General features: G+C 69.2%; 62 protein-coding genes and 1 riboswitch (2 of these 63 cut by a window edge). Of the genes, 32 read left to right on the forward strand and 30 right to left on the reverse strand.

Going from position 1 to position 55,342, the window contains the following annotated elements:
- The 4 genes from arfB to ABD732_RS08440 all read left to right on the forward strand — a co-directional run.
- On the forward strand, positions 1-402 hold the 3' portion of the coding sequence (arfB, locus tag ABD732_RS08425) for an alternative ribosome rescue aminoacyl-tRNA hydrolase ArfB (RefSeq protein WP_344782551.1). The gene continues 39 nt to the left of window position 1, outside the view; 402 of the gene's 441 nt are visible here — the last part of the coding sequence; its start codon lies off the left edge, out of view; the stop codon is at positions 400-402.
- Positions 403-497: 95 nt separating this feature from the next.
- Entirely contained in the window at positions 498-1,622 is a 1,125-nt protein-coding gene (locus tag ABD732_RS08430) for a TIGR03857 family LLM class F420-dependent oxidoreductase (RefSeq protein WP_344782553.1), read from the forward strand.
- A 5-nt stretch (positions 1,623-1,627) separates the two neighbouring features.
- Positions 1,628-2,719 (forward strand): phosphotransferase family protein, encoded by a 1,092-nt coding sequence (locus ABD732_RS08435; protein WP_344782555.1) that lies wholly within the window; start codon positions 1,628-1,630, stop codon positions 2,717-2,719.
- A 42-nt stretch (positions 2,720-2,761) separates the two neighbouring features.
- Entirely contained in the window at positions 2,762-3,532 is a 771-nt protein-coding gene (locus ABD732_RS08440) for an SDR family NAD(P)-dependent oxidoreductase (protein ID WP_344782557.1), read from the forward strand.
- Between the two features lie 27 nt (positions 3,533-3,559).
- Here the strand turns inward: ABD732_RS08440 and ABD732_RS08445 are convergent, their stop codons facing one another.
- Positions 3,560-3,757 carry a hypothetical protein gene (locus ABD732_RS08445; RefSeq protein ID WP_344782559.1) on the reverse strand — a complete coding sequence of 66 codons (198 nt, stop codon included), beginning with the start codon at positions 3,755-3,757 and terminating at the stop codon, positions 3,560-3,562.
- A gap of 128 nt (positions 3,758-3,885) precedes the next feature.
- Here ABD732_RS08445 and ABD732_RS08450 point away from each other — a divergent pair, with 128 nt between their 5' ends.
- Positions 3,886-4,371, forward strand: a complete 486-nt coding sequence (locus ABD732_RS08450; protein WP_344782561.1) for a hypothetical protein — start codon at positions 3,886-3,888, stop codon at positions 4,369-4,371.
- A gap of 4 nt (positions 4,372-4,375) precedes the next feature.
- On the forward strand, positions 4,376-4,948 hold the full coding sequence (locus ABD732_RS08455) for a TetR/AcrR family transcriptional regulator (protein WP_344782563.1): 573 nt from the start codon (positions 4,376-4,378) through the stop codon (positions 4,946-4,948).
- Positions 4,949-4,993: 45 nt separating this feature from the next.
- Here the strand turns inward: ABD732_RS08455 and ABD732_RS08460 are convergent, their stop codons facing one another.
- Positions 4,994-5,776, reverse strand: a complete 783-nt coding sequence (locus tag ABD732_RS08460) for a nuclear transport factor 2 family protein (RefSeq protein WP_344782565.1) — start codon at positions 5,774-5,776, stop codon at positions 4,994-4,996.
- Between the two features lie 74 nt (positions 5,777-5,850).
- On the opposite strand from ABD732_RS08460, the gene ABD732_RS08465 reads away from it, so the two are divergent.
- A complete protein-coding gene (locus ABD732_RS08465; RefSeq protein WP_344782567.1) occupies positions 5,851-6,909 on the forward strand; it encodes an NAD-dependent epimerase/dehydratase family protein in 1,059 nt (352 codons plus the stop codon).
- Here the strand turns inward: ABD732_RS08465 and ABD732_RS08470 are convergent.
- Positions 6,896-7,705, reverse strand: coding sequence for an ABC transporter ATP-binding protein (locus ABD732_RS08470; protein WP_344782569.1), 810 nt, complete (start codon positions 7,703-7,705; stop codon positions 6,896-6,898). The genes ABD732_RS08465 and ABD732_RS08470 overlap by 14 nt on opposite strands.
- The gene (locus ABD732_RS08475; protein WP_344782571.1) at positions 7,702-9,507 is read right to left on the reverse strand and encodes a 2-isopropylmalate synthase; all 1,806 of its coding nucleotides are present in this window, start codon (positions 9,505-9,507) and stop codon (positions 7,702-7,704) included. The genes ABD732_RS08470 and ABD732_RS08475 overlap by 4 nt, the downstream gene beginning before the upstream one ends.
- 160 nt (positions 9,508-9,667) lie before the next feature.
- Between ABD732_RS08475 and ABD732_RS08480 the strand changes: the two genes are divergently transcribed.
- From ABD732_RS08480 to ABD732_RS08490, 3 genes are all read left to right on the forward strand, one after another.
- Complete coding sequence (locus ABD732_RS08480) at positions 9,668-10,363, forward strand: FadR/GntR family transcriptional regulator (RefSeq protein ID WP_344782790.1); 696 nt, start codon at positions 9,668-9,670, stop codon at positions 10,361-10,363.
- Positions 10,364-10,439: 76 nt separating this feature from the next.
- The gene (locus ABD732_RS08485; RefSeq protein ID WP_344782573.1) at positions 10,440-11,249 is read left to right on the forward strand and encodes an alpha/beta fold hydrolase; all 810 of its coding nucleotides are present in this window, start codon (positions 10,440-10,442) and stop codon (positions 11,247-11,249) included.
- Positions 11,250-11,260: 11 nt separating this feature from the next.
- Entirely contained in the window at positions 11,261-11,605 is a 345-nt protein-coding gene (locus ABD732_RS08490; RefSeq protein ID WP_344782575.1) for a VOC family protein, read from the forward strand.
- Positions 11,606-11,621: 16 nt separating this feature from the next.
- On the opposite strand, the gene ABD732_RS08495 is transcribed toward ABD732_RS08490, so the two are convergent.
- Positions 11,622-12,212 carry a TetR/AcrR family transcriptional regulator gene (locus tag ABD732_RS08495; protein ID WP_344782577.1) on the reverse strand — a complete coding sequence of 197 codons (591 nt, stop codon included), beginning with the start codon at positions 12,210-12,212 and terminating at the stop codon, positions 11,622-11,624.
- A 113-nt stretch (positions 12,213-12,325) separates the two neighbouring features.
- On the opposite strand from ABD732_RS08495, the gene ABD732_RS08500 reads away from it, so the two are divergent.
- Positions 12,326-12,556, forward strand: coding sequence for a DUF1059 domain-containing protein (locus ABD732_RS08500; RefSeq protein WP_344782579.1), 231 nt, complete (start codon positions 12,326-12,328; stop codon positions 12,554-12,556).
- 65 nt (positions 12,557-12,621) lie between these two features.
- Here ABD732_RS08500 and ABD732_RS08505 read toward each other — a convergent pair whose 3' ends face one another.
- The 6 genes from ABD732_RS08505 to ABD732_RS08530 form a co-directional block, all read right to left on the reverse strand.
- Positions 12,622-13,008: a hypothetical protein gene (locus ABD732_RS08505; RefSeq protein WP_344782581.1), complete on the reverse strand. Its 387-nt coding sequence runs from the start codon at positions 13,006-13,008 to the stop codon at positions 12,622-12,624.
- Positions 13,009-13,078: 70 nt separating this feature from the next.
- Positions 13,079-13,645, reverse strand: coding sequence for a DUF488 domain-containing protein (locus ABD732_RS08510; RefSeq protein ID WP_344782583.1), 567 nt, complete (start codon positions 13,643-13,645; stop codon positions 13,079-13,081).
- A gap of 14 nt (positions 13,646-13,659) precedes the next feature.
- A complete protein-coding gene (locus tag ABD732_RS08515) occupies positions 13,660-13,872 on the reverse strand; it encodes a hypervirulence associated TUDOR domain-containing protein (RefSeq protein ID WP_344782585.1) in 213 nt (70 codons plus the stop codon).
- A gap of 287 nt (positions 13,873-14,159) precedes the next feature.
- Positions 14,160-14,531 (reverse strand): carboxymuconolactone decarboxylase family protein, encoded by a 372-nt coding sequence (locus tag ABD732_RS08520; protein ID WP_344782587.1) that lies wholly within the window; start codon positions 14,529-14,531, stop codon positions 14,160-14,162.
- Between the two features lie 75 nt (positions 14,532-14,606).
- Entirely contained in the window at positions 14,607-15,047 is a 441-nt protein-coding gene (locus tag ABD732_RS08525) for a YtoQ family protein (protein ID WP_344782589.1), read from the reverse strand.
- Positions 15,048-15,374: 327 nt separating this feature from the next.
- Positions 15,375-15,968, reverse strand: a complete 594-nt coding sequence (locus tag ABD732_RS08530) for a TetR/AcrR family transcriptional regulator (protein WP_344782591.1) — start codon at positions 15,966-15,968, stop codon at positions 15,375-15,377.
- A gap of 165 nt (positions 15,969-16,133) precedes the next feature.
- On the opposite strand from ABD732_RS08530, the gene ABD732_RS08535 reads away from it, so the two are divergent.
- On the forward strand, positions 16,134-16,988 hold the full coding sequence (locus tag ABD732_RS08535) for an SDR family oxidoreductase (RefSeq protein ID WP_344782593.1): 855 nt from the start codon (positions 16,134-16,136) through the stop codon (positions 16,986-16,988).
- 343 nt (positions 16,989-17,331) lie between these two features.
- Here the strand turns inward: ABD732_RS08535 and ychF are convergent, their stop codons facing one another.
- The gene (gene ychF / locus ABD732_RS08540) at positions 17,332-18,411 is read right to left on the reverse strand and encodes a redox-regulated ATPase YchF (RefSeq protein WP_344782595.1); all 1,080 of its coding nucleotides are present in this window, start codon (positions 18,409-18,411) and stop codon (positions 17,332-17,334) included.
- Between the two features lie 22 nt (positions 18,412-18,433).
- Positions 18,434-19,762, reverse strand: a complete 1,329-nt coding sequence (locus ABD732_RS08545; protein ID WP_425553009.1) for an AI-2E family transporter — start codon at positions 19,760-19,762, stop codon at positions 18,434-18,436.
- Positions 19,763-19,868: 106 nt separating this feature from the next.
- On the opposite strand from ABD732_RS08545, the gene ABD732_RS08550 reads away from it, so the two are divergent.
- From ABD732_RS08550 to ABD732_RS08565, 4 genes are all read left to right on the forward strand, one after another.
- Positions 19,869-21,371, forward strand: a complete 1,503-nt coding sequence (locus ABD732_RS08550) for an AlkA N-terminal domain-containing protein (RefSeq protein WP_344782597.1) — start codon at positions 19,869-19,871, stop codon at positions 21,369-21,371.
- Complete coding sequence (locus ABD732_RS08555) at positions 21,368-21,988, forward strand: methylated-DNA--[protein]-cysteine S-methyltransferase (RefSeq protein ID WP_344782599.1); 621 nt, start codon at positions 21,368-21,370, stop codon at positions 21,986-21,988. Before ABD732_RS08550 ends, ABD732_RS08555 begins: the two co-directional genes overlap by 4 nt.
- Positions 21,985-23,079: a DNA recombination protein RmuC gene (locus ABD732_RS08560; protein ID WP_344782601.1), complete on the forward strand. Its 1,095-nt coding sequence runs from the start codon at positions 21,985-21,987 to the stop codon at positions 23,077-23,079. The genes ABD732_RS08555 and ABD732_RS08560 overlap by 4 nt, the downstream gene beginning before the upstream one ends.
- A 62-nt stretch (positions 23,080-23,141) precedes the next feature.
- Positions 23,142-24,209 carry a DUF6542 domain-containing protein gene (locus ABD732_RS08565; protein WP_344782603.1) on the forward strand — a complete coding sequence of 356 codons (1,068 nt, stop codon included), beginning with the start codon at positions 23,142-23,144 and terminating at the stop codon, positions 24,207-24,209.
- Between the two features lie 19 nt (positions 24,210-24,228).
- Here the strand turns inward: ABD732_RS08565 and ABD732_RS08570 are convergent, their stop codons facing one another.
- The 5 genes from ABD732_RS08570 to trhO all read right to left on the reverse strand — a co-directional run bounded on the left by ABD732_RS08570 (position 24,229) and on the right by trhO (position 28,900).
- Positions 24,229-24,792 (reverse strand): nucleosidase, encoded by a 564-nt coding sequence (locus ABD732_RS08570; RefSeq protein ID WP_344782605.1) that lies wholly within the window; start codon positions 24,790-24,792, stop codon positions 24,229-24,231.
- A gap of 22 nt (positions 24,793-24,814) precedes the next feature.
- On the reverse strand, positions 24,815-25,783 hold the full coding sequence (locus ABD732_RS08575; protein ID WP_344782607.1) for an SDR family oxidoreductase: 969 nt from the start codon (positions 25,781-25,783) through the stop codon (positions 24,815-24,817).
- A 48-nt stretch (positions 25,784-25,831) separates the two neighbouring features.
- A complete protein-coding gene (locus tag ABD732_RS08580; RefSeq protein ID WP_344782609.1) occupies positions 25,832-26,896 on the reverse strand; it encodes an N-acetylmuramoyl-L-alanine amidase in 1,065 nt (354 codons plus the stop codon).
- A 106-nt stretch (positions 26,897-27,002) separates the two neighbouring features.
- A complete protein-coding gene (locus tag ABD732_RS08585) occupies positions 27,003-28,067 on the reverse strand; it encodes a CobW family GTP-binding protein (protein ID WP_344782611.1) in 1,065 nt (354 codons plus the stop codon).
- The gene (gene trhO, locus ABD732_RS08590) at positions 28,046-28,900 is read right to left on the reverse strand and encodes an oxygen-dependent tRNA uridine(34) hydroxylase TrhO (protein ID WP_344782613.1); all 855 of its coding nucleotides are present in this window, start codon (positions 28,898-28,900) and stop codon (positions 28,046-28,048) included. Before trhO ends, ABD732_RS08585 begins: the two co-directional genes overlap by 22 nt.
- A 58-nt stretch (positions 28,901-28,958) precedes the next feature.
- On the opposite strand from trhO, the gene ABD732_RS08595 reads away from it, so the two are divergent.
- The 4 genes from ABD732_RS08595 (at position 28,959) to ABD732_RS08610 (ending at position 32,733) form a co-directional block, all read left to right on the forward strand.
- Positions 28,959-29,699, forward strand: coding sequence for a hypothetical protein (locus ABD732_RS08595; RefSeq protein ID WP_344782615.1), 741 nt, complete (start codon positions 28,959-28,961; stop codon positions 29,697-29,699).
- A gap of 103 nt (positions 29,700-29,802) precedes the next feature.
- Positions 29,803-30,120, forward strand: a complete 318-nt coding sequence (locus tag ABD732_RS08600) for a histone-like nucleoid-structuring protein Lsr2 (protein WP_344782617.1) — start codon at positions 29,803-29,805, stop codon at positions 30,118-30,120.
- Between the two features lie 122 nt (positions 30,121-30,242).
- A complete protein-coding gene (locus ABD732_RS08605) occupies positions 30,243-31,973 on the forward strand; it encodes an ABC transporter substrate-binding protein/permease (protein WP_344782619.1) in 1,731 nt (576 codons plus the stop codon).
- A 1-nt stretch (position 31,974) separates the two neighbouring features.
- On the forward strand, positions 31,975-32,733 hold the full coding sequence (locus ABD732_RS08610) for an amino acid ABC transporter ATP-binding protein (RefSeq protein ID WP_344782621.1): 759 nt from the start codon (positions 31,975-31,977) through the stop codon (positions 32,731-32,733).
- A 22-nt stretch (positions 32,734-32,755) separates the two neighbouring features.
- Here the strand turns inward: ABD732_RS08610 and ABD732_RS08615 are convergent, their stop codons facing one another.
- Positions 32,756-33,691: a hypothetical protein gene (locus tag ABD732_RS08615; RefSeq protein ID WP_344782623.1), complete on the reverse strand. Its 936-nt coding sequence runs from the start codon at positions 33,689-33,691 to the stop codon at positions 32,756-32,758.
- 39 nt (positions 33,692-33,730) lie between these two features.
- Complete coding sequence (locus ABD732_RS08620) at positions 33,731-34,435, reverse strand: YoaK family protein (RefSeq protein ID WP_344782625.1); 705 nt, start codon at positions 34,433-34,435, stop codon at positions 33,731-33,733.
- 114 nt (positions 34,436-34,549) lie between these two features.
- Between ABD732_RS08620 and ABD732_RS08625 the strand changes: the two genes are divergently transcribed.
- Positions 34,550-35,683, forward strand: coding sequence for a CapA family protein (locus tag ABD732_RS08625; RefSeq protein WP_344782627.1), 1,134 nt, complete (start codon positions 34,550-34,552; stop codon positions 35,681-35,683).
- Between the two features lie 70 nt (positions 35,684-35,753).
- Here ABD732_RS08625 and ABD732_RS08630 read toward each other — a convergent pair whose 3' ends face one another.
- The 7 genes from ABD732_RS08630 to ABD732_RS08660 all read right to left on the reverse strand — a co-directional run bounded on the left by ABD732_RS08630 (position 35,754) and on the right by ABD732_RS08660 (position 42,757).
- Entirely contained in the window at positions 35,754-36,881 is a 1,128-nt protein-coding gene (locus ABD732_RS08630; RefSeq protein WP_344782629.1) for an ATP-binding protein, read from the reverse strand.
- A complete protein-coding gene (locus ABD732_RS08635) occupies positions 36,878-38,233 on the reverse strand; it encodes a hypothetical protein (RefSeq protein WP_344782631.1) in 1,356 nt (451 codons plus the stop codon). Before ABD732_RS08635 ends, ABD732_RS08630 begins: the two co-directional genes overlap by 4 nt.
- Positions 38,226-39,071 (reverse strand): Cof-type HAD-IIB family hydrolase, encoded by an 846-nt coding sequence (locus tag ABD732_RS08640; protein ID WP_344782633.1) that lies wholly within the window; start codon positions 39,069-39,071, stop codon positions 38,226-38,228. Before ABD732_RS08640 ends, ABD732_RS08635 begins: the two co-directional genes overlap by 8 nt.
- Before the next feature lie 86 nt (positions 39,072-39,157).
- Positions 39,158-39,910, reverse strand: coding sequence for a (2Fe-2S) ferredoxin domain-containing protein (locus ABD732_RS08645; protein WP_344782635.1), 753 nt, complete (start codon positions 39,908-39,910; stop codon positions 39,158-39,160).
- A complete protein-coding gene (locus tag ABD732_RS08650; protein WP_425553010.1) occupies positions 39,907-40,731 on the reverse strand; it encodes an ABC transporter ATP-binding protein in 825 nt (274 codons plus the stop codon). Before ABD732_RS08650 ends, ABD732_RS08645 begins: the two co-directional genes overlap by 4 nt.
- Positions 40,728-41,729, reverse strand: coding sequence for a FecCD family ABC transporter permease (locus ABD732_RS08655; protein ID WP_344782639.1), 1,002 nt, complete (start codon positions 41,727-41,729; stop codon positions 40,728-40,730). Before ABD732_RS08655 ends, ABD732_RS08650 begins: the two co-directional genes overlap by 4 nt.
- 62 nt (positions 41,730-41,791) lie before the next feature.
- Positions 41,792-42,757 carry an ABC transporter substrate-binding protein gene (locus ABD732_RS08660; RefSeq protein ID WP_344782641.1) on the reverse strand — a complete coding sequence of 322 codons (966 nt, stop codon included), beginning with the start codon at positions 42,755-42,757 and terminating at the stop codon, positions 41,792-41,794.
- 28 nt (positions 42,758-42,785) lie between these two features.
- Positions 42,786-42,972, reverse strand: a riboswitch (cobalamin riboswitch).
- Positions 42,973-43,025: 53 nt separating this feature from the next.
- On the opposite strand from ABD732_RS08660, the gene ABD732_RS08665 reads away from it, so the two are divergent.
- From ABD732_RS08665 to ygiD, 3 genes are all read left to right on the forward strand, one after another.
- Entirely contained in the window at positions 43,026-43,382 is a 357-nt protein-coding gene (locus ABD732_RS08665; RefSeq protein ID WP_344782644.1) for a GNAT family N-acetyltransferase, read from the forward strand.
- Between the two features lie 51 nt (positions 43,383-43,433).
- The gene (locus ABD732_RS08670; protein ID WP_344782646.1) at positions 43,434-44,456 is read left to right on the forward strand and encodes an LLM class flavin-dependent oxidoreductase; all 1,023 of its coding nucleotides are present in this window, start codon (positions 43,434-43,436) and stop codon (positions 44,454-44,456) included.
- A gap of 81 nt (positions 44,457-44,537) precedes the next feature.
- Positions 44,538-45,323 carry a 4,5-DOPA-extradiol-dioxygenase gene (gene ygiD, locus ABD732_RS08675; RefSeq protein WP_344782794.1) on the forward strand — a complete coding sequence of 262 codons (786 nt, stop codon included), beginning with the start codon at positions 44,538-44,540 and terminating at the stop codon, positions 45,321-45,323.
- Here the strand turns inward: ygiD and ABD732_RS08680 are convergent.
- Positions 45,310-46,962, reverse strand: coding sequence for an ABC-F family ATP-binding cassette domain-containing protein (locus tag ABD732_RS08680; protein WP_344782648.1), 1,653 nt, complete (start codon positions 46,960-46,962; stop codon positions 45,310-45,312). The two genes, ygiD and ABD732_RS08680, sit on opposite strands and share 14 nt — an antisense overlap.
- A gap of 117 nt (positions 46,963-47,079) precedes the next feature.
- On the opposite strand from ABD732_RS08680, the gene ABD732_RS08685 reads away from it, so the two are divergent.
- On the forward strand, positions 47,080-47,718 hold the full coding sequence (locus ABD732_RS08685; RefSeq protein WP_344782650.1) for a metallophosphoesterase family protein: 639 nt from the start codon (positions 47,080-47,082) through the stop codon (positions 47,716-47,718).
- 18 nt (positions 47,719-47,736) lie between these two features.
- Here ABD732_RS08685 and ABD732_RS08690 read toward each other — a convergent pair whose 3' ends face one another.
- Positions 47,737-49,023, reverse strand: a complete 1,287-nt coding sequence (locus tag ABD732_RS08690; RefSeq protein ID WP_344782652.1) for a glutaminase — start codon at positions 49,021-49,023, stop codon at positions 47,737-47,739.
- A gap of 304 nt (positions 49,024-49,327) precedes the next feature.
- On the opposite strand from ABD732_RS08690, the gene ABD732_RS08695 reads away from it, so the two are divergent.
- From ABD732_RS08695 to ABD732_RS08720, 6 genes are all read left to right on the forward strand, one after another.
- Positions 49,328-50,209: a sulfurtransferase gene (locus tag ABD732_RS08695; RefSeq protein ID WP_344782654.1), complete on the forward strand. Its 882-nt coding sequence runs from the start codon at positions 49,328-49,330 to the stop codon at positions 50,207-50,209.
- Between the two features lie 91 nt (positions 50,210-50,300).
- The gene (locus ABD732_RS08700) at positions 50,301-50,894 is read left to right on the forward strand and encodes a DUF1707 SHOCT-like domain-containing protein (protein ID WP_344782656.1); all 594 of its coding nucleotides are present in this window, start codon (positions 50,301-50,303) and stop codon (positions 50,892-50,894) included.
- A gap of 38 nt (positions 50,895-50,932) precedes the next feature.
- Positions 50,933-51,538 (forward strand): helix-turn-helix domain-containing protein, encoded by a 606-nt coding sequence (locus tag ABD732_RS08705; protein ID WP_344782658.1) that lies wholly within the window; start codon positions 50,933-50,935, stop codon positions 51,536-51,538.
- Entirely contained in the window at positions 51,535-52,359 is an 825-nt protein-coding gene (locus ABD732_RS08710) for an MBL fold metallo-hydrolase (protein ID WP_344782660.1), read from the forward strand. Before ABD732_RS08705 ends, ABD732_RS08710 begins: the two co-directional genes overlap by 4 nt.
- 2 nt (positions 52,360-52,361) lie before the next feature.
- Positions 52,362-53,396 (forward strand): PHP domain-containing protein, encoded by a 1,035-nt coding sequence (locus ABD732_RS08715; RefSeq protein ID WP_344782662.1) that lies wholly within the window; start codon positions 52,362-52,364, stop codon positions 53,394-53,396.
- Between the two features lie 73 nt (positions 53,397-53,469).
- A complete protein-coding gene (locus tag ABD732_RS08720) occupies positions 53,470-53,979 on the forward strand; it encodes a flavin reductase family protein (protein ID WP_344782664.1) in 510 nt (169 codons plus the stop codon).
- A gap of 84 nt (positions 53,980-54,063) precedes the next feature.
- On the opposite strand, the gene ABD732_RS08725 is transcribed toward ABD732_RS08720, so the two are convergent.
- Positions 54,064-54,771 (reverse strand): M23 family metallopeptidase, encoded by a 708-nt coding sequence (locus ABD732_RS08725; RefSeq protein WP_344782666.1) that lies wholly within the window; start codon positions 54,769-54,771, stop codon positions 54,064-54,066.
- A gap of 305 nt (positions 54,772-55,076) precedes the next feature.
- Here ABD732_RS08725 and ABD732_RS08730 point away from each other — a divergent pair, with 305 nt between their 5' ends.
- Positions 55,077-55,342 carry the 5' portion of a hypothetical protein gene (locus ABD732_RS08730; RefSeq protein WP_344782668.1) on the forward strand. 100 nt of this gene lie beyond the right edge of the window, so the window shows 266 of its 366 coding nt (coding positions 1-266); the start codon lies at positions 55,077-55,079; its stop codon lies off the right edge, out of view.

The following is a 55,342-nucleotide window of genomic DNA, read 5'->3' on the forward strand; positions in this document are numbered from 1 at the left end:
CACGGCCTCCGGGTACCGGCATCGGAGTTGATCGAACAGTTCTCCCGCTCGTCCGGTCCCGGAGGACAGGGCGTCAACACCACCGATTCCCGCGTCCAGCTCGGTCTCGACCTGGCGACGACGACGGCTCTGGACGACGCGCAGCGCGCACGGGCACTCCGCAGTCTCGCGGCACGGCTCGACGGCAGCATCCTCACGATCGCCGCGTCGGAGGAGCGCGCCCAGCGCCGCAATCGCGTCGCGGCGCGGCAACGACTCGCCGACCTCCTGCGCGATGCCGTCGCCCCGGCCACTCCGCGACGACCCACCCGCCCGACGAGAGGGTCCCAGCGACGGCGGCTCGACGCCAAGACCCGGCGCGGCACCCTCAAAGCGAACCGGCAGCGGCCGGCGGCGGACTGACCACCCGCATCAGTCGGGTCAAGACGCCCTCCGGCCGATGGACAGTCGTCTAGAGTGGCGTCCAGAACGCCTGATCGCCGGCCTGAAAGAGACACATGCCCGCCGCGACGCCCGAAGACCAGACGCCCGGACACCCACTGCCCGAACTCGGCTTCTACGGCCTCGCCGGACACTCCGCCACACCGCGCGATCTGATCGGCGAAGTCGCCCACGCCGAACGGCTCGGTCTCGGCGCGGTGTTCCTCTCCGAGCGATTCAACACCAAGGACGCCGCCGTGCTCACCGGCGCGGCCGTCGCGGCCGGCGAACGCCTCGGAATCGCCACCGCCGCGACGAATCACAACACGCGGCACCCACTGGTCACCGCGAACATGGCGACCACCGCGCACCGGATGAGCGAGGGGCGGTTCACCCTCGGTCTCGGGCGGGGATTCGATCCCCTGTTCGACGTGATGAACCTGCCGCGTGTCACGTCCGCCCGGATGGCGGATGCCATCGGCATCTACCGGGCCTTGTGGCGCGGCGAGGCACTCATCGGCCACGACGGTCCCGCAGGCACCTTCCCGTATCTGTCTCTGGATCCGACGTTCGACGAGGACATCCCCGTCGCCCTGGTCGCCATCGGTCCGCGAACTCTCGAGTTCGCCGGCCGCGTGGCCGACGCGGTCGTCCTGCACACCTTCATGACCGACGACGCCCTGGCCCGCAGCGTCGAGATCGTCAAGAACGCGGCGGCCGACGCCGGACGCGACCCGTCGTCGGTCCGCGTGTGGTCGGTGCTCGCCGTGGTCGGCGACTGGATCGACGAAGCCGCCGCGCAGCGCAAACTGATCGGCAGGCTCGCCAGCTACCTCCAGGGATACGGCGACGTGCTGGCCGCGGCCAATCGGTGGGACTCCGCAGCGCTCACCGCATTCCGCGAGGACGAACTGGTCCGCAGTTTCACCGGGGCCATCGACGCCGTCGCCACCCCGGAACAACTCGCACAGGTGGCCGAACTGCTCCCCGGCGAATGGCTGGCGGCGTCGGCGACAGGGACCGCCGCGCAGTGCTGCGCCCGGATCTCCGACCAGTTCGACCACGGGGCCGACAGCGTCATCCTGCACGGGGCGACGCCCCGCGAACTCGAGCCGGTGCTGCCCGCCTGGCGTACGGTCCGCGACGCTCGGCGATTCGACACGCTGCCGCGCAACCCCGGCCGCTCCCGACGAAGGATGTGACTTCCGTGTCCACCGATACAGCGATCCCCCGGTCTCCCGACGACATCACCGCCGAGTGGTTGTCGGCCGCACTCACCGGCGATGCCCCCGACCCGGTGCGCGTCGACTCGGTGGAGGTGCGGCCGCTGGGCGCCGGGCTCACCGGATCGGCCTACTCGGTGCGCGCTCGGTACGCGGCGAACCCCGGCGGCGTTCCCGATCACCTGGTGGTCAAACTCGCCTCCGAGAACCACGCGATCCGGGAACGGGTGAGTCTGGGCTACCGGTCCGAGATCGCGTTCTACGCCGATGTGCTCGACCGCGTCGAGATTCCTACTCCGGCGTGTTTCCACCGGTCGATCTCCGATGACGGGCAGACGTTCGCGCTCGTCCTCGCCCATATGGACGGTCACGAGCAGAGCGATCAGATCGACGGCTGCACGAACGAGCAGGCGGTGCACGCGGTGCGGGCCCTCGCCGCGCTCCACGGGCCGCTGTGGTGCGATCCGTCCCTCACCTCGTTCACTTCCACCGCGATGCCGCTGGCCGACGAGCAGACGGCATACGGCCTCGGCGAGGTGACGGTGATGGCCGCCGGAATCACCGTCGATCGCCTCGGCGACGTCCTGGGGCCGGCGCACACCGAGGTGCTTCGCCGATCAGCGGCCGCCGTCGGACCGTGGCTGCTGTCGCGTCCTGAGCGTTTCGCCCTCCTCCACAGCGACTACCGATCGGACAACCTGCTGTTCCACGCCGAGTCATCAGAGGTCACGGTGATCGACTGGCAGACTCTCGCCGTCGGGCTCCCCGCCCGCGACCTGGCCTACTTCCTCGCGACCAGTCTGGTCTCCGAACAGCGCGATGCCCTCGACCGACGCCTCGTCGAGGAGTATCACCGGGTACTCGTCGACGAGTACGGCATCACCGGCTACGACGTCGAGACGTGCTGGGAGGACTACCGTCTGGGGCTCCTGCAAGCCGTGCTGGTGCCGACCCTCGGATATGCGTTCGCCGACCGTACCGATCGCGCCGACGCCATCATGTCGACCATGCTCATCCGCGCCTGCGAGGCGATCGCGCGCCACGACGCACTCGGCCTCATCGATGCGCGGCCGTGATCGCATGACCTGTCAGAACACCCCAGAAGACCGGAGACGACCATGACCTCACCAGCACCCGTCATCGTCATCGGCGGCGCCTCGGGAATCGGATTCGCGACGGCGCAGCGCCTGCACGAGGCCGGAGACACCGTCGTGGTCGCCGACATCGACGGCGCCGCGGCGGCCGAGCGGGCCGCCGAGCTCGGCGGACCGGCCGCGTCGGCGAGGGTCGACGTGGCCGACGAGCAGTCCGTCAGCGACCTGTTCGACCGGGTGGTCGCCGACCACGCCCGACCACGAGGGGTGGTCAACAGCGCCGGCGTCTCCACGGCGGGCGCGATCGCCGACATGAGCCTGGACGACTGGAACGCGACGCTGTCGGTCTGCCAGACCGGCGCCTTCCTCGTCCTGAAGTACGCGGCACGGCATGTGGTGGACGGCGGGGCCATCGTCACGCTCGCCTCGCTCAACGGACGCCAGCCGGGGACCGGCATGGCCGCGTACTGCACGGCGAAGGCGGGCGTGTTGATGCTGACCGAAGTGGCCGCCATGGAGCTCGGCGACCGCGGCATCCGCGTCAACGCCATCTCACCGGGTCTGGTCGACACACCGCTGGTCGAAGGCATCTATCTGGTTCCCGGGATGCGGGAGGAGTTTCTGGAGAACACCCCGCTGGGCCGGAGCGGCCGGCCCGGCGAGATCGCCGCGATGGCGCAGTTCCTGCTGTCCGACGACGCTTCCTGGATCACCGGCGCAGCGTTCGACGTCAACGGGGGCGCTCACACCCGTCGCTACCCCGACCTGCTCAAGCGATTGGCCGCCTTGATGTGAGGGCGGACCGGCGGTCAGCCCTCACCGTCAGCTCAGTGCGACGAGCTCGTGAAGGGTGCTGCCCTCGACGGTCTCCACCGAGCCGTCGTCCTGATGCACCGTCAAGGTGAAGTCGGACTGGAAGCGGAAGTAGCCGGGCTTGCCGACCAGACGGTCGACCAGGGGGCGCATGACCTTGGAGCCGACGATCGGCACCTCCTCGATCAGCGAGTGCGACTGAAGCACCTGCCTGACCCGCATCTCCAGGTGGAACTCGCCGGGGGCGTCGATGGTGAAGGTCTCCGGACGAGAGTGCGGCCCAGGTCGCCCGGCAGCTGCGGGCCGAACAGCGCCCCGACTCGGCGGGGTGGACGGTGGTCGCGCAGGGCGCCGGCGGTCTGGTGGCCCAGCGCATCGTGCAGCGCGAGCGCACCGCCGCCCCCATCGATCGGCTCATCACCGTCGGCCCGATCTGGCGCGGCACCAACATCGGCTTCCTCGGCGACACCGAGGACATCAGCCGCCGCCTCGGCACCTACGACGCGATCCTGTCTCTGGAGAAGCCGCTCATCGACCCGTGGTGCGGCGGCTGCCGGGAACTGGTGCGTGGCTCGGACCTGCTCCGCGACCTGCACCGGGCAGGGTTGCCGACGCGCGGTGTTCAGTACACCAACGTCATCTCACCGACGGACCTGCTGGTCAGCGACCCGTTCACGGCTGCCGTCGACGGTATGGACAACCGCTTCCTGGACGCTGGACGGGCCGGAAGGACCGCGCATCACTTCACTCTTCTCACCGATGCCGCGGTGGTCCAACACGTCCGCGATGCCCTACTCGGGGACGTCCGCCAGGCATACTGAGGTCATGGCCCGCAAGACCACCCGGCTGACGTCGACCGACTGGGTCGACGCTGCACTCGCGCTGATCACCACCGAAGGTGTCAGCGGCCTCAAGATCAGTCGGCTCTGTACCGAACTCGGTGTCACCAAGGGCAGCTTCTACTGGCACTTCGCCGATCTCGACGCGCTCTGGGAGGCGATGGCCGAGCGGTGGCGCGAGATCACCAGCGGCCGCCTCGCCGAGCTGCGCGTGCTGACCGAGATCCCCGCCGATCGCCGACTGGTCGATTTGTCGACGATGCTGATCAGCGAGAGCCACCTGACGGTGGAAACCGCCATCCGCGATTGGGCCCGCACCAACGAGCAGGTCGCCGAGACCGTCAAAGCGATCGACGGCGAGGTCTTCAACGTCGTCTACGCGACACTCTGCGAACTGGACATGAGCGAGAGTCAGTCACGACTGGTGGCCGGGCTGCTGGTCTACGCCGGGATCGGCTACATCCACGGCCACGAGAATCTGCCCTCCCCGACGCCGGAGGAACTGCAGACTGCGATCACCGGGCTGCTGATGGCCACCGGCCAGCACCTGCCGAGCTGATCAACCGGGCTCGAAGGCCGCCCCCCCCTGGTCCCAGTCGCGGCATCAGCAGTCCACGAACACCGACACCGACGACACCCTGCGTCCCGAGTACTCCAGCATCGCCACCGCGTACGACTGACCGTCGGTCAACGTCGCCGAGACGATCCGGCCCGCCGCAATGGTCTTGCCGGCCGGCCGCCAACCGGCGAGGCGTGCGCCGAGTTCGGCCGGCGAGTTCAGCGTTTCCTCGCCGAAGCGGAGTGTCGGGTCGTCGGTGAACTCACCTGCGGCATTCGCGTGATCGCCCGCGCCGAGCACGGCGAGCAATTCGCCGGCGCGTCGCTTGGTGCGGCCGCCCACCCCGAGGAATCCGCGCGCGAACCCCACGGTGCCGCCGAGCCGTTGATTGCCCAGCAGGCCCACGGTGAGTCGGCCCGACACCGCGGCGGCCGGAAGCCCCTTGCCGGCGAGCTGGGCGACCATCGCCGGCAACTCCCAGTGCGCGTACAGCCCGTCGATCCGCATGTCCGCGATCATCGCGTATCGAAGATGCGCCGGTACCGACAGAGTGACCCGATCGCTCATCTCGATCTCGAGGGTGAGGTCACGGAGGACGTCGTCACCGCAGACGATGTCGTGGTCCACGTGGAAGCGGACGGTGTTCGGGGCGATGAACGTGTCGTAGAAGCGTGACAGCTGCGCCCCGCCCCGATGCGGCGCAGAACCGACCGGGTCGTTCACGACCGCCGTCGGCGCGAACAACGACAGCCAGCGCTCCTTGTCGTGATCGGCGACCGCGGCAGGCGACCCGTCGACCGCGGCGAGCATTTCCCGTTTCGTCGGCATCCTCGGTTACCCTCCCATAAAGTAGAACATGTTCTAATTCTACAAGTGATTCGCCGAGTATGAAGAGAGACGACATGAAGGTCGCAGTAACCGGTGCCAATGGGTTCGTGGGAACCAACCTGGTCGACCTCCTCCTGCTCGACGGGCACGAAGTCGTGGCCATCGACCGGATGGTTCCGTCGGGGGGCGAGGCTCGGTCGGGCGTGAGCGCCGTGGTGGCCGACATCCTGGACCCCGACGCGATGCGGGCGGCGCTGGCCGGAGTCGACGTCGTGTACCACCTGGTGGCCGTCATCACGCTGGCCCACCGGAACGATCACGCATGGCGGATCAACACCGAAGGCGTGCGGGTCGTCGCAGAGGCCGCACTCGATGCCGGCGTGACCAGGATGGTGCATTGCAGTTCGATTCACTCCTTCGACCAGCATGCGGCCGGCGACCAGCTCGACGAGAACTCCCTCCGATCGGTGTCACCGGACTTGCCGGTCTACGACCGGTCCAAGTACGCCGGTGAACAGGAACTACGGGCGGTCATCGACCGCGGCCTGGATGCCGTGATCTGCAATCCCACCGCGGTTTTCGGCCCCACCGACGCAGCCCCCTTGTCGCGCATCAACGGCATCCTGCGCGACGCGGCACGCGGACGGGTGCCCGCCTTCATCCGCGGCGGCTTCGATTTCGTGGACGTCCGCGACGTCGCCGCAGGGCTCGTCGCCGCAGCAGACAGGGGCCGCACCGGCGAGAACTACTTGATCGGCGGGCACTACCGGCAGCTGGTGGATCTCGCGCGGGACACCGCGCGGCAGTGCGGACGCCGGGGCCCGATCGTCGCTCTGCCGTTGTCCGGACTGGCGGCGATCATGCCGTTGGTCGAACCGATCTCGGCGGCGTTCGGTTCCGACCTGCTCACCCGCGCCTCGCTGGCCGCGGTCACCTCGTCGCCGCGGGTCGACTGCTCGAAGGCCGCCGACGAGCTCGGCTACCGCCCACGGACGACCGAGGACACCGTCCGCGATCTGGCGTCGCACTTCGTCAGCGCGGGACAGCTGGCACGCGGCCGATCGTCGCGGGCTGCGTCGACCGCCCCGCACCTGAGCACCGACGTTCGGGCCACTCCCGTCAGCGCCGTGTAGCCGAACACTCCTGTACGGTCCGCGCCTGCCACCGGCCGGCCCGGTGCTCGATCTCGATCGGGTGGTCGAAGCACTCGCTCACCCGGTCCGTCGTCAGGACCCCGTGCGCCGGCCCCGATGCATGACGACGGCCACCCTTGATGAGCATCGCGTGGGTCGTCGTGGCGGGGAGTTCCTCGAGGTGATGGGTCACCAGGATGGTGGCGAGGTCGGGGCGCGCCCGGTGCAGCTGGTCGACGGTGGCGAGGAACTGCTCTCGCGCGGCCACGTCGAGTCCGGTGGACGGCTCGTCCAGCAGCAGAAGCGCAGGGTCGGGCAGTAAAGCACGTGCGATGAGCGCACGTCCCCTCTCCCCCTGCGACAGCGTCGGCCAGGTCGCCGCCGCGAGCTGAGCGAGTCCGAGCATCTCGATCAGCTCGTCGGCACGGGCTCCGGTGGCGGCATCCGGACTCCAGCGGGGCAGGAGCTCGACCGTGCCGGTCGCACCGGTGAAAATCACCTGCCGGACCGTGAGCGGTGAGCTGAGCGAATGGCGCGGGTTGACGTGTCCGATGGACTCGCGCAGCTCCCGGATGTCGACCCGGCCCAGCATGCGTCCGAGCACGTGAACACTTCCGCGAGTGGGGTGATTCACCGCGCCGCACAGGCTCAAGACGGTGCTCTTGCCCGCTCCGTTCGGACCGATCAGGGCCCAGCGCTCCCCCGCACGGACGGTCAGGTCGATGCCGGTGAGGATCTGCCGCGATTCCCGGACGAAGTCGACGGCTTCGAGACGAAGGATCTCACGGCCGGTCACGCGCACTCCTCGGTTCCATGGTCGCGATCGGCGATGACGCGTGCGGCTGCTGACATCACCGCGGACAAGCTCGCCGCGAGTACCGATCGCCCGCGGCCCGCGGTCCAGACGGTCTCGCCGCCGCAGCGCTGCTCGATCAGGGTCAGGGCTTCGCTGTCACTGCCCGCACCGACACTGGTCTGATGCAGTCCGAGGATCTCGACCCGGATGCCGTGTGCCGCCAGCGAGGTGGTCAGAGCCTCGACCGGCCCCACACCGCTGTGCGCGTCGACGTACTCCCGCCCGTCGACGCGCAGAACGATCTCGACGCGGGCGTGACCGGTCGAGTCCGACGTCTCGCATCCGATCAGGGCGACACGCTCGTCGCCCGGGTGCGCAGGGAGGTAGATCGCCTGGAAGACGCTCCACAGTTCGGCGCCGGTGACCTCACTGCCGGTGACGTCGGTGTGCTGCTGAACGTGACGGGCGAAGTCGATCTGCAGTCTGCGGGGCAGCTCGATGCCGTACTCGGCTTCGAGCAGGTAGGCGATGCCGCCCTTGCCGGACTGAGAGTTCACGCGAATCACCGCGTCGTAGTCGCGTCCGATGTCGGCAGGGTCGATCGGCAGATAGGGCACCCGCCAGTCGATCTCCCGCTCGGATCGCGCCTCGGCCTGCGCCCGGGCCCGATGCTCGGCGAAGCCCTTCTTGATCGCGTCCTGGTGCGTGCCGCTGAATGCGGTGTGGACGAGGTCACCGACGTAGGGGTGACGCGGATGCACCTCCAACCGGTTGCAGTACTCGACGGTGCGACGGATCTCGTCGATGTCGGAGAAGTCGATCATCGGGTCGATGCCCTGAGCGTGGAGATTCAGTGCGAGGGTGGCGATGTCGACATTTCCCGTGCGCTCCCCGTTGCCGAAGATGCATCCCTCGACGCGCTGTGCCCCCGCGAGGACGGCGAGTTCCGCGCAGGCGATCCCCGTGCCGCGGTCGTTGTGTGGGTGCACGGACAGGATCACCGAGTTCCGGCGAGCGAGGTTCTTGTGCATGTACTCGATCTGGTCGGCGTACACGTTCGGCGTCGCGATCTCGACGGTGGCCGGCAGATTGAGGATCACCGGCCGCTGGGGTGTGGCCGCCCACAGCTCGGTCATCGCGTCGCAGACGTCGAGCACGTAATCGGGTTCGGTCAGATTGAACACTTCCGGCGAGAACTCGAAGCGCACGTTCGCCATATCGCCCGCGAGTTCGAGCACATCGCGCCCACCCGCCAGGATGAGCTGCTTGAGTTCCTCCCGCTCGTAGCCCAGCACCGTGCTGCGCCAGGTGGGAGCCGTCGCGGTATACATGTGGATCACGACCGGGTTGCCGATGCCCTGGATCGAGGCGACGGTGCGCTCGATGAGATCCCGGCGGGCCGGTGTGAACACCACGATCGTCACATCATCGGGGGCGATGTCCGTGTCGGCGATCAGCCGCACGAAGTCGTAATCGGTCTGTGAGGCAGACGGATACCCGACTTCGATCTCCTTGTAGCCCATCGCCACCATGAGTTCGAAGAAGCGACGCTTGCGCGCGGGGTCCATCGGCTCGGCGAGCGCCTGATTGCCGTCTCGCAGGTCGACCGGCACCCACAACGGGGCTTCGGTGAGACGCTTCGTGGGCCAGTCGCGCTCGGTCAGGGGAACGTCGACGCGGGAGTAGACGTCGGCGTAGCGGTACGAGGGCAGTTGCGAGCGGCGCTGCCGGTTCCACGCCGGCGCGTCCCGGGGAACGGGGCCGGCGGGCGTCGAGAGGCGGGAAAAGGCGGTCGTGGTCATGTGCTGATTCCTTCGGATGAGTGATTCGACCGGCACAGCTTTCGACTCCGCGTCGGGAGCCGGTCCGGCTAAGCCCCGCCGCGGCGAAGAAGAAGGAGATCCACCGAGAACACGGGTAGACTGTAACACAACTCCTCAGACAAGTAGATGGGTGACGAACGTGGGGCAAGTGACACGACGACCACTGGCCGATCAGGCCGCAGACCTCCTGCTCGACCGGATCCGGTCGGGCGAATGGACTCTCGGCGAGAAGCTTCCCGGTGAGACCACGCTCGCTCCCCAGCTCGGGGTCGGGAGATCGACTGTGCGCGAGGCGGTCCGGCAGCTCGCCGGACGCGGGGTGGTGACCTCCCGGCAGGGCGCGGGCGTCTTCGTCACCGCCCTCGATGCTCCGGAGGACTGGGACGTGGTCCTGCGTCGCACCGACATCATCTCGGTGATCGAGGCCCGCATCGCCATCGAGTCCGAGGCCGCCGCACTGGCCGCCGCACGACGGACGCCCGCGGACCTTCGCGCGATCCGTCGCGCCCTCGCCACCCGGGCCGACCACCGCAGCGAGATCGAGAGTCACGTCGATACGGACACTGCGTTCCACCGCGCGATCGTCGCCGCAGCGCACAATCCGATCCTCCTGGAGCTGTTCGACAGCTTCACACCGCGGCTACGCGAGGCGATGATCGAGATGCTGCGTATCCGCAAGGAGTTCGGGACCGACCGTGATCAGGACGCGCACGCCGACCTCGCCGACGCGATCGCGGAACACGACGAGGCCGCGGCCGGCCGATACAGCCGAGCTCATCTGCTCTCCCTGCGCGACACCCTCGCCCTCGACTCGTTCCCCACAGCGACCACCTGACCTCGGCCAGATCGCCGTCGCAGCGCGAACCGGACGCTGGTCTCCGATCACCAGTGGCGATTACGGTCGACTGAGCATGCAAAACGGCGATCAGTTGGGAGCGGTGATGGCCACCTCGAGAACGAAGACCCTCCTCGTGCCGGGAGCATGGATGGGCGCCTGGATCTGGGAACCGACCGTGGAGCGCCTGATCGACCGCGGCATGGACGCCGATACGATCACCCTTCGCGGCCTCCGAGCGGGCGACTCCCCTGCAGACGTCGCTTCCGTCCGCCTCGACGACCACGTCGAGCAGCTCATCGAGCACGTTGAGAACCAGGGCCCACGACCCGTCGTCCTCGTCTCGCACTCCTACTCCGGGATGGTCACCGCCTCCGTCGCAGATCGGCTCGCCGATCGGCAGCTCGGCCTCGTCCACATCGGCGCTTTCCTGCCGACGTCCGGGCGTTCGCTGCTGGACGACTGGGGCGACTCCGAGCACGATCGCACCCAGGAGCGCGACGACATCGACGCGGCCGGAGGCCTCTGGGCGGCACCCACCCGCGCGATGCTCGACCATCAGACGGATCTTTCTCCGGCAGACCGCGACTATCTGGCCGCGAAGCTCACCGCTCACCCGGGCAGGACCGTCACCGATCCCGCCCAGCTGTCGGGTCCGGTCGAGACACAGACCGCCACCTACGTCGCACTCACGCGGGACGGCGGTCACGACGAAGCCTGGCGGGATGCACCGCCGATCGCCCGATCAGCCTCCGGATGGCGACGGAGACACCTCGTGGCCGGCCACTGGCCGATGCTCTCTGCGGTCGACGCCACCGTCGATCTGCTCGAGGCCGAGATCGGGGTACACGCACGACTACTTCTGGACCGGAGCGACGGATCGTGATCGAGTCAGGCATGAAGATCGAGCGCATCGCCCCCATCCTCACCGTCGACGACGTCGCTGCCGCCATCACCGAACACACGCGGGTGCTGGGAATGCACGTCGTGATGGACATGGGATGGGTGGCGTTCCTCGCCGACGACGCCGGCCGACAGATCGGGCTGATGACGACTGACGCCACGGCTCCGGTCAACCCGGACGTCTCGGTCTTCGTCGACGACGTCGAGTCCGCCCACGCCGCGGCGGTCGAGACCGGCGTCGAGATCGTCCATCCCCTGTCCACGGAGGAGTGGGGTGTGCGCCGCTTCTTCTACCGGGACTCGTCCGGGCGCGTGGTCAACGTCGGCACGCACACCTAGCCGATCCGCACCGAGATCAGTCCCGTCTCGCGTAGGCCGCCGTGAACATGTCGAGGAGACCGTCGATCGCTTCCTCGTCGACCGGGCGCGGCGTCAGCAGCCAGCGATAGTAGAGCGTTCCGCTCAAGACTTCCGCAGCGAACCGCAGGTCCACTTCGGCATTCAATTCGCCGGCGCGCTGCGCTCGCTCGATCCGGTCGAGCGTCCGCTGTTCGACGGTCGCGAGGAATCGTTCGTGCAATTGCTCGCGCAGGGCGGGATCCGATTGCGCTTCGGCGATGACCGCCCGATAGACCGGACCGATCGGGGGCGTGGACAACGCGTGACTCGACCGGAGGAACTGCTCGCGCAGGTCCTCCCGAACCGGCCCGTCACCGCGGTAATCCAGATCGCTGATCCACACGTGGCTGAGCGCGTCGAGGAGCAACTCTGCGATGTTCGACCATCGCCGATAGATGGTGTGCTTCCCGACGCCGGCACGCCGGGCGACGGCTTCGATCGTCAGGCCTCCGTAGCCGGACTCCTCCGCCAGCTCGAGAGTCGCCTCGAGCAACTCCCGGGTGCGCTCGGCGCCGCGACGTCGGGGTGCAGTCGTATCGCCACTCACACCTTCACCGTACCGGCACGAGCCGTGCCGTTGACACGACGGGCCCCCACACTCCAGAATAAATAGATCGACACGCACCGTGCCGATATCGTCGACAAGCACAGGAGAACCCGATGAAGACGATGACCTGCCAGCAACTCGGAGGACCGTGTCAGTTCGAACTGCACGGTGAGACCGCCGACGACATCATCAAGGCACAGGACCGACACCTCCGCGAAGCCGTTCGCAACGGGGACACCGCGCACGGGCCCGCCCGTGAGGAGATGGCGGCGCGGTGGAAGCACCCCGTCAAGGCGATGGGCTGGTATCGCAGCACCAAGAAGGCCTTCGCAGACCTCCCCTGATGCTCGCAGCCTCAGCTCACCGGAGCCGAGGCCCCTCGGGGGGACGGCGGGCGCGTCGGCATCCCCTATTCCCGTACCGTTCCGGGCCCGACGGTGCGGGCCCCGAGGGCGTTCACCCGGGATCGCAACTCCCGGTCGGCAGTTACGACCACCACGTCATCGCCTCGCGCGGCGAGTTGCTCGACCACGTCCACAATGGTGTCGTCTCCACTGCCCGGCGCCTGAACGACCCGTACGACGTCGGTGGTTTCGACGCCGCGAGCACGCCCCTCGACGACGAACACCACCACCGGCGTCACGTCCAGGTGGAGGGACTGGCGAAGAGCCTCGGGCGAGATGGAGTCACGCAGACGTCTCGTCGCGCCGGCCCGGTCCCGCCACCAGCCGTCGGGAACGCTGCCGACGCAATTGGCGGCGTCCACGACCACCGTCGTCGGAGATGAATCCGTCATCGTCGCCCCCCCAGATCCCGCGGAGTCCGTTCATGCCCGTCCGGCCTGCGCCTCCTTCGTGCCGGCGCACTCATCCGCCGTCTCGATCCTGTCGTCGGTCCGGATAGGTCACCTGACCGTCGGCGGCGACGGCGGGCGCGGCCCCCCATTGACCGAGCACGTGCCTGCGCGCCGCGCCACCGGTGACCAGATGCTCCACGCTCCAGCCCTGCGCCACCAGCGTGTTCGCGATGAGCAAGCGATGGCAACGCCACGGCATCGGCTCACCGCACATGAGCGCGACCCGGCGGGAACGCGCAATGTCGGTGAGTTCTTCTATGCCACTGCGGAATTCGTCGGTGAGGGTGTAGTCCGCGTAGTTCTTGAAGCTCTGGTTCTGCCACGCGACATTGATCTCCGGGTCGACGTCCTGCCGGGGCCGTCTGCCGCCGAGCTCCGGGATCCGCCGGTAGTCGATGCCGTTCTCCGGAAGCCAGGTGGACATCGCGTCGGATCCGAACTGCGGGTTGCGACGTGAACCGGGGTGGGCGCGGACGTCGACGATCACCTCGATGCCGTGCTCGTCCAAGGGCGCGAGGAACTCCGGGATCGGACAGGACCAGTGCCCGACCGTCCAGATCTCCCGCTGCTCGTTCAACGTCGGCAGCCCGGTCAATAGATCCGGCGCAGTGCACCGGCCTTGTGCATGGCGATGTGGTCGGTCTTGTCGCTCTTGATCTCGTACTGCGGGTCGTCCGGACTGCACCGCCGCATGTGACCCTTGTACTCGGTGTCGCGGGTGTGCACCTTCACGATGACCCCGGCGACTTCCCCGGCTTCGGAGTTCCAGCGGACGTGGTCGCCGACGGCAAGATCTTTGCTCATGACCGCACGTTAGCAATCAAGCAGCACGAAAGAAGGCGCGCTGCGGGGTTCGGGCCGCCCCGCAGGACTACACATTGAAGCGGCACCAGAGTGCTGTCCGGGACAGACAGCACTCTGGGAAGAACGTCAGTTCCGGAGGGGATCGGCGGGGATTGATGAGCGCAACGTCCATCGGTTCGAAGTCCGCGACGTTGCGCGTGACCACAGTCAACCCATTGGTGATCGCTCCCGCTGTGCGTGTCCCTGCGTTCATCGCGAGTCTCGACGCGCCGGGTGAGGTCGTCCGGCTACTCGCCGAATGCTGCCTTCATGCAGCGCATCGCCGCGAGCGTCCTCGGCACTCCGATGTACGGCATCAGATGCACGAAGCATTCGGCCACTTCTTCTTTCGTCATGCCAGCGACGTCGACGGCGGTCTTGATGTGGCCGGTCAGTTGCGGTTCGGTGCCGCCCATCGCCGCCAAAGCCGCCATGTTGAGCATCTGCCGATCGCGGAGCTCGAGCCCTTCGCGCTGGTAGGTGCCACCGAAGACCGCACCGACCACCCAGTCCGACGCCCCCGGAGCGAATTCATCGAGCTGCTGCTTCCAGGCGGTAGCGCTCTCGGGCGACTGCGTGTCCTCGACGAACTGGTTACCCTTCGCCATGCTCAGTTCCACTGTGAGTGCTCTTCCACTTGTGCCGAAGACGGCCGTCGCCGAGCGCGGATATCTGTCATGCCGTGAGTCACCGGCTCACGCCTTGAGCACGTAACGCAGAATCTCCACCACCTGATCGGTGGTCGTGCACCATGCTTGGGCTTCGGCGTCGACCTCCTTGAGTGGATGGACGATGTCCTCGTCGTGCAGGGTCACGTATGACTTGCCCAGTGCGGCGCAGTAGCCCGCATCGAAGGCGGCGTTCCACTGCTTGTACTTGTCCCCGAACCGCACGACCACCATGTCGCTCTGCTCGATCAGGGTGCGCGTGCGAATCGCATTGACCTTCGCGGACTGGTGATCCCGCCAGAACCCGCTGGGCGTCTCCCCGAGATGGTCGCCGGCGGCATCGCTGGCGGGGTGGTCGGTCACCGGCGCGGTGAAGACCACGTCCAGTCCGGCCGCCTCGGCGCCGCGCCGGATCTCATCACGCCACTCGGTATGGATCTCACCGGACAGATACACAGAGAAACTCATGGCTGAAGACTCCTCGATTGGGGCGGGCCGATACGGTTGGCACCCTAGCCCACCAGCCGAATAGTTCAACTGAGGTCGCCTCGCAGAGAACGACGGCCCGTCCGCCGTCACACGACCTCCAAGGGTGTAATCGCCGCGATCGTGTCCCGCAGGACCGGCCGCTCGCGTTGCAGTTCCGCCGCGGCGGTACACCGATCGACACCGCGAGCTTGTCCTGCGTGATCCCGAAGCCCTCGATATCGTTCGGCGCATGGATCAGCTCGAGTTTCCGCAGGGCCGCCCGCTGTACTCGCCCACACGTACGGCCATCTACTTGGGCCTGCAAGGTCAGGCCGACGCACACGTCGACCTGCATATCCCGCCGATGACGAACGCGGTTCGGCGATCATAGTCAGGGCGAGGCGGCCTGCCGCCGTGCTTGAGTGCCAGGGCATTGTCTCGGGCGAGTGCTTGGAAGTCAGCGGACGTAAAGTCATGAACCAGTACGCCTGCGGCATGCCCTTGAGCGACAAGGCTGTCATGGAAAGCCGCCCCGGCATGACACAGCTCGAGCAGAGACTCGGAGTCGCGATACTCCTGGAGCAGGACATCATTCACTGCTGGAAGTCGATACTGCAGGTCCCGGAGCGCACCGATGTAGGAGCAGATCCGCTCTCGGACCTCGACGACGGACCGCGCATCCTCGATGACAGTCCGCAGCTCTGCCGCGACGACGTCGTCGATGACTGCATCGATCAGCCCGACCCTCCCGCCGAGCCGATTGAAGATGGTCGCCTTGCTCACATTGGCGGCCGCGGCGACCTCCTCGAGCGGTGCAGAGAACCCCTGCTCCCGGAAAACCTGTACCGCCGCACGCCGGATCCGATCGACGTTTCGGCGGGCATCCGCCCGTAGTGCTGACGCGCCTCGAGAGTCGGTCACTATGCAGGCCCTTCCGGATCGACGCCTAACTTGATCCTAGCAGTCAAGTTAGTGCAGGATGGGTCGTCAGGAAGTTGACCACGATGGTCAACTTAAAGTTCATCGCTCGCCCGGCGGTCGAGCAAAGCAGCTCACCGGGTCACCGCCGCACGAAAGGACGTTCCGATGATTGTTGTGACCGGAGCTACCGGCACCCTCAATGGGGCCACGGTCGACCACCTCCTCAAGCGGCTACCGCCACACCAGATCGGCGTCAGCGTCCGCGACCCCGCGCGTGCGGCACACCTGGCCGATCGAGGAGTCCGGGTGCGGCAAGGAAGCTACGACGACCCCGCGGCTCTGCGCCACTCCTTCGCTGACGCCGAGCAGGTCCTCCTGGTCTCCTCGAACGACCTCTCTTCTGACGTCGTCGCGCAGCACCACCGGGCCATTGATGCAGCCGTCGACGCAGGAGCACAGCGGATCTTGTACACCAGCGCCCAGGGGACGGCTTTCGACACGCCCTACCCGCCGCTCGCGATCCACGCGGCCACCGAACAACATCTCGCAGCATCCGGAATCGCCTGGACTGCATTGCGCAACGGCTTCTACGGCGACCCCGCCCAGCTGCTCGGTGCGTGGCAGGAAACAGGCGTGATCGCCATGCCCGCCGACGGCCCCTTCTCCTGGGTCGATCGGCGAGATGCCGCAGAGGCCGCCGCTGCGATCCTCACCACTGATGACCCCTTCGACGGACCGATCGATCTGACACTGCCCGAGCCAGTCACCCTCGCGGACTTCGCCACCGCCGCGTCCGAGATCACCGGTCGCCAGATCGATCGCATCGTCGTCGACGACGAAACATGGGTGTCCGATGCGACGACCAGTGGAGTGCCCGAGGCAGTCGCGCGCTTCACCTTGTCGATGTTCCAGGCCACGAGGAGCGGACATTTCTCGGGCTCGGACCCGACGCTCGCGCGCCTTCTGGAGCGCAATCCCCGCAGCATCAGCGATCAGCTGAAGGGTCTAGATGTCCGGTAGTGCATGGACCGTCCCCTACAGATTGGATCTCCACTCCAACTCGTGCCGGCACGTGGGGGCCGGTGCGCGACGACAAGTCAGCTCGGGGCAGGACGCAGACTGACGCTTGGCTTCATGCTGCGTCCGCACTCGATGGGACCGATCGGCTCAGCCCGACCATTCGACGAGGGTAGTTCCGCTCGATTCCGGTGATGGGGGCAGCCCCAGTCTCGAGCCCCACCGCCAACAGTGGCTCCACGAGCCGCGTCAAACAGTCCGGGCCATTCCCGCTGCACGTCTGTGGTCCATTGACAAGACGGCCTCGTCTGCCTTAGCAGATGAGGCCGTTCTGTCGCATAGAGAGTCACACGTTAAACCGGAACTCCACCACGTCGCCGTCGACCATGACGTAGTCCTTGCCCTCCATGCGGACCTTGCCGGCGGCCTTGGCAGCGTTCATCGAGCCGTTCTCGTCGAGGTCGTCGAAGGAGACGATCTCGGCCTTGATGAAGCCCTTCTCAAAGTCGGTGTGGATGACGCCGGCGGCCTTGGGCGCGGTGTCGCCGCGGTGGATGGTCCACGCGCGCGCTTCCTTCGGCCCTGCGGTCAGGTACGTCTGCAGACCCAGGGTGTGAAAGCCGGCTCGGGCCAGCGAACGCAGGCCGGGCTCGTCCTGGCCGATCGAGTCCAGCAGTTCCTGGGCGTCGTCCTCGTCGAGCTCGAGGAGTTCGCTCTCCACCTTGGCGTCAAGGAAGACGCAGTCGGCGGGGGCGACGGCGTCGCGCAGTTCCTGCTTGCGGGCGTCGTCGGTGAGCACCGACTCGTCGGCGTTGAACACGTAGAGGAACGGCTTGGCCGTCAGCAGGTGCAGCTCGCGCACCGACGACAGGTCGAACGAATCCTTCACCGAGAACAGGGTCTTGCCCGAGTCCAGGATCTCCTGCGCCTTGCGCGCGGCGTCGGCGACCGGAAGCAGTTCCTTGTTCTTCTTGGCGTCCTTCTCCAGCCGCGGCAGCGCCTTCTCCAGCGTCTGCAGATCGGCCAGGATCAGCTCGGTCTCGATCACCTCGATGTCCGCGAGCGGGTCGACGCGGCCGTCGACGTGCACCACGTCGTCGTCGCCGAACACGCGCACCACCTGGCAGATGGCGTCGGCCTCCCGGATGTTGGCCAGGAACTGGTTGCCCATGCCCTCACCCACCGAGGCGCCCTTGACGATGCCGGCGATGTCGACGAAGGAGACGACGGCCGGGAGGATGCGCTCGCTGCCGAAGATCTCCGCCAGCCGCGCCAGCCGGACATCGGGCAGCTCCACTACGCCGATGTTGGGCTCGATGGTGGCGAACGGGTAGTTCGCCGCGAGCACATCGTTGCGGGTCAGTGCATTGAACAGGGTGGACTTGCCGACATTGGGCAGCCCGACGATTCCGAGGGTGAGACTCACGAGTGAAGAGTCTATCGCCCGGTCACTGCTCGGGCGGACCGCCCTGAGGTCCCGAGCGCCAGCGGGCGAAGATCCCCTTCGATGCCGCCGCAGCGGCGGCCTCGGCGTCGGCGTCCTCCTGAACGATCTGCTCCCCCGCCGCCATGCCGACCCGTTCGAGCACGTAGCGCAGCAGCACGGTCAGGCACGACGCCGCCGGCACGGCCAGGAAGGCGCCGACGATGCCGAACAGAGTGCCGCCCAGCATCACCGAGAGCAGCACGATCCCGGCGTGCAGTTCCATCGCCTTGGACTGAAGCCACGGCGAGAGCACGTTCCCCTCCAGCTGCTGCACCGCAAGAATGATGCCGAGCACGATCAGCGCACTGGTCAAACCGTTGGCGACCAGCGCGATCAACACCGCGAGGGCACCGGCGACGAAGGCACCGACGATCGGGACGAAACCGCCCATGAACGTGATCACCACCAGCACACCGGCCAGCGGCACGTCCAGAATCACCAGGCCGATACCGATCAGGATCGCGTCGACCGCACTGACGATCGCCTGCGTCCGGATGAAACCGCCCAGCGTGGTCCACATCCGCATGAGGACTTCACCGATGTGCGAACCGGCGGGCATGCCGACGGTGGCGTTGAGCCACGGGATGAACTTGGGGCCGTCCTTGAGGAAGAGGAACACCAGGACCAGTGCGGTGAAGACGGTGATCAGCACCGAGGTGGCCGCGCCCACGCCGCTGAAGACGCCCGAGGCGATGGAGGCCGAGCTGCGCTGCAGGCGGTCGACGATGGTGTCGACGAAGCCGGACATCTGCTGGTCGTCGATGTTCAGCGGCGGGCCCTGCACCCAGTCCTGGACGGTCTTGACGCCGTCGATCGCGTGGTTCACCAGCTGCGGGGTCTGGTCGATCACCGAGGGCACGATCAGTCCGATGACCGCACCCACCACGGCCACGGCGCCGAGGAGCGCCAAGAGCGCCGCCAGCGCCGGCGGGACCCGGTGACGGCGCATCCAGCGCACCGGCGGCCACAACACGGTGGCGACGATGATGGCGAGCACCACCGGCAGCACGATCACCCACAGCTTGCCGAGGATCCACATCAGGACCCACAGGAATGCCAGCACCAGGATCGACTGCAGGCAGACCATCGCCGACGAACGCAGTCCCGTCAGGAACACGCGCGAACGACTCGGATACGGCTTGCCGGTGCGCGGGTCGGTCATCACCCGCTCGGTGACCTCCGCCAGATTGTCCGGCCCGGTCCGCGCCTCTTCCTCGGCCTCCTCGATGGCATCGACATCGGCATCGTCCACACCGGAAACGCCACGCAGGGGATCCTTCTCGTCACTCACGCGAGCATCGTCACACACCCGCCCCGCTCCCGCGTGCGTGGACGCGCCGAGCGTCATGTCCGAAAACCGCTAGCCGCGGCGCAGGTGCGAGAGCAGACTCGTTGTCGTGACCCGCACCGCGCACCCCGCCGACACCCCGGCGCCCGACTTCGAGCGCTGCTACCGGGCACTGTCGGCGCGGGACGCCAGGTTCGACGGCCAGTTCTTCGTGACGGTCACCACCACCGGGATCTACTGCCGGCCGTCGTGCCCGGCGCGCACACCGGCACCGGAGAACGTGGCCTTCGTCCCCACCGCCGCGGCGGCCGTCGCTGCAGGCTTCCGCGCCTGCCGCCGGTGCCTGCCTGATGCGACGCCGGGATCGCCGCGGTGGAACACCGGCGCCGACCTCGCCAGCCGGGCCATGCGGCTGATCTCCGACGGCATGGTCGATCGGGCCGGCGTCGACGGGCTGGCCGGAGCGCTCGGTTACACCCCGCGCCACCTGAGCCGGGTGCTGCGCGCCGAACTCGGCGCCGGGCCCCTGGCCCTGGCACGGGCGCACCGCGCCACCACCGCGCGGATCCTGCTGGTGAACACGGCCATGCCCGTCTCCGATGTGGCCTTCGCCGCCGGCTTCTCCAGTATCCGGCAGTTCAATGACACCCTCCGCGACACCTACGACCGCTCCCCGACCGAGCTTCGCCGCCGCTACGCCGGCCGCAGCGCCCCGGCCGGCCCCCTCACCCTCCGGCTGCCGCTGCGCACCCCCTACGACGTCGCCTGGACCGTCCGCGGCTTCGCCTCGCACGCCGTCCCCGGGCTGGAACACGTCGACGGCACCACCGTGCGCCGCACCCTGCGCCTGCCGCACGGACCCGCGCTGGTGGCGCTCACCCTGAACGACGATCACGCGCTCGCCCGCTTCGATCACCTGGACCTGCGGGACCTGACGGTCGCGGTGAACCGGCTGCGGCGCCTGGCCGACCTGGACGCCGACCCGGCCGCCGTGGACGCCGCACTGAGCGCCGATCCCCGGCTGGCCCCGCTGGTCGCGGCGGCCCCGGGCATCCGGATCCCCGGCGGCGCCGACGGGCACGAGACGCTGATCCGCGCGATCCTCGGCCAGCAGATCAGCGTCGCCGCCGCCCGCACCCGCCTGGGCGTTCTGGTCGCCGAACTGGGCGAACCCGCGCCGTGGCAGTCGCCGGCGCACCCCGAGACGCCGGGGATGCTGTTCCCGTCGCCCGAGGCGATCGTCGCGGCGGGCCCCGGCGCGATCCGCGGTCCACGCCGTCTCGCCCGCGCAGTGGTCGCCGCGTCGGAGGCCATCGCGTCGGGGCGGATGGAACCGCACGCGGGGGCCGAAGCGTCTAAGTTCCGGACGGAGTTGCTCGCGCTGGAGGGCGTGGGTCCCTGGACCGCCGACCAGGTGGTCCTCCGAGTGACCGGAGATCCGGACGTGCTGCCGCACGGCGACCTGGTGATCGCCCAGGCGGCCGCCGACCTCGGCATCGATCTGGGGAACACCGGCACCTGGCGGCCGTGGCGGTCGTACGCGGCCATGCATTTGTGGCGACATCGTCTGACATCGAACGACACAACCACCGACCAGGGAGAGAACCCATGACCGACACCCACGCCACCGGACGCACCGCACCGCAGGACCAGTCGGCTCCTTCGCCCCTGGGCTGGGCCACCGTCGACACCCCGGACGGACCGTTCACCGCCCTGTTCGACGACGACGGAGTGGTCTTTGCCTCCGGCTGGGTGGACGACGGCGAATACCTGCGCGCACTGATCCATCCCTCTCTGCGCCCGTCGACCCTGGTGGAGCGTCCCGGCGGAGAAGTGGCCGCCGCCGTCAAGGCCTACTACGACGGCGATCACAGCGCACCGGCGCGGATCGAGGTCCGCCAGCGGTCCGGACCGTTCCTGCAATCGGCGTGGGCGGCGCTGCGCACGGTCCCGGCCGGACCGCCGGTCACCTACAGCGAACTGGCCGAGCTGGCCGGGAACGCTGCCGCGATCCGGGCGGCCGCCGCCTGCTGCGCGCAGAATGCGGCCGCGCTGTTCGTCCCCTGCCACCGGGTGGTGCGCAGCGACGGCACCCTCGGCGGCTTCCGGTACGGCCTGGACATCAAGGAAGCCCTCATCGACCGGGAGAGCACTGTCGACCGGGAGAGCACTGCGGACGAGTCATCAGACTCGGGATTGTCAGAGGCGGGGTCCACCATGGGCGCATGACCGCGTCCCTGGCCATCACCGCCCTCGTCTGCCTCATCGCCGGCGCCGTCGCCGGCTGGTTCGCCCATCAGACCGCGGCCCGCTCCGTAGGTGCCGCCACGACCGAAGCCGCGCGCGAACAGTCGGCGATGCTCGGCGACGAGGTCAATGAGATCGTCGAGCCGCTGCGCGAAACCATCGGCCGGCTCTCCGAGGAACTCCAGCGCACCGAGCACAACCGCATCCACGCCTACGCCGGCCTCACCGAACAGGTCCGCGGTATGCAGCAGACGTCCGTGCGTCTCCAGGAGCAGACCAGCCGGCTGGCCGGCGCGCTGCACGCACCGCAGATCCGGGGACGCTGGGGCGAAGTCCAGTTGGAACGCATCGTCGAACTGTCCGGGATGTCCCGGCACTGCGACTTCACCACCCAGCAGACCACCGACGACGGCGACCGCCGCCAGCGACCAGACCTCGTGGTGCACCTGGCGGGCGGGCGCTCGATCGTCGTGGACGCGAAGGTCCCGCTGCAGACCTATCTGGAGGCCACCTCCGGAACGCCCGGCGCCGACCAGAACACGCTGATCGCACGGCACGCGCAGGCGGTGCGGACGCATGTGACGACACTCTCGGCGAAGTCGTACTGGGCGGCGCAACCGAGCTCACCGGAGTTCGTGGTGCTTTTTCTGCCCGGCGACGGTGTCCTGGAGGCCGCGACCCGCGCCGATCCCGGCCTGCTCGACTACTCCTTCGGCCGCAACGTGATCCTGGCGACGCCGAGCACGCTGATCGCCCTGCTCCGCACAGTGGCCCTGGGCTGGCGCCAGCACGCCCTCGCCGAAGACGCGGCCACCATCCACGCACTCGGAAGGCAGCTGTACCAGCGGCTCGACGGCGTCCTGGGCCACCTGGACAAGACCGGAACCGCACTGCGCCGGGCGGTCGAGTCGTACAACTCGGCCATCGGCGCGGTCGATTCGCGACTGTCGGTCACCGCCCGCCGGCTGTCCGAGTTGGAGGCGCTGGGCGACGTGGTCCCGGCTGGCGGACAGCCACGCGAACGCCTCAGATCGGTGGATGTTCCGGTGCGCGCCGTGGCGCACGACACCTGACGCCACGCCACGCCACGGCCCGGCTTCTGTGTCGCGGTGCGCGCACCCGGTACCGTTGACCCGTGGCTTCCCCCATTTCGAAAGGCACGCCTGTGCCCGCGGACGAGCAGAGCGTGCTGCCTGGCATGCGCGGGGTGCCCTGGTGGGGTGCGATCCTGATCGGCGCCGGCACCACCGCGGTCGGCGCCACGATCGACGCCCTGGTGAATTCGTCGCTCGGCCTGCTCTACAACGTCTTCTATCTGATCGGCTGTGTGGCGGCCGTCCTCGCCGTCCGCCGGCGGGCCCTGTTCACCGCCGCCGTGCAACCGCCGCTGATCACGCTGATCATCGGCCTGTTCTCGCTGTACGGCCTGGTGCTGGCCAACGGCGATGCCAGCAAGCCGCAGGGCATGCGGTCGGCCGTCCTGAACATCGCGCTGCCGTTCTCGAACCTGTTCCCCTGGATCCTCGGGACCTTCGTGATCACCCTCCTGATCGCCGCCGTCCGCTGGTTCGTGACGCGCGGCGACGCCGGATCGGACCGGACCGCGTCGCGCGCCACCGGCGGCTCCCGCCCGCGCGGCGCGAAGCCCGGCCGCAAGTCCGGCACCGGCAAAGCCGCCGCGGCGAAGGCCGGAGCGCCAGCAGGAGCGAGCCGCAAAGGCGGGAGCGCCAAGTCCGGCGCCACCAGGTCCTCCAAGTCAGCCTCGGCCAAGTCAGCCTCGGCCAAGTCCGGAGCGGCCAAGTCCGGAGCGGCCAAGTCCGGCTCGCCCAAGTCCGGATCGGCCAAGTCCGGCCCGCCCAAGGCTGCCGCGCCGTCCCCCAGAGGCCCGAAAGCCGGCGGATCGAAGCCGGGTGCGCCCAAGGCAGAGCGCACCCGCGCCGCCACCGCGGAGAAGCGGCCCCGTCCGGCCCCGGCCCGCCCGGCCGACGAGGCCCCGGCACGGGCCACCCCCGAACGGGTCAGCTCGCCGCGCGGCGAACCCCGTCCCGTCCGCAGGACGCAGAGCCCGGTGACCCAGGGCCGCGACCGCCCGGTGCGCCGGGCGCAGCCGCAGGTGATTCCGCCGCGGCCGCGCCCCACTGCGGGTGAGCAACTGCGGGGTCAGGGCGCGGTCGAAGACCTCGCCAGCGGTCTCGACGACTGATCCGGCCGGCCCAGCGGGCTCAGCTCAGGTCGCCGTAGGCGGTGTCGGTCAGCCACCCGCCCAGATCCCGAGCGGCCGCATCGACGGCGGCCGGCCAATCCATCGCGGAGTCGTCGGCGTAGTCGCTGACCACCTTGACCACCCGCACGGGCACGCCGAACTCGCCGCACACGTGGACCAGTGCCGCCGCCTCCATGTCGACCAGGTCGGCGCGCGCGGCGAGCTCTTCGCGGCGCGCCGTGTCGTTGACGAAGGTGTCGCCGGTGGCGAGCACCGAACCGTCTCCCCCGGGCAACTCCCAGCTGTCGTCGACCGGATAACCCAGTGCGGACAGTTCGGCCGCGGACAGGTCGTGTTCGATCACCCGGGACGGCACGTACAGACCACCGTGATGCAGGTGCAGAGCGCCGGCGGTGCCGATGTTCACCACCCGGCGGTAACGGCCGGCTTCGGCGGCGAGCCTGCGAGCCAGCGCGGTGGCGCTGCGAACCTTGCCCAGCCCGGTGATCAGGACCTGCGAGCCGGTCGGCACATGGGCGGCTTCGGCCCGGGTGGCCGAGACCACCAGAACGTCGTCGTGCACTGTCGGGGTGCTCAGCAGCGGGTCAGTCGCTGTTGCGGGCGGAGGCGGGGGGCTGCGAGTCGGCGGCCCCGGACGTGCCGGTGCTCACCTCGCTGAGCCGTGCCAGATGGTCGAAGCGGTTGTTGGCGATCCGCATGACGATCTCGTAGGGCAGCGCGAACTTGCGCGCCCACCAGAACCCGAAGCGGGTGTCGAAAGACGTGTAGACCATGAACTTGTTGCGCAGCACGCCCTTGCAGATGGCCTTCGCCGCCTGCTCGGGGGTCACCGCGATCCGGTGGAAGCCGCCGACCTGCTTCTCGATCACCGGGTTGCCGCGGTCCAGACCGACGATCTCGACGGTCTCCACCAGCGGTGTGGCGACCGCGCCCGGGCACACCAGCGAGACCCCGATGTCGTGCCGGCGCAGGTCGAAGCGCAGTACCTCGGAGACTCCGCGGATCCCGAACTTGCTGGCGCTGTAGGCCGCGTGCCACGGCAGGGCGAGCAGCCCCGCCGCCGAGGAGACGTTCACCAGGTGGCCGCCCTTGCCGCGCCGCACCATCTGCGGGACGAAGCACTCGATCACGTGGATCGGTCCCATGAGGTTGACGTCGACCATCTGCCGCCACTGCTTGTGTTCGAGGTTCTCGACGGTGCCCCACGCCGAGATGCCCGCGACGTTCATGACGACGTCCATCACCCCGACCTCCGCATCGACAGTGCGGGCGAACGAGGCGACCCATTCGTAGTCGGAGACGTCGCCCGCACGGTGGTAGAGCACCGTGCCGCGGGCGTCCTTGATCTCGGCGACCACCTGGTCGAGTGCACCGGTCTGCACGTCGGTGAGTACCAGTTCGCCGCCCTGGGCGGCGACGGCGAGCGCGGTGGCTCGGCCGATGCCGCTGGCGGCGCCGGTGATCAGGACCTTGCGGCCCTGGAAACTCGGCACCGGGGTCGGCATGTAGAACAGGTCGCGAACGGTCTTCAGACTCGGCAGAGGCAGGCCCATGCCCCAACTGTAGTGGTCCCGGTCACCAGATGCTTCCCCCGGATGTGATCAGACCGGTAGCTTGCCGCCGAAGACCGCGTACACGATGGCGAGCATCGCCTTGAGAACCTGCGCCGAGACATCCGACCCCTGCGCGAGCAGCAGGGTGGTCGCCTCGTCGAGGCTCTTGGCCCCGGCGAGCTGCTCGATCAGCGGTCCGACCGCGGCCAGTGCGGCGAGGTCTTCGATCTCTCCGTCGGTCCCCGTGTCGGCATCCGGGGTGACCTCCCCGGGCGCAAGCGGCGCCGGCGCCGGGGCGGGCGCGGTGGACAGGTAGCTCTTGACGCCGTTGGTGACCGCCAGTGCGTAGGCGGCCGACCCCTTGGCCGACGACAACTCCTTGGCCTCGGTCGGGTTCGACAGATTGCCCATCTCGACGAACACCGCGGGCACGCGGGTCAGGTTCACCGCGGCGATGTCCGGGCGCTGCTGGATGCCGTCCTTGACGCCCGCGTAGTTGGCGGGCTTGAAGCCGGCGCGTTTGAAGGAGTCACGCATGGCTTCGCTGGCCGCGCGGCCCTTGCCGGCCTGCACCGAGGTGACGGTGGCGTCCGGGACGGGCAGGGTCGGCACGATCATGTGGAAGCCGGACTTGGACTGGTCGGCCCCTCCGCTGGTCGAGTCGGCGTGCAGGCTCACCGCCACATCGGCTTTGGACTGGTTGGCGGCTTCGGCGCGCTCGTCCACGCAGCCGCCCCACCCGGTGTCGTCCTGGCGGCTGAGCACCACCTTCGCGCCTTCTGCTTCGAGACCGGCCTTCACCAGCTGGGCGACGTCCCAGTTGATGGTGTGTTCCTTCTTGCCGGTGACGGCGGTGGCGCCGGAGGTCTGGCAGTCCTTGGTGCCGCCGCGCCCGTCGGAGACCTGCTTGGTCAGCGAATGCCCGGCGGCCGAGCCCTGATGACCCGGATCCAGGAAGACGGTGCGACCGGACAGCGAGCCGCTGCTCGGCGCCGCGGGCGTCGCCGGCTCAGCGGCGGCTGGCGAGACCGCGAACGTACCGGCGGCGAGCACGCCGACCGCCCCGGCACTGACCCAGCCGAGGGCACGACGACGAGAAGAAACAACAGACATTCACAAACCCCTTAGCTCACCAGCAGTCACACTGGTCACTTCTGCCACAAGTGAATCAGTGGTGGGGGATGCGGGGCAACCCGGTCCTCGTCACACGGGCGAATCGTTAGTCGCCTGTGACCACGTGGCGAGTCAGATGCAGCACCCCGTTCTCGTCGCCGGGGTCGGCGGGAATCAGCACCTCGTCGAGGGCGGCACGGGCGGCGGCCACGTCCAGGCCCGCGCCGATCACCACCAGGCTCGTCCCCCGGACCCCACCCGGCCACGGCCGAGTGCCGACCCGGACGAAGCCGCCGACGGCGTGCACCTCGTAGGCGTGCCCCCGGTGACCGGGCAGATCGACCAAGACCAGCCCCTTGCAGCGGTACGCGCCGGCCGGGGGCCGCTCCAGCAGGGCCGCCAGGCGGCGGGGGTCGACCGGCAGCGCGGATTCGATCGCCACCGATTCGAAGGCAGCGTGGAGGTGGTCGTGGGCGTGCGGCCCGGAGTCCTGTTCGGTCAGCAGTTCGCCGATCGTCAGCTGTCGCGGGCCGTCCGCGGCCCGCGGTCCGGCCCCGTCCGTGATCAGACCCGGGTCGACGGCGCCGCTTGTCACGGCCAGCACCGGCGCAGTGCCGTTGAGCGCACGCAGCCTCTCCCGCACAACGTCGAGCCGGTCACCGGAGACCAGGTCGATCTTGTTGCACACCAGCAGATCGGCGACGGCGACATGCCCTTCAACCGCCGGGTGCTCGTCCAGCGTGCGTTCCAGCTGGGCGGCGTCGACCACATAGAACAGCCCGCCGTAGGCCACGCGCTCGTCCCGCGCCGCGAGCACCATGCGGATCAGCGCCTTGGGCTCGGCGATACCGCTCGCCTCGATCACGATCGCATCCACCCCGGACGCGGCCAACGACGCCAGCGCCTCCCCCAGCCCTTCGGCGTCGGTGGTGCAGCAGATACAGCCGTTGGCCAGATTCAGGGTGCCCGCCGACCGCCCGGACACCAGCAGGGCGTCGACGTTCACCGACCCGAAGTCGTTGACCAGCACACCGAACCGGCGGCCGTCGGAGTGACGGAGCAGATGGTTGAGTACGGTCGTCTTCCCGGCCCCGAGGAAGCCTGCCAGGATCACCACCGGGACGGCCCGGCTGCCCGGACGACCGGCCGTCACGACGATTCGGGCCGGCATCGCTCGCAGAGCACCGCGAGTTCGCGTCCGGCCTCGTCGGGATGATTGGCTATTCGGCTGGTGGGCTCCGCGCATTCGGAACACCGGCCGATCACCGCCGCATGATCTGAGAAGTCGACGTTCATACGCTTGTCGAAGACATACAGCGAGCCCTCCCACAACCCGTCGTCGCCGAATCTCTCGCCGTAGCGCACAATGCCGCCGTCGAGTTGATACACCTCGGAGAATCCACGATTGCGGAGCAGTGCGCTGAGAACTTCACAGCGCACACCACCGGTGCAGTAGGTGACCAGTGGCCGGTCTTTCAAATGGTCCAGGGCGCCACTGTCGATCAGCGGCACGAAGTCGCGAGTGCTCTGCACCGGTGACACGACGGCTCCGGCGAATCGCCCGATCTGCGCCTCGATCTGATTGCGGCCGTCGAGGAAGACCACTTCCTCGCCGCGGTCGGCCACCAAAGCATGCACATCGTCCGGCGATAACCGTCCACCACCTCCGAGGATGCCGTCCTGCGTCACCTTGAGTTCCCCGGGAACCCCGAACGTGACGATCTCCGGCCGCACTTTGACGCTCAAGCGCGGGAAATCATCACCGGCGCCCTCCGACCATTTGATGTCCGCATCCTTGAAAGGCCCGTAACTCCGGACCGCGCGCACATATCGTTTGACGTCGGGAAGGTCACCACCGACTGTCGCATTGACGCCGTGGGGTGACACGATGATCCTGCCGCGCAGCCCCAGCGACTCGCAGACGGCGAGTTGCCAGAGACGAACAGCCTCGGGGTCCGGCAGCGGCGTGAACACGTAGAACAGCACGATCTTGGGAGTGGCCACAGTGCAAGGGTACGGATTCCCCCGGCAGCGACCGACCACGGGACCGACGGCTCCGGCCGTGCGCCGGGGTGCTCTCGCGGCCGTTACCGCACTGGCCGTCCTCACGACGTCTGCCTGCGGACTTCTCGAATCTCAGAACGGCCCCGCGGCGATCGTCATTCCGTCTACGAATGCGCTGATCACCGAATCGCCGCCGTCGAGCCTGCCGCCGACCTCCACGACCAGTAAAGCCCGCAGCAGCTATACCGCCCCCGCCGAGGACAGCTACAAGCGCGCCGTCTCCAGCGCACCCCGCGTGGGCGTCAGCTCCTTCCACATCGGCGCGACGACGCAGACCGGTGAGCGAATGAACGACGTGTCCGGCGTGCACTTCTCCACCCCGGACCGGAACGTGCGGTGCTCGACGGGAAACAACGGCTCCGGCGCATTGGTCTGTGCCGGAGAGCAGATCCGCGGCCCCCGCACCGCCCGGTCCAATACCCCGGAAGGCTGCGACTGGAAAGCAGACTTGGCGGTACTGAACTCCGAGGGCATCGCCACCGGAGGCTGCGCCAATCTCTATCCGGTGCTCTACCGTTCACACATCCTGGAATACGGCACCACGATCGTCACCGGCAGCTTCTCTTGCCTCAGCGACGTGACCGGCCTGTTCTGCCTCGATTCTGCGTCGGATGCCGGATTTGCGATTTCCCGCGAGGGATACCAGGAGATTCACTCCGACGATCGGGCGCCCAGTGAGATTCTCGGCGGATCCGAATCAACGCGAAGTTCATCCTCTGCCGCTGTGCCGTCACGCTGATAAGCATTCAACAACCCGTACTGTCGATATCGAGGAATGTTTTGTAGACTTCCCGCAGGAGAAATTCAATCCGGATTACTCACCACAATACGAAGGGTCTTTCATGGCGAAGCGGACCAAGATCATGATCGTCGACGACATCGATGGCGCCGAACTCGACGAGTACGAAACCGTACGGTGGAGTCTGGACGGAAAGAATTACGAATTCGACACCTCCCCCGAGCACGCCGCCGAGTTCCGCGATGCGGTGGCCACCTATGTGGCGTCCTCCCGGGTGATCGGCCGCAGCAGCAAGCGCGGCGCCGCCAAGACCAACGACACCCGCGCGATCCGCGCCTGGGCCACCGAGAACGGCTTCACCGTGAGCGATCGCGGCCGCATCCCCGCCGACGTGGTCGTCGCCTACGAGGCCGCTCACTGACCACAGAGCCCCGCGACGGCTGAACCGGCGCTGCCGAGGCCGATCACCGCGACCGCCGATGTGCGGTCGCGGTGATTGTTATTGGCGGCCACGAGCCCCACCGCACGCTAGGGTTTTCTCCCATGTCCCTGCACGAGCTCCGCCGACGGCTGCCGGCGCTGATCCTGGTCCTCATCGCCGTCCTGGCGCTGGCCGCCTGCGGCTCGTCCTCCGGGGACGACGGGCTGTGCGCCCCGCCCGGGCTGTCCAGCGCGACCGCTGCGCCGGAGAACCTGAACACCTCCGAGCAGGCGGTCGACCAGTTCACCACGCCCGACGTGGTGCCGCTGGACCAGATCGACGTCGCCGCACTCCGGCTGGCCGAGCCCGGCACCCTGACCGTCGGCACCCTCTCGGATGCGCCGCCGAGCATCTGCCTCAACGGCTCCGGCACCTACACCGGCTTCGACAACGAGCTCCTCAAAGCGGTCGGCGAGAAGCTGGGGCTCGAGGTGAAGTTCGTCGGCACCGAGTTCGCCGGCCTGCTCTCCCAGGTCGCCAACCGGCGGTTCGACGTGGGGTCGTCGTCGATCACCACCACCGAGGAACGCCGCCAGACCGTCGGCTTCACCAACGGTTACGACTTCGGCTACTTCTCGCTGGTCGGCTCGCAGGACGGCCAGATCCGCGGCTTCAGCGACCTGGGGCCGTCCCACCGAATCGGCGTGGTCCAGGGCACGGTGCAGGACGACTTCGTCACCAACACCCTCGACCTCGACCCGGTGAAGTTTCCCGACTACGCCACCGCGTACGCCAACCTCAAGAGCGGGCAGATCGACGTCTGGGTGGCCCCCAGCCAGCAGGCCGAAGGCGCCATCAACGAGGGCGACGGCATGGCCATCCTGGAAGACACGTTCAGCGTCAACAACTTCGTCGGCTGGGCCACGCCGCTCGGCGACCAGGCACTGATCGACGCCCTCAACAGCGGCCTGGACGCCGTCATCGCCGACGGCACCTGGGCCGAGCTGTACACCGACTGGGTGCCGCGGGAGCTGCCCGAGGGCTGGAAGCCGGGCTCCAAGGCCGCGCCGCAGCCGGAACTGCCGGACTTCCGCGCCATCGCCGCCGAGAACGCGACCGACCCGCAGTCGCCGGCGGTCGCGAGCAAAGGCACGCTGGCACAGCTGAAGGACACGTTCTTCAACTGGGACCTGTACAAGAAGGCGTTCCCCGAGCTGATCAAGACGGGTCTGCCGAACACCATCATCCTGGCGCTGGCGTCCGGCGTGATCGGCACCATCGCCGGCATGCTGCTGGCCGTGGCCGGGATCTCGCGGTCCAGGTGGCTGCGCTGGCCGGCCCGCATCTACACCGACGTCTTCCGCGGACTCCCCGCCGTCGTGGTGATCCTCATCATCGGCCTGGGCGTGGGCCCCCTGGTGCAGAATCTGACCGGCGGCAATCCGTATTGGCTCGGCGCCCTGGCACTGGCCCTGCTGGCCGCGGCCTACATCGGCGAGATCTTCCGCTCCGGTATCCAGAGCGTGGAGGCCGGACAGATGGAAGCCGCTCGCGCACTGGGGTTGTCGTACCGGCGGTCGATGGCACTGGTGGTGATCCCGCAGGGCGTGCGCCGCGTCCTGCCGGCGTTGATGAACCAGTTCATCGTGCTGATCAAGGACTCCTCGCTGATCTACTTCCTCGGTCTGCTGGCGACCCAGCGCGAACTGTTCGCCGTCGGCCGCGATCTGAACGCCCAGACCGGCAACCTGTCTCCGCTGGTGGCCGCCGGCCTGGTCTACCTGGCGTTGACGGTGCCGCTCACCCACCTGGTCAATCACATCGACAAGCGTCTGCGGACTGGAAAGGCCTGAGATGAGCACTCCCGAAGTCCCGCTGGCCACCCCCGACCCGGTGTCGCTCACCGGCCGCGACCTGCACCTGTCGTTCGGCGACAATCAGGTGCTGCGCGGAGTCGACATCCAGGTGGACGCCGGCACGACGACCACCGTGATCGGTCCGTCGGGCTCGGGCAAGTCCACACTGCTGCGCGTGCTGAACCGGTTGCACGAACCGCAGTCGGGCGACATCCTGATCGACGGCCGCTCGGTCCTCAAAGACAACCCCGACGAACTCCGCCGCCGGATCGGGATGGTCTTCCAGCAGTTCAACCTGTTCCCGCACATGACCGTCGCCGACAACATCGCGCTGGCACCGCGCAAACTACGCGGCCTGAGCAAGGACGAAGCGCGCGAGCTGGCGCTGGCGCAGCTGAACACGGTGGGACTGGTCGACAAGGCCGACGTCCGTCCATCGACGCTGTCCGGCGGCCAGCAGCAGCGCGTCGCGATCGCCCGCGCGCTCGCCATGGCGCCGCAGATCATGTTCTTCGACGAGGCGACCAGCGCTCTGGACCCCGAGCTGGTCAAGGGGGTGCTGGCGCTGATGACCGAGCTGTCCCGCGAAGGCATGACGATGGTCGTGGTGACCCACGAGATGGGTTATGCCCGAGGGGTTTCCGACAACGTGCTGTTCATGGACGAGGGCGTGGTGGTCGAGACCGGCACCCCGGATCAGCTGTTCGAGGATCCGGAGAGCGAGCGCCTCCGGGCCTTCTTGTCCGAGGTGCTCTGACCCCGGCCGGGGGCCGCAGCAGCTATTGCGCGGCGACGGCGGCGAGGTACTCCGGGGACTCGTAGAACGGGGCGAAGCGGCGGCGGAGCAGGCCGGACAGATAGCCCTCCGCCTCGAGTCGTGCGATCACCGGCGGACCGAATCGCAGGGCCTCCTCGTGCAGGTCGTCCTCGGTGATGCCGAGGTCTTCCAGGACGTCGGCGACCGGTGTGGCGCCGTAGGTGTCGAAGACCTCGTCGACCCCGGAGTCCAGGAGGGTCCGGAAGTACTCGGTCTGCCGGAAGGTTCTCCAGAACTCGAATATCAGGACCACCACGTCTTCGACGTCGGCCTCGGTGACGGTGTCTCGGAATCCGTTGAGGGTCTGATCGGCCCGGCCGTGCCAGAACTCGCGGACCGCCTCCAGCAGCAGTTCGTCGGAGTCCTCGCTGGCCGAATCGAGCACGAACGCGGTCCCGCGCCGCGTCCACTTCTCCACCGTCCCGGCGAACCGCCTGGCGGTGCGCGCACCGAACCGGTTCTCCACCGCGTGCTGAACCACCTCGACGACGGTGTCGGCGGTGGTCGGGCTCGCCAGCACCTGCCCCATCGCCCGCTGCGCCACGTCGAGTTCGACTGCGGTGGAGGCGAGTTCGTCGAAGCGGCGGGTGGACATCACCTCGGTCAGATCGGTGGTCTCGTGGATCTCGTGCCGGTACAGGCGCGCGGCCACCTGCCCGACCAGTTCGGGGATCGCCCCTTCAACGGGGAACTGCATCGTGTACTTGCGGGCGACCGCCTTGATCAATTCGCGCGGCATCACCGTCTCCAGGGGGATCGTGCCCGATTCGGTGAGGAAGAACGTGACCTCGTGCTCGACGAGTTCGGCGAACTCGGCGTCGTCGGTGAGTTGCCGCAGCCCGAATGCCACCTGAGCTTCGAGCAGCCGAGCGGCGAGGTCGCTGGTGGTCTCGTCCATGGCAGCCAGCCTAGGCCACCGCCGCGCGGGGCGGCGCGCTCAGTCGCCCACGTCCGGGCCGAGGACCTGGATCTCCCGGCGGCCCGGCCGCTCCCCGAACACGCCGCGGCGGCGCCGGTCGACGGCCACCACCGCGGTGACCACCGCCAGCAGACCGGCGATCGGCCACAGCGCACCGGCCAGACCGATCCAGTGCAACGTCCCCGCGCCGACCACGCCGCCGACCAGGAGCGCCGCCCACAGCGACAGGTGGCGGGCCCACAGCATGCGCGGTCCGCCGTAGAAGGCGTCCACCAGGCGCTGTCCCGCCTTGACCAGGGCCCCTGTCATGTAGGTGAGCCCGATGCTCGCCTCGCCTGCGGTGAGGAAGGTGGCGTTGACGACGCCCATCGACAGGGGCAGAAGGATCGTGACCGGCCACTCCGAATGGACCAGGTTCGCCAGGAGGGCGGTGATCCCGACCAGCGCGCTGCTGGAAGCCAGCACCAGGGTGCGACCGTCCCAGTGCCTTACCAGGACCGCACCCAGCACGGCGCCGCCGAAGAAGCAGCCGATCAGCGTTGCGGCCAGGCCGGCGGTGGCCAGCCGCCCCTCGGCGATGCTGGTGGCCAGTTCGGTGGTGTTGCCGCTCATGAACGACACGAAGAAGCCGCCGAGGAAGACGTAGCCGACGGCGTCGAGATACCCCGCGGCCGCAGACAGCAGCACCGCAAGGTTCACCTGCCGCCGCTGAATCTTCTTCACGACGACATTCTGGCACTGCGCACGTGACCTGCCGGACCGGGTCGACTCCAGACCGGCGCATGTCGTCCGTCCGGAGGCTTGCGGCGCGGGCGGCGGTCGACTTGCATCACCGTGGTGCCATCACGTTCCCTTTTCGTCCGGCTGGTCCCCGCCTGCGCCGCGCTGCTCCTGGTGACCGCCTGCGGCAGCGGACCCCAGGGGACCGGCCCGTCCCCGGAAGCAACCGGCTCCACTGCCGCCGGGGTCGGCGGCCCGGAGAACCCCTCGGGGACCATCACCTTGTCGTGGGCCGGCGACAACATCCTCGGCTCCGACGACCAGTTCGGCGGTCTCACCCTCCCGGCGGCGTGGGAGCAGAACGACAAGGACCCCGCCTACTTCTTCCAGAACGTCCGGAAGTACTTCGACGAGTCGGACCTGACGATCGCGAATCTCGAAGTGGCCCTGACTCAATCCCGCACCAAGCGAGACAAGGGCGGCGGCGAGGTCTACCACTTCCACGGTGAACCGGCGTTGGCGAAGACACTTCCGGCCGGCGGCATCGACGTGGTCACCATCGCGAACAATCACACCTGGGACTACGGCCGCAAGGGTTTCAACGACACCATCGCCGCCCTCGACGAGGCCGGGGTGGACTACGTCGGGACCGGTAATCCCGGCTACGACGGCTCCGACTACGACTTCTCGCTGCTGCGCGAGGTGAACGGCATCCCGGTGGGGCTGGTCAGCTACCAGACCTGGCAGGACACCCCAGCGATCCGCGCGAAGATCACCGCCGACATCGAGGGCCTGCGCAAACGCGGAGCCGCCGTGGTGATCCCCTACTTCCACTGGGGCATAGAGTCCGAGCACCTGCCGTACGAGGTGCAGCGCGACCTCGCGCGCGTCGCGATCGACGCCGGCGCGGATGCGGTGATCGGCACGCACCCGCACGTCCTGCAGTCGATGGCGGTCTACGACGGGCGGCTGATCGCCTACTCGCTCGGCAACTTCGCCTTCGGCGGCAACACGAATCCGGCCGACAAGCGCACCGTGATCCTGCAGACCCGCCTGACGGTGCACGAGGGCGCCGTGACCGGCGTGGACTACCGGGTCATCCCGACGCGGCTGTCCCGGCAGGAGGGCTACAACGACTACGTGCCCACCCCGTACCGCGGGGCGCAGCGCCGCCAGGTGCTCGGCTTCCTGAACGAGATCTCCCCGACCCTGGACGGCACCGTCTCCGATCAGTTCACGCCCGTCCCGTGACGGACGGGGGGATCTCGGCGCTTTGAGCGACCTCCAGCGTCGGTTCAAGCACCGAAATCCGGGGCCGACCTCAGCGCAGTTCGACGGGGACGTCGGCGCCGCCCTCGCGGGTGAGGCGCGGGCCCATCTGGACCAGCATGGGTTCGGCCGCGAAGCCACCGGCGAACAGGACCTGGCCCTGACCGAAGCCGGTGGCCTGCTCGCGGAGTTCGTCCGGCGCGTAGCCGAAGACCGATCCGAGTTCGGCGAGGTCGCGCGGCGAACTCATCCGCATCAGGCCGAGGTTGTCGCACTGGGACAGCGCATTCGGGTGCACCTTGGACGGACGCTGCGTGGACATCAGCAGCCACAATCCGTACTTGCGGCCCTCGGCGGCGATCTGCACGATCCGTTCGGTCAGCAACTTCTGGATCGGCGTGACCGGATTCGGCGGGCACAGGTTGTGCGCCTCGTCGATCACGATCAGCCGGCCGATCCGCTCGTGCCGGTGCGCCCAGAGATGATCGAGGATCGCCAGGGCGGCCGCCCGCGGTTCGACACCGGTGTCGAACCCACTCAGGTCGACCACGGTCGCGTCCGGGCGGGCGTCGATCACGTCGACGGCGCCGCGGTCTCCCCAGGCCCACAGCGTCCAGTCGGCCACTCCCAGGTTCTCCAGCCGGATCGCGAGCCGGCTGAATTCGGGGTCGGGCTGGGCCCGCAGCCACTGCACCAGTGAATCGCGCAGTCCCAGGGACTGCCGTTCACCGGCGGCGAGACCGATCACGTCCATGGCGTCGCGGATCTTCGCGTCGATGCGCAGCAGAGCGTTGAAGTCGTCCGGATCCTCCACCGGGTCCACCTGCAAGAGTGCCGCCCGCGAGGTCAGCTGCATGTTCAGATAGCGGATGTGCAGCGGATCAGTGGCGTCGGGGCCCGCACCGCACACGCGGATGTCACGCGCGGCCAGTTCGGCGGCGAGGTCGGCGGGCGCGTCCTCGCGGATCTCGGGCAGCCGCACGAAGTCGCCGTTGGGATCGAGGATCACCAGCGGCAGCCTGGTGTGCAGCAACACCTGCTCCAGCAACACCCCGAGCGCATAGGTCTTGCCCGAGCCGCTCTGACCGCACCAGAAGGTGTGTCGATTGAGGCGTGGCGCCCAGAGGTGGGCGGGCTCGGAGCCGCCGAATCGGGTACCCACGGTCAGCTCTGCAGTCATGACTGAAGATCGTAGGCTGTCGGCGACGCCGTCTCGGGCTCCTCCGGACCGGCCGGCGGTGCCGGACGGCGCACCAGTTCCACCGCCACCACCAGCACGATCAGTGCGACGACGAACCAGACCACGCTCGCCACGGTCACCGGGCGCGTGACGACCAGGCCCACCACCCCGGCCGCGACGGCCAGGGCCACGATGGTGGTGCGCCACCGCTCCACCACGGCGCCCACCCGTCCGGTGGCCCCGCCGTGGGCGTCCAGTGCCGTCCGCACCCGCCCGAAGCCGGCGGCGCACACCCCGCGCAGAGCGCGCGCCGGACGGGCGGGTCCGGCGAACCAGGCCCCGATCGCCACCAGCACGCCGAACACGGTGAGCGCGACGATCGTCGACGACATCAGGCCGGTGACCTGATCGAAGATCACGCCTGCCACGTCCCGCGGCAACTCTCCCGGACTGATCGCGTTCAGAAAGACGTTGCGGCCGATCCAGATTCCCAGCGACATCAAGGCGAAGACCACCGCGGCGGCGGTCGCGGTGCCGGCGAGGGCCCGCCGCGGCGACACCGCCACTAGTACTCCGGCGATCAACAGGATCACCACCACCCAGGGCAGCCAGTAGCCGCCGATCACCGCCACGTCGTAGACCGCACGGACCAGGGCCAGCGAATCCGCGCTCAGGATCGGGATCTCCCGGCCGCGGTCGGCCGGCGCGATGCCGTCGAGGAACGGCATGCCGCGGTCGGCCAGGAGTGCGCGCACCGCAGCGACCACCGGTTCCAGCCGGAGGCTGAGGACTCCGTCCTCGGACAGCCGCGCCAGCGCACCCGGGTCGTCGTCGAGCACCTGCGTCGTCCGATGGTGACTGAGCCGCAGGCTGGCCGCCCAGAGGTCGGCGAAACGCTCCGAGGCCACCAGCTGCTGCGTCGTCGCGGAGATCAGGTTCTGCAGCCCGGCGACGGTCGGGGCCTCGAGCAGCCCGAGCGCCGCGGCCGCGCGCGGCGGCAGTTCACCGTCCTGCAGCTGGCCGAACAGTTCACTGACGCGCCTATCCAGGTCAAGCGTCGCATCCAGCTGGTCGGTCACCTGATCGGTCACGAAGGCCTGCACCTGCGGGTCCGATGCCAGCGGCGCGAAGGTGGAGACGAAGCGATCGGTGTCGACCAGTTGCATCCTGGCCCAGGTGCCGACGGCGGCGACCGGGGCCAGCAGCAGACCCACCGCCACCAGCACGATGCACGCGGTGGTGCGCAGCTTCCGGTGCGAGCGCGGCCAGGCCTGCGCGGCCAGCTCGGCGTTGCGCACCTCGAGGGCGGCGACACGTTCCCGCAGGGCGGCGAGCTCCGCCTCGTCAGTCACCGCGGACCTCGGCGCGCAGCAGTGCCTCCAGCACGGTTACGACCCCCTGATCGGTGTTGCTCGGAGCCAGGTAGCGGGCCCGGTCACGCACCTGCGGATGCGCGTTGGCCATTGCGAACGACCAGTCGGCGGCGTCGAGCATCTCCAGGTCGTTCAGGTAGTCGCCGAACACCGCGGTCTGCGCGGGGGTGATCCCGAGGTCGTCCTGGAGGGTTCGGACGCCGATTCCCTTGTCCACCCCCGACGCCATCAGATCGATCCAGTTGGGTCCGGAGACCACCACCTGGCAGCGGTCGCGGAAGCCGGCGAAGTGCTCCCGCTCCGCGGAGGCGGCATCGTCGAAGTCGAAGACCGCGAGCTTGAGGATCTCGTCGTCGACGGCCAGCAGATCGTCGACCTGTGTCAGGCGCACGTAGTACTTGTCGGACTCGGCGACGAACGGCAGGTCCTGCCGCTCGACGAAGCCGCCGCTCTTGCCGCACACCACCACCCCGAGGTCGCGGCCGGCCGCACTCGCGGCGCGCACGGCGTCGATCACGTCGGCGGCCAGATCCCGGTCGAGGGTGGTGGAGGCGCGCAACCGGCCGTCGTGGACCACCAGGTTGCCGTTCTCGGCGATGTACGACAGCCCCGCGGGCGAATGCGCGAACAGCGTCTCCAGCGTGTAGTACTGGCGGCCGCTGGCCGGGACGAACCGGATCCCCCGCTCGCGCATGGTGTCCAGCAGAGGCCAGAAGGCGTCGGGCACCTCGCCCGCATCGGTCAGCAGCGTGCCGTCCATGTCGGCGACGACCAGACGCAGGTCTTCGGGCAATGAAGTGAGTCGGAATTCGGCCACGCCTGCATCCTCACACCCGCCGTGCGGAACCGACAGGCGGTCCAGCCGGTGACAGGCGAATCGTGTCCGAAACGGCTCCGGTGCGGTCAGGCCCGTGCGTCGCGGTCGTCGGCACGCATGTCACGCGTCACCCACTCGGTCACCGGGCGCCCGGCGCACAGGTGCTCGTCGACCAGCCGGTCCATCCGCTCCGGACGCATCTGCGCGTACCAGGTCCCCTCGGGGTAGACCACCATCACCGGTCCCTGCCCGCAGGGAAACAGGCAGCCGGTGACGGTCGTCAGCACGTCGTCGTCGCCGAGACCGCGCCGATCCAGCGCGGCGCTCAGGGTCTGCGCACTCTCCCGGCTGCCTTCGACGCTGCACCGGGGGCCGCGGCAGACCAGCACGTGCCGGGCGAAGCCGGGGACGGCCTCCCACGCCGGGGAGACGATCGGCGCGGTCCGGGTCCGGGCAGGTGTGCCGCCGCGGCCGACGGCCTCCTCGAGGAGGTCGGCGAAGCCGTCGTACTCGGTGAGCAGCGGCGCCACCCGCACTTCGGGCGTCGCGCCGTCCGCCGGCCGGCTCCGCAGCCAGTGCCCGACGATTCGCGCGAGCCAGGAGTCCTGCTTCGCGTCGCCGAGGGTCTGTCCGCTGACCAGCAGCACCGTTTCGGCGCCCGCGGCGGCCGCCGCGTCGAGGGCCTCGGTGATCGGGGTGTCCGAGCCACCGAGCACGGCGACCCGGAACTCGACACCCGGCCTGCCGTCGCGCACCCGGTCGAGTGCGCGTCCGAGCGCGGGCGCCGGCAGCCCGCCCCGGTCGGTGGGTGCGGTCACGATCACCCAGTCCGCGGTCACCGGCCGGCTCCGTCGACCGGAACGGTCGGCACGGTGGTCCCGCACAGCACCACCATCGGCGCGCCGGTGCGCGGATGGGGCACGACCTCGGCGTCGAGCCCGTAGACCTCGGCCAGAAGCTCCGGGGTCAGCACCTCGGCGACCGGTCCGTGCGCCACCACGCGGCCGCCGTCGAGGACGATCAGGTGGTCGCAGTACATGGCGGCCAGCTGAAGGTCGTGCAGCGCCGCGACGGCCGTCACGCGCAGGGCGCGCAGCAGCTGCAGCACTTCCAGCGATGCGGACACGTCGAGGTGATTGGTCGGCTCGTCCAGCAGCAGCACCGCCGGCTGCTGCGCCAGGGCCCGCGCGATCTGCGTCTTCTGCCGTTCCCCACCGGACAGCGACTGCCACGTCCGGCGGCGCAGCGGCTCCAGGCCGAGCAGTCCGATCGCCTGGTTCACCAGCTCGCGGGTGTCGGTGCGACGCAGCCGGCCGCCGGCCCGGGGAATGGTGCCCAGGTCGACGATCTGCTCCACGGTGAGCTCGGTTTCGGTCGCCGAATGCTGTTCGACGGTCGCGACCACGCGCGCGAAATCGCGGCGCGGATAGTCGCCGACGGGCTTCCCGTCGAGCAGAACGCGCCCGGAATCCGGCCGGGTCCATCGTGCGATCGTCGACAGCAGGGTGGTCTTGCCCGAGCCGTTGGGCCCGATCAGACCGGTGAAAAGGCCCGCAGGCACCGCGGCGCTCACCTCGCTCAGCAGCCGCTTCTCACCGACCGAGAAACTCACGCCCTCGAGGTCTATCGACGGCGGCGACTCGGGGAGATCACCGATCATGCGGCGGCCCCGTGGCGGCGGAGGATCCACACGAAGACCGGGACGCCGACGATGGCGGTGACCAGACCGAGCGGGAGCTCCTGCCCGGCCTTCACCGTGCGTGCCAGGACATCGGTCCACACCAGCAACAACGCCCCGACGAGTGCGGTCACCGGCAGCAGCCGCTGATGGAGCGGGCCGACGAGCAGGCGGGCGAGGTGCGGGATCACCAGGCCGACGAAGCCGATGATCCCGGTCTGCGCCACGATCACCGCGGTACACAGGGACACCAGGATGTACAGAACCCAGCGCGTCACGGTGACCGGCACCCCCAGGCTCGTCGCCGCGCGGTCGCCGAAGGCGAAGGCGTCGAGCGACCGCGCATACGCCCACACCACCACCAGGGTGACGCCCACCATCGCCGTCACCACGATCGTCGACGGCCACCGCGCTCCGGCGACCGAGCCGAGCGTCCAGCGCAGCACGGCGTCCGCCGCGCCGCGGTCGCCGAAGTAGATCAGTGCCGAACTGATGGCCGCCCCGCCCTGCGCGACGGCGACACCGGCCAGGATCAGTCGATTCGGCAGCAACGCCCCGGTCCGCGTGGTGGCGATCGCGAAGACCAGGCCCAGCGCACCCATCGCACCGATGAACGCCGCCGCCGAGACCGCGCCGATCCCGGCCAGGGCGCCCGCCCCGATTCCGGTGGTCAGGGCCAGCACCGCACCGACCGAGGCGCCCGAGGACATGCCGAGCAGGTACGGATCGGCCAGAACGTTACCGGTCAGCGACTGCAAGACGTTGCCGCAGACGGCGAGCCCCGCGCCGACCGCTGCCGCGGTCACCACGCGGGGCATCCGCAGGTTCACCACGATGTGCTCGTTGGCCGCATCCACTCCGCCGAGCAGTCCCAGCCGCGATCCCACCGCCGCGAAGACTTCGCCGAGACTCAGTCCGACCGAGCCGATGACGACGCCGACTGCGATGCTCACCACCAGCAGGGCGACGAGTGCGGTCACCAGTGCCGCATAGCCCAGGCCGGACCTGGCAGTCCACGCCTGCGTCGCCGGAGCCACGCCGATCAGCGCGCGCCCAGGTACTGCGACAGCTTCACCGCACCGTCGATGGTGCGCGGGCCGGGCGTCGACTCCGAGAACGGCACCACCAGGTACGACTCGTTCTTGACGGCCGTCAGGCTCTGCAGAGCCGGGTCGGACTCCAGGTACGCCTTCTTGTCTTCAGCGGTGGAGAACAGCGCGTCGATCAGGACGATGACGTCCGGATCGGCCTTGACCACCTGCTCCCAGCTCGCGTCGGTCCAGTTGCCGGACAGGCCGGCGAAGATGTTCGTCGCACCGACCGCGTCGATGATGAGCTGCGGTCCGCCGTCACCGGCGCCGACCGACGGCGTATCGGTGCCCGCGTCCCACCAGAGCACGCTGGTGCCGCGCCCGGCATCGGCGGTCTTCAACTCGGCCAGCGTCTCCCGCATCCGCTGGTTCTCGCGGTCCGCCTCGTCGGTGCGCCCGAACAGCACGCCGTAGTCCGAGGCTTCTCCGGCGATCGCATCCCATGAGGGGGCCGGCCGGTCGTCCTTGTTCTCGCACCCGAACGGCGAGACGTAGGTCGCGATACCCAGGCCGGCGAACTCGTCCCGGCTGCCGATGCCGCCGTCGGTGAAGGCCGACGAATAGGACGCCGCCACCAGGTCGGGCTTGGCGGCGAGCACCGTCTCCAGGTCCGGGTACTTGGGCGCGAGCACCGGCACGGAGTCGTAGGCCTCCTTGAACTGGGGCGCGATCTGATCGTCGAGGTAAGCGGTGCCGACCAGGTCCTTCTCGGCGCCGATCGCCAGCGCCGATTCGGTGGCGCCCTGGTTGACGGTGATGCCGCGGGTGGCCGGTGCCGCCAGGCTGACCGTCCGGCCGCAGTTCTGCAGTGTCACCGCGCCCGTGCCCTGCGGGGAATCATCGGTCCCGCAGGCGGTGAGGGAAACGGTCAAAGCGGCCGCTGCCACCACGGCAGCGATCGAGGAGAGGGTGCGCACGGCTACCCGCCTTCCATTCTCGTGGAGTACAAGGTGGTCGGTCGCGGCCGGTCTCCTGGCTACGCAGGGCCCACCGGAAACGGCACCTTCCCGGGCACACATGGCACCCAGTGGCCGGGATTCCTCCCGAAACCGTCTCCGGACCTGCTTACAGTGGCGAGAACCGCGCCGGCTTTCCACCGGACTTCCCGAACACCGCGACGTTCTAGGCATGGTAGCCCGGTGGCCGGCGCCGGTAGTCGCAGCACCGTAGCCACAGGAGGGCCACATGACCGAGAAGCGTTTTCACGTTGAGCACCGCCCCGACGAGCAGCGCTACGTGCTCATCGACCGCACGGCCGACGGCCGCGAGATCGGTGAGGAATCGTACGTCGACGTCGCCGGCGACGACGGCGCCACCGCGCGCGTCCTCTTCCATACCGCGATCGCCGCCGACTACGGCTCCCAGGGACTGGCGTCGCTGCTGGTACAGAGCGTCGTGGACGATGTGGTGGCCCGGGGCTACACGATCGTTCCGGTGTGCCCGTACGTCGCCAAATGGCTTCCGGAACATCCGCAGTACGACGAGCACGTCGTCGACCCGGCGCCGGTGCACCTGGCGGCGGTGAAGGACCGGCAGCAGTGAGCGCCCGCCGCCGGCGGGAATATCGGGAGCGGCGCGGCCATTGATCCGGACATGAGCGAGATCGAATTCGGCCTGGACACCTTCGGCGGTGTCACCAAAGACGAGCAGGGCCGGCCGCTGCCGCACGCCCAGGTGATCCGGGATCTGGTCGAGGACGGCGTCGTCGCCGACCAGCTCGGCCTGGACTTCTTCGGCGTCGGCGAGCACCACCGCCCGGACTTCGCCGTCTCCAGCCCGGAGATGGTGTTGTCGGCGGTGGCCGGCCGCACCGACCGGATCCGGCTCGGCTCGGCGGTCACCGTCCTGAGCTCGGACGACCCGGTACGGGTCTTCGAGCGGTTCGCCACCCTCGACGCCGTCTCGAACGGTCGCGCCGAGATCGTCGCCGGGCGGGGCTCGTTCATCGAGTCCTTCCCGCTGTTCGGCTACGACCTGAGTGACTACGAGGTGCTGTTCGAGGAGAAGCTGCAACTGCTGTCCGCCCTCTTGACGGAGGAGCCGGTCACCTGGTCCGGTTCCACCCGGGCCGGGCTGCGCGACCAGCGCGTCTACCCGGTCACCGAGAACGGCATCCGCGCCTGGGTGGGGGTCGGCGGCAGCCCCGAGTCGGTGGTGCGCACCGCGCGCTACGGCTTCGGGCTGTTCCTGGCGATCATCGGCGGCTCGGCCGATCGGTTCGCGCCGTACATCGATCTGTTCGAGCGCGCCCAGGACGAGTTCGGGGTGCCGCGCGCTCCGGTCGCCGTGCACTCGCCGGGGCTGGTGGCCGAGACCGACGAGGAGGCCCGCGAGGTGACCTACGACGGCTGGCTGGAGTTCCGGCGGCAATTGGGCCGTGAACGCGGCTGGCCCGACCCGGTCCCCGGCGACTTCGAGCGCGAGATCCATCAGGGCGCCCTGTATCTCGGATCCCCGGAGACCGTCGCCCGGAAGATCGTCCGGACCCTGGGCACGCTGAAAGTGGACCGCTTCGACCTGAAGTACGACCAGCCCGTCCCGCACGCCGCCCAGCGCCGCTCCATCGAGCTGTACGGCGAACGCGTGGTTCCGCTGGTCAAGGACATGCTGGCGTAGCATCGGCACCAGCACCCAGCAGAGGCGGCACACCCCATGAGCACCATCGATACGACCACAGACAGTTCACCCGGCGGACGGATGCCGGTGGCCTTCGTGGGGCACGGCAGTCCGACGAACGCCCTGGACCGCAACCGGTACACCGAATCGTGGGAGGCGTTCGGGCGAGCCGTCCCCACGCCGCGTGCGATCCTGGTGATCTCCGCGCACTGGTACACCAACGCCACCGCGGTCACCGCGATGCCGCGGCCACGGACCATTCACGACTTCTTCGGCTTCAGCCAGGAGCTCTTCGACGTGGAGTACCCGGCCCCCGGATCACCCGAGCTGGCCGAGCAGGTGGCCGACGTGGTGAAACCGACGTGGGTGGGCCAGGACATCGACAGCTGGGGCATCGACCACGGCACCTGGTCGGTGCTGCGGCACGCCTTCCCCGACGCCTCGATCCCGGTGGTGCAGCTCTCGCTCAACTCGTTCAAGGACTACGACCACCACCTGGAGCTGGGCCGCAAGCTGGCCCCGCTGCGCGATCAGGGAGTGCTCATCATCGGCAGCGGGAACATCGTGCACAACCTGCGCACCATCGATTTCCGCAGCGCCGACACCGGTTTCGACTGGGCGCGCCGGTTCGACGACGCCGCCGCCGAGATATTGACCCGCTCCCCCGGCGACGTCCTCGACCTGCAGGCCCACCCGGACTTCGCCCGTTCCGTGCCCACCCCCGACCACTTCCTGCCGCTGCTCTACGTGGCCGGTATCGCCGACGCCGAGCCCCTCGATCTGCTGGTCGACGGCTACACCGCGGGCTCGATCTCGATGGCCGCCTACACCCTCGGGCTCGACCCGGAGCTGCTCACAGCTCGCTGACGCGGCCGTCTTCGACATGCCAGCGCCGGTCGACGTCGACGGTGGCCAGCATGCGCCGGTCGTGGGTCACCAGCAGTAGGGCGCCGTCGTAGGAGGCGAGCGCCGATTCGAGTTGTTCGATGGCGGGCAGGTCGAGATGGTTGGTGGGCTCGTCGAGCACCAGCACGTTGGTGCCCCGCGCCTGCAGCAGCGCGAGCGCCGCCCGGGTGCGCTCCCCCGGTGACAGCCCGTCGACCGGCCGGTCGACGTGATCGGCGCGCAGGCCGAACTTGGCGAGCAGGGTGCGCACGTCAGCGGTCGTCATGTCGGGCATCAGTTCCTCGAAACGCGCGGCGAGCTGCCGGTCGCCGGTGAACAGCCCGCGCGACTGGTCGATCTCGCCGACGGCGACGTTCGCCCCGAGGTGCGCCGTCCCGGCATCCGGCGCGATCTGCCCCAGCAGCAGCCGCAACAGCGTCGACTTGCCCGCCCCGTTGGGCCCGGTGATCTGAATCCGCTCCCCGGCGTTCACCTGGATCGACACCGGGCCGAGGGTGAAATCCCCTTGCTGCACCACGGCTTCGTTCAAGGTGGCGACCACGGAGCTGGAGCGCGGCGCCGCACCGATGGTGAACTCCAGGACCCATTCCTTGCGCGGTTCGGCCACCTCTTCCAGCCGCGCGATCCGGCTCTCCATCTGTCGGACCTTCTGCGCCTGCTTCTCACTGGACTCGCTGGCGGCGCGCTTCCGGATCTTGTCGTTGTCGGGCGCTTTCCGGATGGCGTTGCGCACGCCCTGGCTGGACCATTCGCGCTGGGTGCGCGCCCGCGCGACCAGGTCGGATTTGCGGTCCGCGTACTCCTCGTACTCCTCGCGCCGATGCCGCCGCGCCACCTCGCGCTCTTCCAGGTAGCTGTCGTACCCGCCGCCGAAGACGGTGTTGGTGTGCTGGGCCAGATCCAGTTCGAGAACGCGGGTCACGCTGCGCGACAAGAACTCCCGGTCGTGGCTGACCAGCACCACGCCGCCGCGCATGCCGCGCACCACTTCTTCGAGCCGGGCCAGCCCGTCCAGGTCGAGGTCGTTGGTCGGCTCGTCGAGCAGCACCACGTCGAAGCGCGAGCACAGCAGCGCCGCCAGGCCCACGCGTCCCGCCTGCCCGCCGGACAGTTCGGTCATCAGCGTCTCGCCCGGCGCCGTTCCGGTGTCCAGCCCCAGGTCCGCCAACGCCCCCGACAGTCGCTCGTCCAGATCCGGTGCGCCGGTGGCCAGCCAGTGATCCAGGGCCGCCGCATACCGATCCGCCGCGGCGGCCGGAGCGCCCGGATCGGCGAGCGCGTCGGCCGCGGCGTCCATGGCAACGGTCGCCGCGGCGCAGCCGGTGCGCCGGGCGACGTACTGCCCGACGGTCTCCCCCGGCACGCGCTGATGTTCCTGCGGTAGCCAGCCCACGAAGGCGTCCGCCGGTGCACGCGACACCGTGCCCTCCAGCGGAGCCAGGTCGCCGGCCAGAATGCGCAGCAGCGTCGTCTTCCCCGCCCCGTTGGCACCGACCACCCCCACCACGTCGCCGGGGGCGACCGTCAGATCCAGCCGGTCGAACAGGACGCGGTGCGCGTACCCACCGGTGACGTCTTTGGCGACGAGCGTTGCGGTCATGCCCCCATCGTCTCCCATCCGGTGATCGGTCCCCCACGCCGAGGCCCCCACCCCAGGACCGCAGTGCGGGCAGGATGGATGTCACGGACTCACGTATCGACGACGAGAGGGGCGCCCGTGCGGTACTTCACCTCCGACACCCACTACGGGCACGCGAACATCATCAGGTACTGCGGGCGGCCGTACGACGACACGGAGCAGATGGACGCCGATCTGGTGGCCCACGCCCGCGCCACCCTCGGCGACCACCGCGACCTGTGGCATCTCGGCGACGTCGCGATGGGCCGTATCGACGACACCCTGCCCAACCTCGCGCGGATCGGTGCCGACGTCACCCTGGTGGCCGGCAACCACGACCGCTGCCATCCCCTCAACGGGCCAGCGCGCAGCGAGCGCTTCGCCGACGTCTACCGCGAGCGCTGCCGGCTCACCCGGCTGATCCCCACCGACACCGCGCTCACTCTGAGTAACGGTGTGACGGTGCAGGTTTCGCATTTCCCCTACCCCGACAAGGGCGCTTATGACGAGCCGCACGAACACGAGCGCGCCGACAAGCTCGCGCGGTGGCGCCCAGTCGACGACGGCTCGTGGCTGCTCTGCGGCCACGTGCACGACAGCTGGCGCCAGCGTGGCCGGATGATCAACGTCGGAGTGGACGCCTGGGGCGGGATCCCGGTGAGCGAAGCCGACCTCGTCGCGCTGATCGAGGCCGGTCCGGCGGACCTGGATCGATTGCCGTGGCCCCGAACGGACTGAGACCGGCCGGTCGCCGGGTCAGTCGTCCGAACCGGCCTCGAGTTCGTCGACGTGGCGGTACACCGTCACCCGGCCGCCGGTGCCCGGCTCGGGGTCGGGCAGCACGGTGTCGGGGTCGATCAGGTAGACGTCGTGCCCGTCGAGGGTCAGGCGACGGACGGCTTCGAGCAGCATCCGGCGCGCGACGTCGTCCACCGAGGACACGCGCCGCAGGCTGATCGCCACGCGCTTCTCGGCGGGCGGGCGCTCCTGGAACTCGCGGGCCACACGTTCGCCGCCGGCGAAGCGGATGTCGCCCTGCAGGGCCAGCAGCAGCACTTTCCCGTGCCCGGCTCCCAGCACCCGCCGGTCCCGGATCACCGCCGGCGCGGCCGGCGGCACCTCCATCAGGTGCATGCCCATGTCCGCGGTGAACCGCTCGAACAGCTCCACGCCGCGCACGCTGTTGCCGTGCCGGTCCAGCCGCGGGGAGAAGGTGGCGATGCCGGCCTGCCCGGGCAGCGCACCGATCAGGCCACCGGCCACACCGCTCTTGGCCGGCACCCCGACGCGGGTCATCCAGTCGCCGGCACCGTCGTACATGCCGCAGGTGGCCATCACGCTGAGGGTCTGGCGCACCACCTTCGCCGACACCACCGGCGCCCCGGTCACCGGATTGATGCCCCGGTTGGCCAACGTCGCGGCCATCACCGCGAGATCGTCGACGTTGACCAGCAGCGAGCACTGCCGGGTGTATCCGGCCACGGCGACCAGCGGATCCTCGCCGATGATGTCGTGGGCGCGCAGCATGTTGGCCAGCGCGCGATTGCGGTAGGCGTGGGACAGCTCGGAGTGGTAGACCGACTCGTCGACCTGCAGGCGACGCCCGGCGAAGGCGCTGAGGCCGTCGATGATCCGCTCGACCCGCGCTTCCGGGGTGGCCTCTTCCGGCCCGGCCAGGGTGTGCGTGGTGATCGCACCGGCGTTGATCATCGGGTTCAGCGGACGCCCGGACCCCGGTTCCAGCGAGATCTCGTTGAACGCATCACCGCTGGGCTCCACGCCCACCTTCTCCAGGACCGCGTCGAAGCCGCGGTCGGCCAGCGCCAGCGCGCAGACGAACGGTTTGGAGATCGACTGGATACTGAACTCCACGCCGGCGTCCCCGGCGGAGTAGACGTGGCCGTCGACGGTGCACAGGCCCGCGGCGAGCAGATCGGGATCGGCGTCGGCCAGTTCCGGGATGTAGTCGGCGGTGGCACCGGACTGGTCGGCCTCGACGGAGCGGAGGGCTTCAGCGAGGTAATCGGGAATCGGTGAACGCACGTCGATCAGCGTACGGGTCGTGCCGCACGCGCGCCGGGGTGTACGGACTCGGCCTTCTGCCCACTGCGGGCGCAACCGGGCAGGTGCCCGCGATCGCATGCCGACCGACCACCCCGAAGCGATCCCCGGCGCGATTCCACCCGATCGGACGAGGTCGCCCGCCCGGTGCGGGAGCAGGTCGGGTTAGCGCTCCGGGCCGGGTCCGTCAACGCCCGCCCATTCCTGGCCGCAGGCGCCACGCCGGGACCGCGATCCGTGCCTAGAGTCGGCCTCACCACCCCGTCCCCCGACTCCAGAGGTATCCGTGACTTCCGCACAGCTTCCCCCACTCGTCGACGCCGCATGGCTCCAGGACCACTTGGGTGATCCCGGCCTCGTCGTGATCGATTCGACCACCCATCTGCCGATCCCCGAGGACGGCCCGTACACGCCGGAATCCGGCGCCCTGGCTTACGCCGCCGAGCACATTCCGGGCGCACTGTTCGCCGATCTGCTCACCGACTTCGCCGATCCGTCCGATCCGCAGCCGTGGACCGCCGCCGACCACCAGCGCTTCGCCGCTGCGGCCGGTGCGCTGGGCATCGGCGACGGCGCGACGGTGGTGATCTACAGCCAGCACGACGTCTTCTGGGCCACCCGCCTCTGGTGGCAGCTCCGCCTGGAGGGCTTCGACGACGCGGTGGTTCTCGACGGCGGCCTGCCCGCCTGGAAGAACGCCGGCGGTGAGTTGACCGATGCCGTATCGACGCCCACGCCACGCGCGTTCGTCGGCGATCGCCGGCCCGGGCTGATCCGCTCCACCGCGCAGGTCGCCGCCGCCCTCGACGATCCCGGAGTCCTGCTGGTCAACGTCCTCGACGAGCCCACCTACCGCGGCGAGGTGAACACCTACGCCCGCAACGGCCACATCCCCGGCAGCATCAACTTCCCGGTGGCCGGACTGCTCGATCCGGAGACCGGCACCCTGCGGCCCGTGGAGGAACTGCGGGTGGAGTTCGAGCGGGCCGGCCTGCTCGACGACGGCCGAACAGTGGTCACCTACTGCGGCGGTGGGATCGCCGCCACCGGTGTGGCGTGGGCACTGGCGCTTGCCGGCCGCGACGACGTCGGGGTCTACGACGGCTCGCTGACGGCATGGACCGCCGACCCGGAGCTGCCGCTCGTCACCGGATCGTCGCCCCGCTGATCGTGCCTCCCGCCGGGACGCTGCCGTCGAGCGGCGCCCCGGACGGGTGCGCACGTCCCCCGGCTGCGGGCTCGCCCTTACAGTGGAACCCATGTCCTCCGACATCCCTGACGACGAGATCCGCGTCGGCACGCCCGAACGCGAACGGGCCATCGCACTGCTCAACGAATCCTTTTCGGCCGGCTACCTGCAGCTCGACGAGTTCGAAGAGCGCTCCGGCGCCGTCTATGTGGCCCGCACGCGCGGTGAGCTGCGCGAGACCCTGCACGATCTGCCGAGCTACGACCGCCTGTTCCCCACCGCCGTCGCGTCCCCGCTGGAAGCCGGTGCCGGCCCCGCGGGCAAGCCGCTGAAACTGAAGGCCGACTGGGACACCGCCCGCCGCAAGGGCACCTGGAAGGTGCCGGCGCAGATCGTCGCCACCGCCGAGCTGGGCACCGTCGACCTGGACTTCACGCTCGCCCGCTTCCAGAGCGACGTGGTGGAGCTGGGTCTGCAGGCCTCGGTCAGCACCATCAAACTCCGGCTCGGCGCAGACCAGCAGGTGACCTACGACGACCTCGCCGTGGGCGGCTGGTCGAAGGTGAAGGACAAGGCCGGCGCACCGCGCCGCCCGGGCGGCCCGACGATCATCCTGACCGGACATCTGTCCGGGATGAGTTCGGTGATCATCAAACGGTCCTGACCTCGGCATGAACGCTTGCCGAATGGCAAACTCGAGGTATGAGCGATGATTTCGACACCACCCTGGACGCGGTCGGCGCCCGGCTGAAGCACCTGCGACTGCGCCGCGAGGTGACCCTGACCCAACTCGCCGAGGCGACCGGCATCTCGGCCAGCACCCTTTCCCGACTGGAGTCGGGATTGCGCCGACCGACTCTGGAGCAGCTTCTGCCGCTGGCGCGCTACTACGGGGTCACCATCGACTCGCTGGTCGATGCGCCGCAGAGCGCCGATCCGCGCATCGACCTGCGGCCCCTCGCCGGCTGGGGCGGCTCGGTGATCATCCCGCTGACCCGCCGCCCCGGCGGCATCCAGGCCTACAAGTTCGTGCTGCCCGCCGGCGACGACGACGTCGTCCCCGAGCCCCGCTCCCACGAGGGCTACGACTGGGCGTACGTCCTGAACGGCACCCTGCGCCTGGTTCTGGGCGACCAGGACCTGCTGCTCAAAGCCGGCGAAGCAGCCGAGTTCGACACCCGGACGCCGCACTGGTTCGGCGCGACCAGCGCAGGCCCCGTCGAGTACCTCAGCCTGATCGGCCGGCAGGGCGAACGCGCCCACGTGCGGGCCACCGACAATTCCCGGCCGTCGCCGGACGGCCGATGACTGCCGCCTGGATCTGTGTCACCTGCGGCAACGAGTACCCGCCCGGGCCGATGCCCAGTGTCTGCCTGATCTGCGTCAACGAACGCCAGTACGTGCCCGCCGAAGGCCAGCACTGGGCATCGCTCGATCCCGGTGAGACCCGGTCGGTGACCGTGCGGACCCCCGAACCCGGCCTGACCGAGTTCACCGTCGACCCCTCCGTCGGCATCGGCCAGCGCACCTTCCTCGTGCACACACCTGCCGGCAACGTCCTGTGGGAGCCGCCCGGATTCATCGGTGCCGGCCTCGTCGACCGGTTGCGGGCCGCCGGCCCCGTGTGCGCGATCGTCTCGAGTCATCCGCATCTCATCGGCGCCAGCGTGTCCCTGAGCCACCTGCTCGACGAGCCGCCCGTCTACGTCAACGGCCACGACCGGCGCTGGATCACCCGGCCCGACCCGGTGATCACGTTCTGGAACGAGACGCTGGAGGCGGCCCCCGGGGTCCGCCTCCAGCGCTGCGGCGGTCACTTCCCCGGCAGCTGCGTGCTCCATGTCGCCCACGGGGCCGACGGGCGGGGACTACTGCTCACCGGAGACACCATGATGGTCGGGGCCGACCGCACGAGCGTGTCCTTCATGCGCAGCTACCCCAACTTGATTCCACTGTCCCCCAGACTCGTCCGGGAGATCGTCGGCGCGGTCGACACGCTGACCTTCGACCGGATCTACGGCGCCTTCGGGGACGTGATCGACTCCGGCGCCAGAGCCGCGGTGCGCGCCTCGGCCGAACGCTACATCGGCTGGCTCACCGATCAGATCCGCGACCCCGACGAGCCGTAAACATGAAAACCCTTGCGCCGTTGAGTGCGCCCGTCGATCCGGCGACAGCGCTTTCGCGAATCGCCTGGCTGCTCGAGCGCGACCGACAGAAGAGCTACCGGGTGGAAGCCTTCCGGCGGGCCGCGGTCACGGTATCCGCCCTGAGCCCCGCCGAACTGGCGGAGCGCAGCCGTGCCGGCACCCTGACCGCGCTGCCGGGCATCGGCAAGACGACTGCTGCGGTGATCACCGACGCCGTCGACGGCGCGTTGCCGAACTACCTCGACACACTGCAACGGGCACCGTCACCGATGCCGGACGGCGAACCGCTGGCACCGCTGCTGCGCGGCGACCTGCACGTGCACACCGACTGGAGCGACGGCGGCGCACCGCTGCCGGAGATGGCGGCGGCCGCGGTGGCGCTGGACTACCGGTGGCTGGCGATCACCGACCATTCGCCGCGGCTGACGGTGGCCAACGGTCTCAGCGCGGAACGTCTGAGCCGCCAGCTCGACCTGATCGACACCTGGAACAGCCGGCACGGCAACGGCTTCCGACTCCTGTCCGGGATCGAAGTGGACATCCTCGACGACGGCTCGCTGGACCAGTCCCCGGCCATGCTCGAGCGGCTCGACGTGGTGACGGCTTCCCTGCACTCCAAGCTGCGGATGGACCGCGGCCCGATGACCGCCCGACTGGTGGCCGCGGTGAGCGATCCGCGCGTGCAGGTGCTCGGGCACTGCACCGGCCGACTGATCGCCGGACGCGGACGTCCGCCCTCGACGTTCGACGCCGCGGCCGTCTTCCGCGCCTGCGCCGACCACGGCACGGCGGTCGAGATCAACTCGCGTCCCGAACGGGTCGATCCGCCCGACGAACTGCTGGCCCTCGCCCACGACCTCGGCTGCCTGTTCGCCGTCGACTCCGATGCCCACGCGCCGGGACAACTCGAGTTCAGCCGCCTCGGTGCACAGCGCGCCGTGCAGCACGGCATCGAGCCGGACCGGATCGTGAACACCTGGTCGGTGGAGCGGCTGTCGGCATGGGCCGGGCACTGATTGTTTGGAATCGGGTCACCGCGGGTAAGAGGCCTACGTTCCCGATACATGCGCCGGAGCGAAGGGAGAGCACGTGAGCAGAACCGCGGACAGCACCGGTGCCTTCGAGTCGCTGGTGGCGGTCGACCGCCCGCTCTACGTGGTCACGACGCGTTCGGCCGACGGTCCGTCAGGTTGCCTGGTGGGGTTCGCCACCCAGAGCAGCATCGACCCGCCGCTGTTCTTCGTCGGAATCTCGCGCGCCAACCACACCCACGGGGTGGCCGCGCACGCCGATCACCTCGCGGTACACCTGATCGCCCGCGAGCACGCGGAACTGGCGCGGCTCTTCGGCGGCGAAACCGGGGATTCGGTCGACAAGTTCTCCGCATGCCGGTGGGCGGAGGGTCCGCACGGCCTGCCGATACTCACCGACTCCGGCGTGTGGTTCGCCGGCCGCATCATCGAGCGGATCGACGTGGGCGATCACACGGGCCATCTCCTCGCCCCGGTGGCCGGCGAGGTCCGGCAGCGGGATTCCGACCTGTCGGCGTGGGTGAGTCTGGCCATGGGCGAGGCGATCGAACCGGGACATCCGGCGTGAGCTCGGTCGCGCCCCGCCGATCGGGGGTCTCCCGGCCGGCGGTCGGAGCGAGGCCGGAGGTCGAGATCATCCGGCGGGCTCACCTCACAGGTGCACGCCCCGCTTGGCCAGCCAGGCGTGCGGGTTGAGCGCGCTGCCTTTGGCATCCCGGACCTCGTAGTGCAGGTGGGGGCCGGTGGAGTGGCCGCGATTGCCCACGGTGCCGATCGTCTGACCGGCGCGCACCTGCTGCCCCGCCTTCACGAAGCTCTTGTCGACGTGACCGAACACGCCGACGGTGCCGTCATCCTGCTTGACGCGGATCCACTGCCCGAAGCCCGAGGCCGGACCGGACTCGAGAACGGTTCCGTCGGTCACCGCGTGCACGGGGGTGCCGATCTTGTTCGCGATGTCCACGCCGTTGTGGTTGGTTCCCCAGCGGGCGCCGTAGCCAGAGGTCACGGTGCCCTTCGCCGGTGCCACCGCGCGGTTCTGACCGGGGGCGAGTCCGCTCGGCGGCAGCAGGCCGCGCACCAGGTCGTCGATCTCCGGCGGCAGGTCCAGGTCCACGGGCGAGGCGACGTTCGCCGGTGCGGTCGGCGCGGCGGGATGTGCCGCCGCCTGTCCGGCACCGCCGAAGGTCAGACCGATGGCGCCGGCGAAGGCGACCAGCGCACCGACCCGCATCGGCGAGACGGTCTTGGCCGCGCGGTGCCGGCCGGACCGTCGGGTTCGCGACGTGGTGTCGTGGGCGGTGAGGGCAGCGGGCACCGTCGAGTCATGGGTGTTCAGTCGGTGTTGAAGCACAGTCATAGTCCAATTCGGGTTTCGATAACGTTTTAGATTCGGCAAGGACACGGCGAGGTTACTTCATCGTGCCTGAACTGTTGCTGAGAACGGTCTCGACCACCCGTGCCGGACCCCCCGATTCCACCGAATCGCCCTACAAGAGAATCCGCCCCGACCGAAGTCGAAGCGGATTATCGTTTGTGGACCTTCGTAGACAGTTCGAGAACCCCTGCCCGGCCTTGAAAACCGTGGCTTCTCGCAGGTCGCGGGGCCTCTACCGGCGGGACCGGCGGCCGCTGGAGCCGTCTGTAGCAGACGAGCGGGGCCGGATGGTGCGTGCAGTTGGGATGACTCAAACCTTTCTGAGCCCGGCACAGGTGGACGAGCTGGTGGCCTCGTATGAGTCGGGCGCGACACTGGTGCAGTTGGGCGAGCGGTTCAGCATTCATCGCCGCACCGCGGCGGCACACCTTGCCCGCCGCTCGGTCCCGATCCGCCGGCGCGGTCTCGATGAGTGCCACCTCGCCGAAGCGATTGAGTTGTATGCGGGTGGATTGACGCTGGTGGAGGTCGGGCTGCGCTTCGGCGTGAGCCA

The organism is Gordonia caeni (genome assembly GCF_039537105.1).
Classification (GTDB): domain Bacteria; phylum Actinomycetota; class Actinomycetes; order Mycobacteriales; family Mycobacteriaceae; genus Gordonia; species Gordonia caeni.

Coding starts and splice junctions, on each gene's coding strand:
- ABD732_RS08700 (WP_344782656.1), top strand. CDS start 50,301: ATGTCCTCCGACATCCCTGACGACGAGATCCGCGTCGGCACGCCCGAA.
- ABD732_RS08465 (WP_344782567.1), top strand. CDS start 5,851: ATGAAGGTCGCAGTAACCGGTGCCAATGGGTTCGTGGGAACCAACCTG.
- ABD732_RS08505 (WP_344782581.1), bottom strand. CDS start 13,008: ATGACGGATTCATCTCCGACGACGGTGGTCGTGGACGCCGCCAATTGC.
- ABD732_RS08650 (WP_425553010.1), bottom strand. CDS start 40,731: ATGATCGGTGATCTCCCCGAGTCGCCGCCGTCGATAGACCTCGAGGGC.
- ABD732_RS08500 (WP_344782579.1), top strand. CDS start 12,326: ATGAAGACGATGACCTGCCAGCAACTCGGAGGACCGTGTCAGTTCGAA.
- ABD732_RS08585 (WP_344782611.1), bottom strand. CDS start 28,067: ATGCCGGCCCGAATCGTCGTGACGGCCGGTCGTCCGGGCAGCCGGGCC.
- ABD732_RS08610 (WP_344782621.1), top strand. CDS start 31,975: ATGAGCACTCCCGAAGTCCCGCTGGCCACCCCCGACCCGGTGTCGCTC.
- ABD732_RS08605 (WP_344782619.1), top strand. CDS start 30,243: ATGTCCCTGCACGAGCTCCGCCGACGGCTGCCGGCGCTGATCCTGGTC.
- ABD732_RS08715 (WP_344782662.1), top strand. CDS start 52,362: ATGAAAACCCTTGCGCCGTTGAGTGCGCCCGTCGATCCGGCGACAGCG.
- ABD732_RS08455 (WP_344782563.1), top strand. CDS start 4,376: ATGGCCCGCAAGACCACCCGGCTGACGTCGACCGACTGGGTCGACGCT.
- ygiD (WP_344782794.1), top strand. CDS start 44,538: ATGCCGGTGGCCTTCGTGGGGCACGGCAGTCCGACGAACGCCCTGGAC.
- ABD732_RS08440 (WP_344782557.1), top strand. CDS start 2,762: ATGACCTCACCAGCACCCGTCATCGTCATCGGCGGCGCCTCGGGAATC.
- ABD732_RS08710 (WP_344782660.1), top strand. CDS start 51,535: ATGACTGCCGCCTGGATCTGTGTCACCTGCGGCAACGAGTACCCGCCC.
- ABD732_RS08525 (WP_344782589.1), bottom strand. CDS start 15,047: ATGAGTTTCTCTGTGTATCTGTCCGGTGAGATCCATACCGAGTGGCGT.
- ABD732_RS08630 (WP_344782629.1), bottom strand. CDS start 36,881: ATGACTGCAGAGCTGACCGTGGGTACCCGATTCGGCGGCTCCGAGCCC.
- ABD732_RS08535 (WP_344782593.1), top strand. CDS start 16,134: ATGATTGTTGTGACCGGAGCTACCGGCACCCTCAATGGGGCCACGGTC.
- ABD732_RS08665 (WP_344782644.1), top strand. CDS start 43,026: ATGACCGAGAAGCGTTTTCACGTTGAGCACCGCCCCGACGAGCAGCGC.
- ABD732_RS08485 (WP_344782573.1), top strand. CDS start 10,440: ATGCAAAACGGCGATCAGTTGGGAGCGGTGATGGCCACCTCGAGAACG.
- ABD732_RS08580 (WP_344782609.1), bottom strand. CDS start 26,896: ATGTCTGTTGTTTCTTCTCGTCGTCGTGCCCTCGGCTGGGTCAGTGCC.
- ABD732_RS08615 (WP_344782623.1), bottom strand. CDS start 33,691: ATGGACGAGACCACCAGCGACCTCGCCGCTCGGCTGCTCGAAGCTCAG.
- ABD732_RS08725 (WP_344782666.1), bottom strand. CDS start 54,771: ATGACTGTGCTTCAACACCGACTGAACACCCATGACTCGACGGTGCCC.
- ABD732_RS08680 (WP_344782648.1), bottom strand. CDS start 46,962: ATGACCGCAACGCTCGTCGCCAAAGACGTCACCGGTGGGTACGCGCAC.
- ABD732_RS08430 (WP_344782553.1), top strand. CDS start 498: ATGCCCGCCGCGACGCCCGAAGACCAGACGCCCGGACACCCACTGCCC.
- ABD732_RS08490 (WP_344782575.1), top strand. CDS start 11,261: ATGAAGATCGAGCGCATCGCCCCCATCCTCACCGTCGACGACGTCGCT.
- ABD732_RS08600 (WP_344782617.1), top strand. CDS start 29,803: ATGGCGAAGCGGACCAAGATCATGATCGTCGACGACATCGATGGCGCC.
- ABD732_RS08515 (WP_344782585.1), bottom strand. CDS start 13,872: ATGAGCAAAGATCTTGCCGTCGGCGACCACGTCCGCTGGAACTCCGAA.
- ABD732_RS08560 (WP_344782601.1), top strand. CDS start 21,985: ATGACCGCGTCCCTGGCCATCACCGCCCTCGTCTGCCTCATCGCCGGC.
- ABD732_RS08670 (WP_344782646.1), top strand. CDS start 43,434: ATGAGCGAGATCGAATTCGGCCTGGACACCTTCGGCGGTGTCACCAAA.
- ABD732_RS08575 (WP_344782607.1), bottom strand. CDS start 25,783: ATGGGCCTGCCTCTGCCGAGTCTGAAGACCGTTCGCGACCTGTTCTAC.
- ABD732_RS08475 (WP_344782571.1), bottom strand. CDS start 9,507: ATGACCACGACCGCCTTTTCCCGCCTCTCGACGCCCGCCGGCCCCGTT.
- ABD732_RS08555 (WP_344782599.1), top strand. CDS start 21,368: ATGACCGACACCCACGCCACCGGACGCACCGCACCGCAGGACCAGTCG.
- ABD732_RS08460 (WP_344782565.1), bottom strand. CDS start 5,776: ATGCCGACGAAACGGGAAATGCTCGCCGCGGTCGACGGGTCGCCTGCC.
- ABD732_RS08705 (WP_344782658.1), top strand. CDS start 50,933: ATGAGCGATGATTTCGACACCACCCTGGACGCGGTCGGCGCCCGGCTG.